Below are 43,121 nucleotides of genomic sequence, written 5' to 3'. Positions count from 1 at the left end.
GATCTCATCATTCACGTAGTAGAGCTTTACATTGATTATATTATTCTGAATGGACTCCACCTGGCCTATTACCGTATCTCCCGACTTAGGGATCTTCTTTATTCGCTGTTTAGACTTTACTTCAACTTTCCTATTCTGAAGGTCATAAATCGGAGTACCGATGATGGTGGCTCGAATATCACCCTCGTGAATATAAGTCCCCTCACCACTTTCAAACTCTTCTATAACTGCTAACTTTTCACCGGGCAGTGCGAATTCGATGAATCTTTTATCGGATTGCAAATTAAACCACCTCAACTATCATCGATTTTGTTAGAGCCATAACGGCCTTTGGAAGAAGTCTTGGAATTCACCAGTGGTAAGAAGATGGATCAACGATTCAGCCTGTGGTATAGAAAGTACAGGTTTGTTAAATGTATAACCATCGATGGAGATGCGGGGGCAGGCCGTTTGGATGAATGCATCGATCTTCGATAACTCAGCCAATCTCTCACTCGTTACCTCACGTAGGGCGATCAGTTGAACCTTCTTGCCCAACCTTTCTAACCTAATCTTTAAATCAAGAGCTTTATCTAATGCCATCTGACCTTCCTTCAACCCTATCACTATACCTAAAAGCTCTGCATCACGCGCTCTGTATATAGCAAGTATCGATCTCTTCATCCTATCTGAGATCGTCTGTCGAAGGTCGGTAACTTCTTGGAGGTAGGGGTCGAGCATAAATACTGGTTTGTTCGTAGAGAGTCCCACCCCTATGGCATGAAAGATGCTCTGCCCCAGAAACACAAATACATCTACCAGATCCTTAATCTCATAGACCGTATGAAATTCACAACCTAAGACCTGGCCATCCATCAACCTACCCTTTCCCCTACCTATCAAAACTTTGAATCCAAACCTTTCTAGAAAGGACTTCGCTTCGTTAAGTTTATGTAAATGTTGGCTGATGGTGCATAATCCTACAACAGAATAATTCTTTAAGTGTAAGATGGCTTTGCGTAACACTTCATCAAAGGGTGTGTCATCATAAGCGTCGATGATGATCGTTCTATCACCGATCTTATCCATCGATATAGTGTGACCTATGTGGAAGATTATATCCGCATCCAACCTTTGGGCATCATAATTAAAGGTATCACAAATACCATAGCAAGGATCGGCTATAATGTATGTTATTACGTTAAACTTCTCTTGAACCTTTATTGCAATATCCTGAACCCTCGATAACAATCCACTGGGCGCATTAAAGACTATACTACGAGGCCTTCTCCTTTCGATCTCCAAAAATATCTTCTCTTCATCGATCTTTAACATAAAAACTCCTTTAACAAAATTAGGAGGCTGCTTTAACAGGTGGTGTAGTTTTCAAAGGGATTTCTTTTATCTTAGTAATTACGGGGAGTTTCGTTGAAGCCGCTTTTAGAGCTTCTTTTGCTCGATCCAAGTACTCTTTCTTCACGCTTATCTCAAAGAGTACACTGCCTCTCGATACTCGCGCAGCTAAGCCGACGGGTTTACCGAACGCTCTTCTCATCCCCTCTTGTAATCGATCTGCACCCGCTGTTGCGATCATCTTATTCTCTCGAAGTACTATGTGAGGATAAACCTTTACTTGTAAGTAGTAATTTTTATCCCCTATATCGCTCAACTTCTTGTTGATCGCGATTCTTGCTGCTTCTAAAGCGTTGTGCCTTATCTGAACCCTACCATCCGATATCAATTGAAGTTTCACATCGTAATCTTCATGGGGAGAACCTGCAGAGAATTTTGCTATTTTGCATTGTGGAGCACCTGGAATAAACTCTCTTCTAGTGTAAGGCATACCACTAGGTATACGATAATTCCTTCCTTTCACACCTTATCCCTTACCAACCATCTATAACAGCACTATTAATTAAGTCTGACGTTTCTTAAAAATCTTTTAAAATGAAGCCACACGCACTATAAACTTTAAGATTCACCTTTGGAGAAGTGTTTATCGGGTAGATTCGATCGCTAGAAGTGCTTTGCGTAGTAAACCCATAATGAGGTAAACTTCTTTCGGTGTAGGCTGGGCGATGCCCAATATACGAACTAGACTCTCCCTTAATAGGTGTAATTTATGGGAAGCGTAACCCGAGGATTCGGCCAACTTTAATGCATACTCTACCAATCTCATTCTATCTTCTTGAGAAGCGACCTCTCTCTTTATCTCACCTATCTTCACCTTGGAAAGTTCGTATAAGATTATAGCCAATGCATGCCCCACGTTCAGTGTGTTGTAATCGGTTCCGGTCGTTATACTTACCACTACATCACATAGTGATAATTCATCATTTCTTAAACCCGTTGTCTCACGGCCCAATAAGATACAGACCTTATCACCGTAACTCCTTAACCGTTCAGCCAACTCTTCAGGAGATATTGTAATCCTTAAGATATTCAAAGGGCTCTTACCAGTTACAGCGGTCGTACCGACCAATAGAGTAAACTCTTTTCTCAACTCATTTAAGCTCTTTATTCGAGCATTCTTGAGAATCTCTGAACCATGGGAGGCGAACTTCATCGCTTCATTTATCCCGACCTTTGGATCGATCAGTATTAGATCGTTTACACCGAAGTTCTTCATCACTCTTGCTATATGACCCAGATTCACTTCATAGAGTGGCTCGACGATCGCTACAGCTAAATTCTCCATCAGTAATCTTAAAATTTTTACGACTTCATAAAATTATCTATAGTAGTAATGGTTATCAATCTACCTGAAAGGGCGAAGGCGAAGTGGGCTGAGGCAATAGCGGCTAGAGATCCCGTTACCAAGTTAAAATTACTCAAAGAATTTTACTCGAGCTTCCCCAAACATAAGGGGACTGAAAAGTTAGAGGTATCGATCAAGAAGCAGATCAAGTCGTTAGAAGAGGAGATAGAACGTAGTAGATCGAGGCGTAGAGGGTCTACAAGGCTAGAGTGGGTAGTAAAGAAGGAGGGTATGGTTCAATTGGCTATTTTGGGCTCTCTTCATACATCGATACGATTCTTTAAATTCGTTACGAATCGAGATATAAATATTTATGAAGTATTACATGCACCTGTAGTTGGAGTACTCGAAGGCGAAGGTATCCAGTTCCAAGTAATCCTCACCCCATTTGATGAATCGATCGGTGTAGAGAAGCAGGAACGCATTATGAACTTAATACGCAATGTAGATATCATCATCGTAGTTTTAGGATCTGAAGGTACTATGTATCTTCAAAGGGTGTTCACATGGCTTGAGGAGCATAATATCGACATACGTCCATCTAATACATTCGTTGAAATAATCCATACATCGAGTGGGGGGTTGAGAGTCGTAAATTACGCAAAAGCGCTTAGTGATTGGGAGGTTATTAAGTTTCTCTCCAGTTACAAAATTAGAAACGCGATCGTCAAGATCTATGGTGAGGCGACGTTAGAAGATGTAGAATCGGCGTTATTCGGCAGGGTTGTAAAGAAGGCTTTATTCATTCCATTAGATGAACGGATAAGAACTGAGTTATTGAGTCTCATAGATGAAGAACGTATTATCACATCTGTTGCAGATCGGGCTTCGCTCGCCAATTCTATACTTCAAAAGTCCGGTTATATTCGAGTATACACGAAGAGCTTGGGAGATGCTGTAGCTGAGAAGCCGTTGTTGATGAAGAAAGGTGCACGTGTCATCGATGTTGCAGAAAAGGTCCATAAAGACTTAGTGAAGTTTTTCAAATACGCAAAGGTCTGGAGAGAAGGTTCTCTGCAAGGGGTTAGAGTTGGAGAAAATTTCTTATTAGAAGATAAAGATATAGTCGAAATTCATAGTTCATGACTATTTACTTTTAACTCCTTAACTATCTAAAGGCTTTTCAAATTCAATTAAGAGTAATTCCTCAAAGAATAACCTCTTCTTATCGATGATCCTGACTTTAAAGCCTTTTCGCTTCCATTCATTCAACAAACGTTTGTAAGATGAAAGGCTCGATAACACGAATAGTATCTTTCCACCTCTTTGAAGCACATTGGTAGCTTGTAGTAAGATATGATTGGCCACTTCGATACCACCCCTACCTCCATCTACCGCCAAATCTTCAATGGCCTTCGATGGTAGATAAGGAGGATTGAAAACGATCAATGGGAAGGATGATGGTCTAAAAGCCGAAGCACCATCACAACAGATAAGATCAACTTTTTCCCACAACCCCTTTTCTATCAAATGCTTACGCCCTTGAATCAAGGCTTCTCTATTAATCTCTGAGCCTACAACCTTATCACAGAATCTTGCCAATTCTTCGGTAACGAGTCCTGAACCGACCCCTATTTCTAGCACTAAGGATGTGCTTGAACTTCTCACTTTATCACAAAGGAATAGGGTATCTTCGCTCGGTCGATATACTTCATCATATCGATAATATTTCGATAATCTATCTGCTACTTGGATGATTTCATCGATGCTCAGATCTTCTACTCTCTTTTGAGAAAAGGGGAAACTCGATAAAAGTTCATCTACATCGATCCCAACCCTCTTTGCAACGATCTTGAACATGGTAGATAACCTTCTCCCTCGAAATGAAAAGATCTTCTCAAGTATGTTGATATCGACTCTCCTTACATGCTCTTTAGGCTCTATAAGAATGATCGTTGAAGTGACTTTGGGCCTCGGATAAAAGGCATCAGGGCTTACATCCTCTAGAGGTGTTATGGAGAATAAAGCCTGTGCGAATACACTGATCGCACGATAATTCTTCGATCGAGGCCTTGCTAAAAGCTTTTCAGCAAATTCTTTTTGAACGGTTACTACAGCCCTTTTGAATGTTTTATCAGAGAGCCATAGGATAAACCTCTTCGACTGTGAATAAGGAAGGTTCGCCACCAATACATCGAATCGGTGCTTTAATGTGAATCCATCTGCACAGATAAGCTCGAGGTTCTTAAAATGCTCTAATTTGACCTTGGCCCTTTCATAGAGATTTCGATCGATTTCGCAAGAGATTACCTTTTTACCTAATCTACAGAGCCTTTCGGTCAACTGTCCTTCACCACTACCAATCTCAAATACAATTTCATCATTAGAAATATTGGCAAATTTTATTATCTTCTCAATAACACCCTCATCGATCACGTAATGTTGCCCTAACCTTCTCCTTTTCCGATCCATCAAATCATCACAAATCAAATCTCATATAGTTAACTCAATTCGTTTGTATCTATTTCGCACTTTAAAAAATTATCTAAAGGTCTTTCGGCTACCTACGAAGATTATCACTCGTGGAGAGCCACTGATCTCCTCTACGATTCTTTTAGCTAAAAGTTTTGCCGGATCTTTTAGACCGACCCTCTTCTCTATATCTTCGAAACTTTGAAATGGCTTCTTCTCCCTTTCATCAAGAATCGCTCTCATAATGGTCTTACCTATACCGGGGATTAACTCTAATGCGTGTAATCGAGGGGTGATAGGTTGTAATTCATTAAAGTATTTAACGAACCTAGCCTCATTCTCTCTGACGATCTTCTCTACAACGTTTGGAAGTTCCTGTTTAGCTTCTATGGTCAAATCATTATAAGTAAGTTTGCCCAATACACTGATTACTTTGGTCCTACCCTCTCTACCTATACACAATCGCTCACCCACTTCAAAATTCACATTCCTCATAGCGAGGATCTCTAGTAAAGTCAACCACTCACTACCTATAGCTTGAACCAATGGCCCCTCTCTACCTTTAATCACGATAGATTTTCCCCTTGGAATGAAGTCGAGCACATACGCATATTCTTCATACTTCTTTTGAGGTAATGTACCACTCAAAAAACCTTCCTCGCAAGATTATCAGAATGATTTGAATATATGGAGAATATTAAGTGTGTGAGTAGAGAATAGGATATTAAGCTGCTCCATGGTTATCGATGTCATAAAGATCTTCTACTTTAGCTTAATATCACCATTCAGCTTTTTAAAACTTTTGATCTATTCAACCATAAGGTCATGATCGACGCTCATGTAGTATCTTTAAGATCTTTTCTACGGTTTCCGTAGGCAAGAGTTTCTTCCATCCAGCTGCGAATACTCTAACCTCTTCTATAGTACTAGGCATAATATTTATCAATTCAACGGCTTCTTCATCCGTCAATTGGCACTCTTTTATAAGAGATTCGCGAATTCTTCTAGCCTCATCTCCTGTAATTTTGGAGAACTTTCTAACGTACTCAACGGTCCTCTTTTGAATCTGATCGGCCGTCTCAAGATTTATACTATCGAGGATTTCTTTGACCTCGGGAATTGTAAGGACCTTTCTCCCCTTTATTTCAGACATTTACTACACCCTTTAAGTGTGGCTTCACATGTTCCAATCTTGCGATGAGCTTCTTAATCTTCCCTCCGACGCGAACTTTAACCACAACCGACCTCTTCCTCACTTCCTCTACATCACCTATAAAACCCTGGAACCTTCTGTGCGGCATGCCCTTGACCTGAGAAGGGTTAATATCGATCACTACTTTATCGCCCACTTTATAGTCTATGAGGAATGGTGAAGCTGGATTCCTCAAACCTTCGCTACTGAGTAGATGTCTTGTCTTCCTTCTGAAACCTCTACTATGTGCCATAACTTATCACCATAAATCTACATCAACACCAATACATTTTTTATTGAATTGTGATTAAGTTTATAAATCTTTTACATTCTATTCTCTGCTACCTCTTCTGTATTGAATCGATTTGTAATTCATGGACGTTTAAAACATCGAAATTTATACACTCAACATCAACACCTAGAAGGGAAGATAGATTTGGATAGACCTCTGGAGTTTCTTTCCCGTTGAACCTCACTAAAGAGCTTTTAACGAACTTCTTTATATTCAAACCACCATCACAACTCATCTCCACCTTTACTTCATCTTCATCTATCGACATAATCTTGAAATTATATACTTTTTTATCCAAGACCTTTCGCTTCCTTAAAGAAATTTGGTGAATTACAGCATCCTTTAGAGTTTCTTCTAAACCCTTCAATCTATTATAATCGATCGGTTCTTTAAACTTGATGTGAAGAAAGAGATCTACGGTGAACCTAGGTATAACCTTGGGCTTATCCACTATTTGGAGATCTTTCAAAATAATTTTGTTATCGATGTTGATCGGTAAGTTCATGCCTACCAGGCTTCTTACCTTCGAATTGAGTATTTCTCCAAAGAAGGGCCTTCCGTTGCCGAGGACTAGACTGTTGGAGTCTTCACCACCCACCCAAGTATACCTTACACCACTCCCTTTAAAATGATTAAGGAGAATTTTATTCAAATATTCTTCCACACTCTCTTGCCTTGAAATTCCTGAATGATCACACTCCACACATCCAGCTCCTCTGCACTTTTTACATCTAACCCTCTTCTGCCTTATCCCACGCTCCTTCTTCAGGTAATGACCGAATAGATAGATCGGTCTCGATTGTATAGTAACGAGTGGTTTGGAGAATGGTGCTATAAGAATGGTAAGATCCGCCCCTCGAGTCTTTATCTGTTTACCAGTCTTTGAGATGATGAACGATCCTACTTCACGATTTAATTCGCTCTTTAGAGTTTCACCACCCTTTAGTTTGAAACGGGCTCTAATCGTATCTTCTCTCTCTATAACATCAGGCGGGAGTGTCGTTCCGATCATAAAGTTATCAAATTCATATTCACTAATAGTCTTCAGAACTTCTTCCATCAATTCTTGTAATGAAGACATCAAACTATGGCAGATAAAACACTTCCCTCGTAAAGGAATTTTTACCAGCTTTCTAAGGGCGATGCCTCTCTGTTCATTATCCAATTCTCTCATTATGTGAGGGAATTGTCTACCGAGACATTTATCGCATAATGGATATTCACTCAGAAGTTTTTTAATTATGGAATAATCTATCTCTTTACTCTCCGAGTTCATGTGAGGAAAACCTTTTCATAAGTTGTCTAAGTGCGTGACCTTTACTCGCCTTTATCAATGCTTTGGTCTGTTTATATTTTATCAGTAACTCTTTCACATCTTTCTCTTGAGTCCCTGAACCTCTAGCGATCCTCTTTATTCGAGAACCGGTGATGATCTCCGGATTCTCCCTTTCTTCTTTTGTCATAGACTGTATGATCGCCTTCCAACGATCCATCTTCTTCTCAACTTCATCCAGATCTAGATCTTTATCACCCACGATCGAAGAGAATCCGGGTATCAGATCTAAAATCTTCCTTAACGAACCCATCTTCTTTACCTGCTCCAATTGATAGTAAAGATCGTTGATCGTCATCTTCCCCGATACGATTCTTTTAAGCTTCTCCTTATCAGCTTCAGCTTCAAGTTCTCTAGCCCTCTCTAAGAGGGCCTTCAGATCCCCTAGACCGAGTAATCTACCCACGAACCTTGTCGGTGAAAATGCTTCCAGATCGTCGATCCTCTCACCCGTACTGATAAATAGTATCTGAGCGCCCGTAGCCGCAGCCGCAGCCAACGCACCTCCACCCTTCGCCGCACCATCTAACTTCGTAACGATGATCCCACCTACGGGTGTAGTTTCGTGAAAGGCTTTTGATTGGTTGTAGCACTGCTGCCCTATAGTAGCATCTACAACGAGTAGAGTGAGTGTTGGCCGAATCTTATCCGATATCGCCTTCATCTCCTCCAATAAGCCTTTCTCCTCTTTATGTCTACCAGCTGTATCTATGATCACCAGATTTCGCTCACGTTTCTTAAAGTACTCTACACCATCCATAGCGAGTCTGACTGGGTCTTTGATATTTTCATCACCAAAGACCTCTATACCAACACTACTACAAAGCATTCTCAATTGGGTTAAAGCCCCGGGTCTAAAGGTATCTGCACATACAACCCCAACTTTATACCCCTTCTTCTGCATAAACCTTGCCAATTTGGCTGCGGCACTGGTCTTTCCCGAACCTTGGATACCGACCATGAGGATTGTATTCAACCGATCCGCTGGCAACTCGACCTTCCTCTCAATACCCATGATATTTGATAATTCTTCGTAGAGGATCTTTATCACGTGATCCTTCCTCGGTAGACCGGGTGGTGGAGTCTCGTTAATGGCCCTCTTCTCTATCCTTGATGTCAAATCGAATACGAGCTTTACATTTACATCGGCCTGTAGAAGGGCTCTTTGCAAATCCTTTATGAATTCCTTTACGACCTGCTCATCTATGCTCGATGCCCCTAAAATCCTCCTTATGGCGCTCTGCAAACCCTCTTTAAGTTTCTCCAGCATCTTAATCGACCCCAAGCGATCGGGATAAATCCATCGATTAACCAATATTAACTAATCCTTTTCTATTAATAAAAGCTCCTCAATCTTTAAATTACCATGGTCCAGATACCAGTTCTTTACAGCCTTCGATACTACCAACCTCTTTTTGTAAAGGGGCGCATCGAGTACGAATGTATCGAGATCTCCTCCCTCTCCAACAGGGTTGAAATGGTACTTTTCAGACAATCGTAAAAGCCTCTTTACACTTTCATCATCAAGATGAACACCTAACCACTCCTCTCCTAAACCATACGCAGCTACAGCCACTATCATCACATCCATCTTTAAGTTAAGAATTTTATACATTATATCATGAGCATCTAAACCCCAGAGTGGAGTAAAATGTCTGATACCGATTTTGTTACATATATCATCGAAGTGCCTTTTTTGGTACATAGATGAAACGCTACCACTAACAACGATATCTGTATCAATCCTCTTTAATGTAGACTCTAAAGCCTTCTCCTCCTCACCCTTCTTGGCATAGGTGTAGAACCATTGAGTACCGATACTCTCTGCAATCTTTCCCACAAAGTTTAAATTATAGGTATGGTAGAGCATGCTCTCTGGATCTTCAGGTATAATAGTTACGATACCATCCAACTTCCAACCTCTTTCATGTGCGAGGTGGAGTGCTAAGATAGAATCCTTACCACCAGAAGAAAGGGCGAGCATTCTCAACTTTTCTCCCTTGATCATAAGCAGACTGCCTCATCTGCACTCATAATCTACTTCATTGCGTGTAGCTCAGACGGCTCTTCCGATACATCATCGAGGCATTATAAGATTCTTTCAAAGTTATATTTTAATTTATCCTCTTCAAGGATCAAGATCATCGATGTAAGGGAGAGTAATGGAGAGGAATAAATCCTACAAAATTTTGAGAAATTGTTGACACTTTGACACTTTAGTATGGAGGTTTGGTGTCAGAATTTTCAAAAAGAAAATTTTTGCTGCGATATGTCACCTTCTAAAAAGGTTTAATATTTCGGAATTTCGAGATTCGATCATCGATCATATTAGCCTTTGATTCTCATGATCTTAGTCCTTCCAAGAACTCTCCAATATTCTACTTCTACACCTTGTGTTAAGTTCTTCTTCAACTCCTCTTCTTTAGGCATATCGGTTTCGAAGACTTCGAATGTCTCTAAATCCATAAGCTGCACACTATTCTGCATGAGAGCGATCACTTGACCACTTCTCTTCTCGATTATCGGGACTTCCACCTGAGACTCGGCAGGTGATACATAGCTCTTCTTCGAATCACTAAATAGACCTATTCCAACGACTCTTACTTTGGCTGAACCATGCTTACCCGGCTTACTCTTTTCAAACTCTACAATCCTGCACGGTTCGCCATCTAAAACGATGTATGAACCTACTCTAAGACTCCCCAATTCGACGGGTTTGCTCATACCAACTCCTCCACACCATTATATAAAAATGAGGGGGTAAAAATAGGCTTCTATAATTTAACTTTTTATTGATAATTAACAATTAATGTTAGGTAGAGAGAAGATTAAATTGAATAGATCGAAGAGGGTTTTGATTTTAGATTCTACAGCATTCTATGCAGGGATACCTTTTACGAGTACATCTACTTATTATACAACATCATCGGTCATTCAAGAAGTAAAACACACAAGGACTTCTAAGACAGCGATTGAAAGTCTGATCGAGGCTGGCCGTTTGATCGTGAAGGATCCTTCTGCAGAGAGTATAGAGAGGGTAAAAGATTTAGCTAATATAAGTGGTGATATTGGGAAACTTTCTCAAACAGATTTAGAAGTCATCGCGTTAGCCTATGAGCTAAAAGGCAAGGACTTTGATGCCATAATAGTCTCTGACGATTATTCTATAGAGAACCTGGCAAGGATCCTCCATATCGATTCGATACCGATCATCACTAAAGGGATTTCGAATGTCGTTAAATGGTTGGTCTATTGTAGCGGTTGTGGAAAAGTTTTTGAAGATAAGAAAGCGGTGATTTGTGATGTATGTGGAACGAAGTTGAGGAGGAGGTTCGGTAAGAGTGAGTGTATAGAGAGATGATATTCGAGAATAATCATACTATTTCAACATTCCATCGAGCGATCAGCAAATCTATGATGAACTCCTAACCTACCCTGATCGATGGATCTTTGATCTTATTATATATGGATAAATTGAGTAGGAATGGTGTTATAGATTCAAGTAGACTGGAGGTCGATAGAGGGCCAGCGTAGAGAGGTTTTAGGTTAGGGATCTGTTTTATCAGATCTGATACTACCTGTACCGCATCTTTGTCATCCCCAGCTAGAGGTACATCATAATCTAACGTTAACTCTAGCTGGGCCAATTTGCGGGCGGGGATCGAGTGAAAAGCCGATACTACACGATCCGTCTCTAAGATCGATGAGATCGCTTCACCTGCCGAGAGGGGTCGAGGAGGTTCGCCAATAAGGTATGGAGTATATATGAAGTACTTATCGACCCTTCGCATCGGTACGACTGGAGAGATTAAGATCTTCTGTCGATCGATAAAAGGTTTCACCGTAGGTAAAAACTCTAACAGATATTCTTGTGGTATTGTGAAGACTACAACATCCGAAGCCTTCGCCGCTTTAGTATTTTCGGTACCTTGAATAGAGCCCTTTAACTCAGCACCAAAGTGCTTCTCCGCGATCGCTCTATATTCATCAGCCAAGGATCTTCCTTTTTCTTCGCTCCTCGAGCCTACGATCACTTCATGAAATTTAGCCCAACGTGTTACCAAACCCCTACCTAGATCACCAGTCCCACCCAAAACCGCTATCTTCATGACCATTAACCTATCTTTGTTACAAACCAGTAAATTTTAAAGGTTTATCGAAAATAAGATCATTATCGTTATATTATTGGTAGCTCGGTTTAAGGGCGCGAAGTTTAATTCTATGTTATTTACCATCTAGTGATGTTGGAATCTGGTGTTTATAACAAAGAAGAGGTAAACATACCATTAATTATGACGAAGCTGATCTCTGAGAATCTTCCAGAAGATGTAGGCGCTGTAATGGTATTTATCGGTGTGGCCAAGGCTGTAGGAAAGAATGATAAACGGGTATCAAGATTAGAGATAGAGTCTTATGAGGAGCATGCAAATGTAGTTATAAGGAAAATTTGTGAGGAAGTTAGAGATAAGTATAACGTAAGCTTTGTGAAGATCTATCATCTTATAGGCAGTTTCAACGTAGGCGAGCCCCTTGTCTACGTTATTGTAGCATCACGTAGCAGGAAGGAGGCTATGCAAGCGTTAAAAGAAGCGATAGAAAGGTACAAAAGAGAAGCTACTTTATGGAAGAAGGAGATATATGTGGATGGGACCTTTAGCTGGGTAACATGAATATTTTTATAAGTTAAAATATAAAATAAAAATTTGGTTAAAGCTACGCTATTCTTTAGGAATATTTGTTTTTATTGTGAAGTTTTAAGCAGCTCCGCAGTCTTTTGTGATGCACTTATAAGTCGATTAATATCATCTTCTGTGTGCGCCGAGCTTATCAATCCTAGATGTTTGGGTAAGAAGAATATGCCGTGATTCATCAGTTCAAAGTGATAATCGAATAGCCTATTGGGATCGGTCTTCTCAGCCAGATCCTCCGCACTCTTTAATTCACATTTACCAGGGCTCTTTAAGAAGTGTGTCATGAACATCGAGCCGAGGCCGGTTGTGCACGTCGGTATGCCCTCATCGTTGAATACTCGATCAACATCTCTCCTCACTTTATCCCCTAGCCTATTCACATAGGTGTAGATTTCTGGATGCTCATTCAAGATCTTCAATGTTACGTAACCTGCGACCATCGTCATAGGGTTGCCGCAGAATGTACCACCCTGTTGTGCAACTTCATAGGGCGGTCGACCCTTACTTGGATCGCATACTTCCATTATCTCCTTCTTACCAGCGATCGCGCCAGCTGGACAGCCACCACCGATGATCTTCCCATACGTTAATAGGTCTGGTATGATACCATAAACTTCTGTAGCGCCTCCCTTCGCCAATCTGAACCCGGTCACAACCTCATCGAAGATCAGTACGATCCCCAGTTTATCACATACTTCTCTGAGTGACTTGAGGAATTCGCGATCGGCCGGTAAAGCCCCTCCCGCCATCGTTACCGGCTCCACAATTACACAGGCCAGATCATCAGCATTTTCTTTAATTGTACGCAAGGTCCCTTCAATATCATTAAAGCGGCATGTAATGGTAAACATCGCCGTTTCTCTCAAAGAGCCATCGGTCGATGGTTTATCGAATGGTGCTCTAACAGCTACGTTCAGAATATCGTGCCCGCCATGCCAATGGCCGATGAACTTCACTATCTTTCGCTTCTTCGTATATGCCCTTGCAAATCTAACGGCGTACATCGTTGCTTCAGTTCCCGTATTTGCAAATCGAATCCTCTCGACCCAAGGTGCCATCTTTTTGACCAATTCACCCAGTTCTATCTGGATTTTAGATGGCATTCCATAGTGTGTCGATTTTGCACACTGCTCTTTAAGTGCTTCCACTACAGCATCCGGTGCATGTCCAAGGAATAGTGAGCCATGCCCCATCCAAAAATCGATATATTCATTCCCATCCACATCCCACATACGGCTCCCTTTGGCCCTCTCGAAGAATAACGGATAAGGAGGATAGTATCGAATGTTGTGATGTACACCACCAGGGGAGATCTCAACCGCCCTTTCGAAGAGCATTTTAGATGTCGGTGTCCGCTTTTGATACTTCTCCACAGATTGTGGTATCATAAATATTCACCCATCATCACGATTGATTATGAGTTAAACGAACGGGTTAAAAAGGTTTTGGTAAACTTTAATTGAAAAGTGTCATTTGGATGGATTTAGCGTAATTAAATATTAATCGTTATTCTATACTTACTTATACTTAAGGCAAGCATCATCGTTATAATGCATTACAGATTGTGAGAGGTGTTTTAAGGTTCATTTTAATCCTCTCCAATTTAACTTCATAGTCAATGGATGAGAAGCTTTTACTTCATCGAGCCTCTTGATCGATGTGTTGATGGGCGCGTCGATGATCCTTTGAGGATCCTCTTCCGCCTGATGGGCTATCGTATTTAAAGCCTTTGCGTATTCATCCAGGTTTTCCATCGGTTCTGTCTCGGTAGGTTCGATCATCAACGCTTCATCTACTATCAATGGGAAGTATATCGTAGGCGCATGGAGAGATAGATCGAGAAGGGATTTAGCGATATCCATAGCACGTACACCACTCTTCATTTGAATAGGTTTGGCACTGACGACGAATTCATGCTTTCTCGGAATACCCTTACTATAGGGTAGAAGATACATTGAAGAATTTAGATTACTTAAGAGATAGTTTGATGCGAGGACCGATTGGTTCGAAATCTCTTTTAATTTGTCTGAACCGACCATTAAGATGTAAGTATAAGCTTTTATCAACACACTAATATTACCATAGAAACCCTTTATCCTCCCAATGGTCTTTGGAATATTGTAATTCAAAAAGTACTTTTCACCATCGTAATCGACCAATGGTACTGGGAGAAAGTCCACCAATTCTTTACTAACACCCAAAGGTCCTGAACCGGGGCCGCCACCACCATGTGGTGTGGCGAAGGTTTTGTGAAGGTTCATATGCACGATATCGAAGCCCATATCCCCCGGCCGAACTCTACCGAGTAAAGCGTTCATATTCGCACCATCGTAATACATCAACCCTCCAGCTTCATGTATAATCTTTGAGATCTCTTCAACCCTACGTTCGAATAGACCGAGTGTATTTGGAACGGTCAGCATCATGCCCGCAGTACGTTGTGAAATCGCGGCCTTTAGAGCTTCTATATCCACCAACCCCTCCTCATCCGTCGGTATCTTCACAACCTTAAATCCAGCCATTACAGCACTGGCGGGGTTCGTTCCATGCGCAGACTCTGGTATAAGCATTTCATTTCTAACTTTTAACTCACCTTTATCCTTGATGTAGGCCCTTATAATCAAACAACCAACAAACTCTCCATGGGCACCGGCAGCTGGAGCTAAAGTTACCTTCGCGGTACCAGTTATCTCTGCCAACATCTTTGAGAGATTGTACATGATCTCTAGAATGCCTTGGACCGTCTCTACAGGTTGGTAGGGATGGAGCCTAGTTAGGTGTGGATCTGAAGCGATACGCTCCGCGATCTTCGGATTGTATTTCATCGTGCAACTACCCAACGGATACATTCCTAAATCTACACAATAATTCATCTGCGATAGACGGACAAAGTGCCTTACCACTTGAGGCTCCGATAGTGAGGGTAGGGGTATATCCTTCCTAAGGAGCCTCTCTGGTATAAGTTTCACTACACTCTCTAAATCCCCATCGACCTTTGGTAAAGAATAGCCACACCTACCTTCCTTTCCCAATTCTATGAGTAGTGGTTCATCCCATGTCGCTTGCTTAAACCCCATCTAACTCACCACCTTACCCACAGCATCGACAAGGCGTTGAATATCCTCTTTGGTATGGATCTCTGTTACTGAAAAGAGTGCTACGTTTGAGAGCTCCTCATAATAACGACTTAATGGAAGTCCGCCGAGGATTCTATATTCAACCAACCTTTTATGTAGCTCCTCTGCACTCACCCCATCCTTAGTAATGCCTAATGTGAAGTCTTTGAAGAATGTCGATGTAAAGTAGGGGCTCTTAATCCCACGAATTTCTGAGAGGAGTTTCGATGCGTAGTGAGAATTATACATAATGAGTTTAGAAAGCTCTCTCAACCCTTCCGATCCTAAGAGCGATAGATATACAGCCGCTGCGATGGCACAGAGGGCTTCATTGGTACAGATGTTGGATGTAGCATTCTCTCTTCTAATGTGCTGCTCTCTAGTCTGAAGAACCATGCAGTAACCTCTCCTTGTACCATCCTTCGATGTAGTCATACCGATGATCCTCCCCGGCATCTGTCTGATCAGATTCTGGTCACCTTTACACGCGAATATGCCAAGTAAAGGTCCGCCGTAGTTCATATGTAATCCAAGAGGTTGTCCTTCTCCCACAACGATATCGGCACCATACTCACCAGGCGGTTTTAACAGACCGAGAGATAGAGGATCGACACCCACAATGAATAATCCTCCTTTTGAGTGAATGGCATCTGCAATCTCGAAAACTTTGCTCTCTATAACACCAAAGAAGTTCGGATTCTCTAAATAGATCGCTGCTACATCATCGTTTATAGCTGCCAATAATTGAGAAAGATCGGTTTCGCCCGTCTCTAAATCGAAGCCCACAACATCTACATCTATACCCGCAGGCTCACAAAGATTCTTCATCACCTCGAACCGCTCGGGGCCGATATTCCTCGATGTGACGATCCTACTCCTCTTCTTGAATCTAACGGCCATTCTACACGCCTCTCCAACGGCTGTAGCCCAATCGTACATCGAGCTATTTGCCACATCCATAGCCGTTAGATCACAGATGAGGCTCTGATATTCGAATAAAGCCTGCAATACACCTTGACTGATCTCCGGTTGGTAAGGTGTGTAGGAAGTGTAGAATTCTGATCGGGAGACGATCTCATCGACCACCGCGGGTACATAATGTGGCCATACACCACCACCTAGGAAGCATAGATACTCGGGATAGACCTTATTCTTGGCCAAAGTTTCTTCGATATGCTTCTTAACCTCTAACTCACTCTTGCCTTCAGGTAAATTCAAACGCTTCTTCAAAACCAAAGATTCAGGAATATCTCTGAATAGATCATCGATCGAATCGATTTTGAGTCGGTTGAGCATCTGTTGAGTAATTCTTTTATCAAGGTTCGGCAGATAGGGATGTCTATCTTCCAACAATCATTACACCATTATTACAACAGATTGGTAAGGATGTTAAATAAAACTGTATTGATTTAATATGAAAGAATCTTCTCTATCTGTGTTATGGGTTCGATGAAGATTTGAACTTTCGATGAATGAAGAATTTACGATGTAAATAAATAGTAAATGAGTTGGTTACATTAACTCGCATCAGATTTATTGAATTATCGCCACCATAATCGCTGCCTCTGTCCAAAGCCTGTTTTCAGCCTGATCGTAAACGACGGACCACCTTCCATCGATCACTTCCTCTGTCATCTCATTACCTCTGTATGCAGGTAAGCAATGCATAAAGATCGCATCATGCTTCGCATTCTCCATAACTTCTCTCGTGACGGTAAAGGGCTTGAAATCTACCTTTCGCTTATCCTTTTCCTGCTCCGGCTTTCCCATGCTCCACCAAGTATTCGCATAGACTATATCTGCATCCTTAACGGCCTCCTTAATATCATGAGATATTTCGAGTTTGGTCCCATTCTTTGATGCCGCATCCTTACCAAACTTCCAGATTTCGGGATTGGGGTTGTAGCCCATGGGAATTGCTAAAGTAAGATCGATACCGAATAAAGGACAAGTAGCGATTAATGAATGGCATACATTCCATACATCCCCGGTATAAACCATTTTAAGCCCAGCGGTCTCTCCTTTCTTCTCTCTTATAGTAAGTAAATCGGCCAAAGCCTGGCAAGGGTGCTCCTCATCCGTCAAGGCGTTGATGACGGGGTTGCGCATGTATCTTGCATACTCCTCAACTTCACTCTGTTCGAACGTTCTTATGACGAGTGCATCGTAATACCTATCGAGTACAAGGGCTGTGTCACGTACCGGTTCACCCCGCGCGAGTTGAAGCTCATCTGGCCTCATATATACAGAGAATGCACCCAACCGGCTCGCTGCCACTTGAAAAGAGTTTCTTGTTCGTGTAGACGGTTTCTTGAATAGTAGTGCGATGTTGCGACCGTACAGCATTTCATTTAGAGTACGCCTCGCACCCCCATAAAACATCCTTTTGAGGTCTGCGGATAGATCTAACAAGTATTCTAATTCTTCTTTAGTGTAATCACGCGTAGTTATAAAATCCCTACCTTTCATGTTAAATGGAGGCATACCGATAAGTAGTAAAGACGTGTATAAAAAAATTTACGAGAGTTGCAAATAGTAAAGGAGAGTAAATCACTCTATTTTGATCAATCTTTTACTAGATTAAGCTTCTACTCAACCTTCCTCAATTTCAACACAAACGTCTGTATAAGATAAAGATTAAATATTGTAAACTCATAATAATGATTATGCAAACTGAAAAGATCGATAGACGTAGATATTTAAAGTATATCGCTTCATTCGTTATCGGTGCAGTCCTCGCGGGTGGTAGTGTAGCTGCATATTACGCATCTACTGGTCCTGCAAAAGAAGTCATAACGAGGACTGTTACAACTACCGTAACGGGCCCAGCAACTACCGTTACACGAACGGTAACAGTAACAGCAACACCTCCACCTACTCCTACACCAACACCTTCACCAACACCTACACCAACGCCTACTCCACCACCTACTCCACCCTCACCTACACCATTACCCGATAAGATAGTCGTCGGATTCACAGATCCTCTCTCGGGGGCTTTGGCCTACGATGGTAGAGAGTTCTTCCTCGGACATAGAATAGCAGAGAAGTGGATAAATGAGATATACGGTGGAGTACAACTTAGAGGGAAGAGGTTAAAGATCGAGCTCAAATACTACGATGATGAGACGAAGAAGGAGCTTGTCGTAAGTCTATATGAAAGGTTAATAACAGTAGATAAGGTGCATGTGTTGATGGCACCGTACGGTTCGACACTTACATTCGCTGCTGCACCGATCATCGAGAGATACAAAGTAATAGCGTTGGCAGGAGGGGCGGCTAGCGATATCATTTATACACAACACGGCTATAGATACCTGGTTCAGACCCTATGCCCAGCATCAAGGTACCATCACTCCGTTATGGAAATGGTCAAGAGTTTAGACCCCAATGCCAAGATTTCATTAATCTATAAGGATGATGAATTCTTAAGGCTGGTAGCGAGTGGTGTGAGAGAGAGGGCGAAAGCGCTAGGCCTTACGATCGTATCTGACAAATCCTTCCCACCCGGTGCTAAAGATCTGACCCCTCTACTTACCGAAGTCGCCCCCTTGAAGCCTGATGTAATAATCACTGGCCAACATACTGGCGAAGTAGAGTTTGTAGCTAAGCAGATAATGGACTTCGGAATAAATCCAAAGTTACTGGCGATGGTAGGGCCATTCACAGACGCCTTCTTAAAGGCCTTTGGAACGTACGCGGAAGGTTTGGTGTATCCATCCCAATGGGAGCCTGGGATGGGCTATAGCCCTGATGCGGCGAAGAAACTGGGTATCGAATGGTTCGGACCTACACAGGATCAAGTATTCAAAATCTTTAGTGAGCTCGCCCCGGGAAGGGAGATGAATTACTTACAGGCAATAGGTGCCCAACCCCTATTGGTCCTTGCGAGGGCCATTGAAAAAGCTCAAAGTTTAGATTCTGATGCTATTAGAAGGGTCCTTAACGATATGCATATAATGACACCGTTCGGAATCTTTAAGATAGATCCAGCAACAGGTCTCCAGATAGGGTTAAAGATGCCAGCGGTACAGATACAAGGAGGGAAGAGGGTCGTAGTTTGGCCTCCAGATGTCGCTACTGGTAAACCATACTATCCGATACCGACGTGGAGTGAGAAGAAATCTGGAAAATTAGCGATCCCTTGACAATAGCTTAAAATACAACAATTTTATTTTTGAGTTGTGTTGATCGAAGTAACATTATTTAATATAATCTCAGGCCTTATCTTAGGTTCAGTATACGGTCTATCTACGATGGGGCTCAATATAATCTTCGGAGTCCTTAAGATCATCAACGTAGCCCATGGACAGTTGATGATGCTGGGCGCGTATCTAGCATTTTGGTTCTTCGTAATCTTCGGCCTCATACCCTTTATAACGATTCCACCCAGCATAATCATCGGTATAGCGCTCGGATTCGTCATATTTTATACGACTATTCGTAGGCTCATCGAAGCACCGGAGATGCTGACCCTCGTGGCTACATTTGCCATAGGGATTCTGCTCGAAGAGGCTGCAAAGTTTGTGTGGGGCCCAGATTATAGGGCTTATAGCTGGCATGCGGGAGAGATGAGAATATTCGAGTTTCTTCTGCCCTTTACTAAAGTATATTCAGCTCTATTAAGCATCGTACTCGCTGTATTTCTTCATATCTTTCTTCAAAAGACCACGATCGGTACCGCACTTAGAGCGACGATTCAGAATCCAGAAGGGGCTTTGGTGTGTGGTGTTGATGTTGAGAAGATACGGGCTTTAGGATTTGCCATTGGCATCAGTGTAACGCTCATGGGCGGGGTATTATTAACACTCTTCATCCCCGTAGGGATAAATCCATACATGGGCCACGAATACACACTTAAAGCATTCGTGATAGCGGTTCTAGGAGGTTTAGGGTCTACGTGGGGGGCCTTCTTTGGAGGTGTAATATTCGGTATCGTTGAGAATTCATCGTACCAAATATTTAGCTACTTAGGCTTCCATAGCCCATTCTCCATGACATTCTTCCTCGCATTCTTCCTCCTTCTACTGATCCTTCTGGTCAGGCCTCGAGGTTTATTCGGGAGATGAGTTTTAAAATACCACCAGTCTACATACCGATGTTAGGGCTTTACTTTATACTGTTGATACTTAGGTTTACTTTGACTGGCTTCGAACAATTTATAACCCTTATATGGTTCTATATTACACTCGGCCAGGCTTTTAATATCTTTCTTGGTATGACGGGTTATGTAGACTTTGGTTACTCTGCATTCCTGGCCCTCGGTATGTACGGTATGGCCATTTCAGTGATAAGTTTGTCAAAATCAGCCTTAGCAGGCACATTGATTCTGGCCATAGGAGTTATACTTGGGATAGTTTTGGTCTCATTATTAGCGCTCACAATAGGTGGCATTGCTTTAAGATTGAGAGGGGCGTACTTTGCCATCGCGACGATAGGGGTCAACGAAGGTTTAAGATTCTTGATCGAAGGTGCGGGGATCTGGGGAGGGAGTGAAGGTCTGATAATGGCCAAACCTCTCCGCGACATCTTTGGAGAATCGTTGGTCACAGTCGTACAGATCGAGTTCGCCGATTACGCTCTATTCACCATATCCCTCGCAACAGCCTTTATAACTCATTACATAATCACGAGTAGGATGGGCTACGCACTTAAAGCGATAAAGGAGGATGAAGATGCTGCAAAGGTTTTAGGTGTGAACACAACAAAGTATAAAATATTGGCCTTTTTGATCAGTGCGATAATCGCGGGCCTGATCGGGTCTATGCTATCCTTAAAGATAGTCGCCATATTCCCACCTCAAGCATTCCTTGTAACTTATGTGGTCGAAGCGATAACGATAGTGGTGATAGGTGGTGCTGGAACATTGTTGGGCCCGATCTTCGGCGGTCTTATTTACGCATCGCTCAAGTATCTACTCATGACGACCTTTCCGGGACTACAATTGTTGATACTCGCCCCTCTACTCCTTTCCATAATCCTCTTCTTCCCAGAAGGGGCTGTATCATGGCTTAAGTATAAGGCGAGGGGGACAAGGTTTGAAGGCTACTTACTATGAGGTGATCCGATGGTCAAGTTTTTAGAGGTAAAGAATGTGGTCAAGAGGTTTGGAGGGCTTTACGCATTAAGAGGGGTATCTTTAGAGGTGGATAAAGGTGAGAGGGTTGCTATAATTGGACCGAATGGTAGTGGTAAATCTACACTCCTCAACGTCATAAATGGTGTCTATAAGCCTGAAGCCGGTAAGGTGATCTTCGAAGGAGAAGATTTAACAGATCTACCTCCCTACAAGAGGGCACAGAAGGGTATCGCAAGGGCCTTTCAAATACCCCGACCTTTTCACAACATCACGGTAAGAGAGAATGTTGCCATCGGCGCCCTCTTCGGATCTTTAATGAATAGAGTGAGTTTAAAAGAGGCCCTAGAGATTGCGGATGATGTGCTAAAGATCGTGGGCCTATATGATAAACGATCTCTACTCGCATCTAAACTTACTGTGCGAGAGAAAAAGACTCTTGAGGTGGCTAGAGCATTGGCGATGAAACCAAAACTTTTACTTCTCGATGAAATTGTAGCGGGGATGCCGCCCAATTCAGTCGATGAGTTTATGGATCTGGTATTGAAGGTGACTAAAGAAGAGAATATAGCCGTCGTAACTCTGGTCGAGCATGTAATGAGGGCCGTAGTAAGATTCGCTGAGAGAGTGATAGTATTGCATTTTGGTGAGAAGATTTTAGAGGGCCCGCCGAGCGAAGTTTTACGTGATGCTAAACTTATAGAGATATATCTGGGTAAGGCTATTGGTGATACCTATGAGAAAGGTACTCGAAGTTAGAGATTTACAATCGGGCTATGGTGAAATGCAGGTCCTCTGGGGGGTCAATATCGACGTCTTTGAGAAGAGTTTAGAGGTGATAATCGGACCGAATGGTGCAGGAAAGACCACACTCTTAAGGACGTTGATGGGGATCATAAAACCATGGGATGGTAAGATCTTTCTGGAAGGTAGAGATATTACAAATTTACGTTCTAACAAGAGAGTAGAGATGGGTATTACTCTAGTTCCTGAAGGTCGGGCTTTATTTCCAGAGATGACAGTGATTGAGAATTTGATGATGGGTGCTTATAGAAAAGAAGCGCGAGAGAATATGAAAGACTCGATCGAATTCGTCTTCAATCTATTCCCAATACTTAAGGAGCGCAGTAAGCAGATAGCCTCTACGTTGAGTGGTGGTGAGCAACAGATGTTGGCGATAGGTAGAGCGCTCATGAATAGACCCAAGATCCTACTTCTTGACGAGCCGAGCCAAGGTCTAGCACCGAAGATAGCTAGAGAAGTGATATCGACATTGAATAAGCTTAAGGATGAAGGGCTTTCGATACTCTTGGTCGAGCAGAATATTCATTTGGCCTTCGAATTTTCAGATTATTTGTACCTGCTCGAAATGGGTAAGATCGTTCAAGAAGGTAAAGGTAGAGAAGTCCTCTCGGACGGTATCATTAGAGCATATTTGGGCCTTTAGTTTATTTAGCAGATTAACATAAGTATTTAAAAAACGAGCCACCTTTTACTAATTAAATTGGCGATTAGGGATAAAATCATAAAGAGGATCGATGAGTATAAAGATAAGAGTATCGGTATTTTGCAACGATTGGTAAGGATTCCAAGTTTACAGGGTCAAGAGGGGGATGCTCAGGCCTTCGTTGCTGAAATGTTGAAGAGTATTGGGCTTTACGTCGATGTGTGGGAGCCTAACAGAATGGAGTTAGAGAAGCATCCTGCCTACATAGAGACACCATGGAGTTACAAAGGGAGGCCGAATGTAGTAGGGGTGTTAAAGGGTAGAGGGGGTGGTAAGAGTCTGATCCTTAATGGGCATATAGATGTAGTAAGCCCTGAGCCGCTTTCACTATGGAAGCACGATCCTTGGGGGGCGGAGATAGAGAATGGTATGCTATTCGGGAGAGGTAGCCTCGATATGAAGGGTGGCCTTGCGGCTATGATATCCGCTCTAAAATGTATCGTAGACCTTGAAATTAGATTGAAGGGTGACGTAATCATTGAAAGTGTTATAGAGGAGGAGTGTGGAGGTCCGGGCGGAACCTTATCATCGATCCTTCGAGGGTATAGGGCTGATGCAGCGATAATAACTGAGCCGACGGGGCTCGATTCGATATGGATCAATAGTGCGGGTGTACTTTGGTTCAGAGTAAGGGTAATAGGCAAGTCTGCACATGCGGGTTATGCACATTTGGGTGTAAATGCGATAGGGAAGGCTTTGAAGATTTACGAAGCTTTGATCGCCCTCGATGAATATCGTGCCAAAAAGATCCACAATCCTTTTGTCGAAAAGAGAAGTCCAGGCCGATCGGTCCATTTGAATGTCGGTACTATAAGAGGTGGAGATTGGCCATCTACGGTCGCCGGTTGGGCCGATCTAGAATGTAGAATTTCATTTCAATACCCAGAGAGAATCTCTGAGGTGAAACGCCAAGTGGAAGATCAGGTAAGAAGAGCTGCCGAATTGGATCCTTGGATGAGAGAGCATCCACCACTCGTCGAATGGTTCGGATATAGTGCTGAAGCAGCGACCACTTCTCCCGATGAACCGATATTTAAAACGGTGGCGAAGATCGCAAAGGAGATCGTTGGGAGAGAACCCGAAGCGGCCGGGACTACAGTCGCTAACGATCTGAGGCACTTTATACTTTATGGAAATATGCCCAATACCATTCTATATGGACCAGGTGGTTCAAGGCCACATGGAGTGGATGAATGTGTGTCGATAGATGACTATATACTTCTTACGAAAATCCTCGCATTAACCATTATAGAGTGGTGTGGCTACACAGAGAGTTGAGTGAAAGAGTGAAAGACGGTGTGTTTTGATCGGGCTGTTGCTGTAAATGTGATAAAAACAAATTCTGCTACTTTGCTACTTAAATGAGAACTTTTGGTCCTTTAAGAGCCTTTTGAAACGAGTCGCATCGTCCTTCGCATACAGATTGTTAAACATCACATAACATTCTAAACTCTCCATACTTTGAAGCACTTCTATTAAGCGTTCAAGATCATCATCGGTGTACCGGTAATCATAAAGCCTTTTACCTAAACCATGAAGTCGAAAGTATGCCACTTTACTCTCTAAGACCGATCTTCTTACCAATGGATCGACGATATGAATCCCATTTATCTCTTCTAACGCTCTCTTTAAAATGGAAGGCCTTTCGAACCAAGATTCCCCTCTCACCTCTATAGCCAAGACTTCGGGCTTTTCGACCGATTTAAAGAATCGAATCATGCGATTTACATTATCATCGGTGCATGTAAATGAAGAGGGAAGCTGGACTACACATACTCGAGACCTTAATACTTTACAGATTGCCATAGTCTCTTCCCAACAACGAAAGTTTTGAGGTGTAGGGTTTAAATGGCCGTATTTATCTACATCCTCGGTCGGTCTTTGGCTACCAGCCCTTCTCCATGTGGGGCTGGTTATAGGATGGGTTATACCTTGAAAAGCTTTGATAGAAAATTCGAAATCATCCCCAACCTCTTCTCTCCACCTTTGTGCAGTCTCGATTTGGGGTAGCTGATAAAAGGTTGATTGAAGTTCGATCACATTAAAATTTTGGGCATACTTCTTTAACGATAAGCCCGATAGACCACAACACCCTACAAGGACCTTCGTAACGGCCATTAGATGCATCACCATAAACCATAGAGTTTATTTTCTATTTTAAGTTAATATTAGATATGCCCAAGCATGAAAGAGGATTAAAGATAGCGCCACCTTACTTTATCGAGTTGGCAGGGTTGAAGGATTTGGGAAGGTTGGCGTGTGCCTTTGAGAAGGTCCCTCTACCGATCTTTTTTATGAATATAGAAGGTGAACAGATTTTAGCGACACAAGTAGATGTATTTATGAGTGCACCTATATTCTACTACACTCAAACGAATACTTTTAACCACTTCATCGGATATAAAAACTCGGAGGGCTTAGAAGAAGTGTTGCTTGTAGACTCTACAAACAATCCTACCTATATGTATGCGCCCATTATAATGGTAAAGGAAGTACCTTCGGTCTTTAAGGAGGGTTGGCGAAGAAAGAAGGGGAGGATCAGTAAATTCATCCCCATACAAGTCTCAGATCTCGTTAGCTTAGCAAAGGTATGTTCATACAAAGTGTTGTACGATGAACCACCCATACCTCTATTTCTATTTGGGAGTAAAAAGGGCTGGAACCTTGGTGCTTTCACACGTATAGATGAATACGATGAGTGTTCATTCTATTTTTATGTAAATCAAGAGAATAAGCCGATTGGTAACTTTCTTAAATATTCACCATTAAGGGCTTCAGATACCAGCTTTACCAACCACGTGGATGAGCATGGATATATCTATATTAAGATCATTCAACTCACAAATCCACATCCATTGGTGAAATTTAGATGAAGTATGAAGGTTTTCAAAGGAGGATCATCGATTCATCGAAGAAGCATTCGAGTAGATTGGTGATCGCTCTAGATATCGTATCTAACGATCGCTCGACGATCTTGAAAGGAGCATTGAACATATTGGATGAGGTCTCACCGTATATAGCAGCGATAAAATTGAATTATCACGTATTACTCCCATTAAGTCTATTTGAAGATGTGAAGATGATTGTGGATAGAGCACATAATGAAGGTCTTCAAGTGATCGCCGATCTCAAATTAAACGATATCGAATCTACAAACCTTGTCGCGACGAATTATCTATGGAGTGTAGGATTCGATGCAGCCATCGTAAACCCGTTTGTAGGTTATGAAGGGGGTTTGAAACAAGTCATCGATGAAGCGCATAGAAATGAACGTGGCATCATTCTCCTTGTATATATGAGCCATCCAGGTGCTCGAGAAGGTTATGGATTGACCGTGATAGACCCTATTCAATCTAAAAGATTGTACATCTATGAGTTATTCCTTGATCGGGCTTTAAATTGGGGTGTCGATGGTATTATCGTAGGTGCAACGGTCCCCAAATTGATAAATGAAGTAGCGATGAAGGTACAGAAGAAGCTCTTGATCTTCTGTCCGGGGGTTGGTGTACAAGGCGGGGATATTTATGAAACGGTAAAGGCGGGTGCAGATTTTATCATCGTAGGTAGATCGATTATAAATGCACCTAACCCTCGGAAGGTTGCTGAAGAAATGTGTCGAGCGACCTTTTCGCCCTGGAGTCTTTAAGAAATTCATCCGCTTCTTTCAATATTCTCTTCGTATTTTCAAATGTCGCCCTCTTTATCGCTTCATCATAACTGAGCCAAGAATAATCTAAATGTTCATGGGAGAGTTTCACATCTTTACGGTGGGCTTGAACGAGGTAAAATATGACGACTTTATGGACAAGTTTACCATCTCTTTTATAGTAATACTCGACCTTCCTCTTGAAGCCAGGGATAAATGATATATCATCTATTCCCGTCTCTTCATTGATCTCTCTTCTCACCGTCGATACATCACTTTCATCTTTTTCAATATTCCCTTTCGGAAAGTCCCAATGGCCGGCCGCATAATTTAATAAAAGGTATTCAAAACCTTTTTCACCATCGTAAAATACTACTGCACCCGCAGATCTTTCCTCAATCATGACATCACCTCGATCTATTCAATTAAATACTCCTTTGATATAAAATTCTTATCTGGAACCCAACATAATATTAAGAGATTGTCTCTAAAATCAATCAGCACCCCATAAAGTTTTAAGGATAGCGTTACCTAAAGCTTCATTACAAGCGGCTACATAAGAAATCCTTTCTTCACTCAACAAATCGATGGGCTCCGTCGATAGAAATTTGATAAAACCTCCCGCTCTCTTTACCAAAAAGAGCGAAGGGATACAATCGAAGGATCTTAAGGTGGGTTGAGGTTCTATAAATGCATCTACTCTACCCGTCGCTACATGGGCAGTTTCTAATGCGGCCGTTCCAAAGGCCCTCACATGCTTAACGTAATGGAAGAGCCTCTCAAAGTCACATCTATGGTATTTTATCCTTTCTCTAATCTTTAAATCCATAGATATGTACGCCTGTGCCAGATCGGTTACAGTCGAAGGTTGAACAGCCTTACCATTTAGTAAGACTGGCCCATCCCTGGTTCCAGTAATGATATCTCCATGATATAAGTCTATGACACCTGCAACGATTATATCATCGAACATTCTTCCTTCAGCAATCGCCAAAGCCGTGCTAGAAAATTGTACTCCACGTAGGGCATTGGTACTCCCATCCACAGGGTCTAATAGTATTATAGGCCGTCCATCTCCCTTTCCAATGATACCAGATTCTTCACTGATGATCAACGCATTCGGATACCTTTTCCTGAGGGTCTTTAAGATGGCTTCTTCTGTTGTAGAATCGATTTTGTAAGTTACATCACCGTAAGCACCTATACCCTTCTTCAAGACCCTATCTTCCCTATCCTTTATTGATTGAAAGGTCCTCTTCGCTACCTCTAGAGCTTCCACCAGTATAGCGAAATGGTCGTTCAATTTTACTCTTTATTCTTAACAATGATTCTTTAAATTTTTATATGAAAAAGTAAATATAAAGAGCAAAACTTTTTCGTAATTCAAGTGGTGTACTTTGGCAAAGGTAAGAGTCGCAATCGCAGGTGTTGGGAATTGTGCATCGGCCCTTTTACAAGGCGTTTATCTCTATAAAGATCGAAAGGTCGATGAAGTCAACGAAGTGATAGGTCTAACTCAATACAGTTTGGGTGGAATAAGTCCCGATGATATAGAGTTCGTTGCGGCATTTGATATTGATGAGAGAAAGGTGGGGAAGGATCTGTCACAGGCGATATTTGAAGAGCCCAACAATACTATAAAGGTTTGTGATGTACCGAATCTGGGCGTGAAGGTGATGAAGGGGCCTGTAATGGATGGTTTGGGCAAGTATCTAAAAGGTGTAATAAAGGTTTCTCCGAATGAGCCTGTAGATGTGGTTAAAGAGATTAAGGATTCTGGTGCAGAGGTCTTAATCAATTACCTTCCTGTAGGTAGCACAAGAGCTACGAATTTTTATGCGGAAGCATCTCTAAAGGCAGGTGCAGCGTTCATCAATGCAATACCGGTATTCATCGCTTCGAATAAAGATTGGCAGGCCAGATTTACGGAAGCAGGCCTACCCGTGGCCGGTGATGATGTAATGAGCCAACTCGGTGCTACAGTCCTTCACAAGACCTTGATAAAACTTTGTGTAGATAGAGGGGTGAAGGTAGATGAAACTTATCAATTGAACATCGGTGGTGATACCGATTTCTTGAATATGCTCGAAGAAGCACGTCTGATGGATAAAAGGGAGAGTAAGACTAGCGCAGTCCGTGCCATGTCACCCTACCCGATTCCAACACGTATAGGTCCGAGCGATTATGTGGAATTCCTAAATAATGAGAAGGTATGTTATATATGGATAAAGGGCAGGTATTTTGGAGGTGCGCCTCTCACAATAGAAGTGAAGTTGCACGTCATCGATGCATACAATAGTGCTGGAATCGTCATCGATGCTATAAGAGGGGTGAAGATAGCTTTAATGAGGGGTGTAGCAGGACCTCTGATCAGCGTTTCTGCCTACTGCTTTAAGCATCCGCCGATCCAGATGCCTTATGAGGAGGCGAAGAGAGCCTTTTTAGAATTTGTGGAAGGGAAAAGAGAAAGGTAGATCGATCGAAAAGTATCAGCGATAGCGATTAAGACGTCTATCGATGATATCTAAAACATCAGGCCCAGTCCCTATCAAACTCACTCTTACACCACATTCAGCCTCTATACTCTCTATGAAATTCTTCGCTTCTACAGACAATTTATCGTAATCCCTAATACCCCTACATTCAGGGTAGACTGCATCGATCTTCGTCAATGCGATCTGTGTCGCACTGTTAAGCATGATAGCCCTCTTTGCCAACTCCATGTTAAAGGGAGCAGCCCTTCTCACCCTGCCTGTAACTGTGCCCACTTCCTTCCAACCTCTCCGTTCGATCTCTTCCATACTAAGTTCATTATCTAGAGGGCCAGCTCCAACCCTCGTCACATAAGATTTGAAGACCACGATCACCTCATCTACCCTCTTAGGCCCCAGACCCACATCCGAGCATATGCCAGATGCACAGACATCCTTTGATGTAACGTATGGATAAGTTCCATGGATGAGTGAGAGAAATGTTCCTTGAGTCCCTTCAACGATCACCAATCCACCTTTATCCAAGATTCTATTGAGTTCGAGGGCGACATCGCCCAAGTATGGTTGTAAAATCTCAATATCTTTTGCCAACTTACCTATACGCATCACACGATCTGCATTCGCAGGTCCTGTACCTGTACCAGTCGTCGATATCTTCTCCTTTAAATGGCCCCCCTTATCACGCATTATATGCTCAGGTTCTATAATTCCACACTGCCTATCCACGACCAATCGAGAGCCTGCACGAAAAGTTTCGATTTCATTCATCAAGACCGATGGGTCGATGAAGACCCCTGGACCGATCATCAACTTTACCTTTTCATTCACGACCGCGCTGGGAAGTAATCGGAGCCTATAGGTTGAGCCTTGGTAGACCACGGTATGTCCAGCGTTGGGCCCTACGCCACCCCTTACCGCAGCTTCGGGATTATCCTTCAAAGCCAAGTATGATACGATCTTTCCTTTACCCTCGTCGCCAAACATCCCTCCTACAATGACTATCGATGGCATACTACCACAACCTTTACAAAATCATTTAACTTTATTAAGGTTTATTTGCCGAACCTCCTTACCCTCTTTTGGTAGGTCCTTATCGCCCTCATCAGATCGATCTTACGGAAGTCCGGCCAGTACACATCGAGGAAGACGAGCTCACTATAGGCACTCTGCCATAGTAAAAAGCCACTCAACCGTTCTTCACCAGACGTTCTTATAACAAGATCCGGTTCAGGATTTGGTAGATGGGCTGTATAGAGATTTTCCTCAATGATCTTTTGGGTGATCTGGCTAGGTTCTATCTCACCTTTCTTCACTTTCTCTGCAATCTTCCTTACAACTTCAAGGATTTCGAGCCTTCCACCGTAAGCTATAGCGATATTGAGGAAATAATCTGAATAGTTCTCCGTATCCTTTTCAACCTTATCTAAGATCCTTCTGATCCTCTCGGGTAAAAGCTCCTTCTTGCCCAAGGTCTTTACCCTTATCTTATACTTATGGATTCGTTCGTCATTCATCAACTTCTGTAACTTTTCCTCGATGATTTTATACAACTCGTTGAGCTCCTCCTTATCTCTCTCTAAATTTTCCGTCGATAAAACGTAAAGTGTGAGTGTTTTGATCTTAAGATCACGGCACCACTCTAACAATTTTTCAGCGACTTCAGCACCAACTCTATGGCCGATATGCTTCGGATAGGAATGGTTCTCTGCCCAACGTCTATTACCATTTAAGATGAGGCCCACGTGCTTTGGAGTTTCTCCATTCTCGATTTGAGTTTGAAGGTACTTTTCATATATTTTGTACATACCAATATAGCGCAGAATTTTATTTAACAAGGTTAAGATGATCCCTCCGAAAGCTTTCGACTCCGAATATATTCGTAGATTACAATCACTATAAAGAATGTGCCAGCCAATCCAAGCAGTAAAAAGGTTACTAATGTGACGGGTGTCGTTTGGCCGATGAGGATTAAAGAAAATTGATAGATGGGGAAGTAGAGTAAGCTTAAGATCACCAGAGTAAGGATATCTCTAAATACCTTAATACTTTTTATTAGAGCATGTGAGAGGAGCATACCGCTGAAGAAGATCCCCAAAGCTATCCACAGGTAGAAGAGAGATTCTTGAATGAAGAATCCTATGAGGGCTGGACCGTACTTGAGTATAAGATGGGGCTCTGCCAGTATCATCGAATATTCGGGGATTTGGCCGATCTTCGCAAAACCTTGCTGAAAGGCGGCCCCTCCTACTAAAAGGCTCGCCAACGTTGAGAATAATTTAATATACCCCGATGGCTTGAGCTTCGTTAAATGAGAAAGGGCCCTATCTATGCTAAACCCCCTCGCAATCAGTGCTGCACCTATAATACTTAGCATCACGGTCATCGCTTCTTCGATCAGGCCAAGGTACGTCATCAGGCCAGTAATTAAAAGGAGCAGACCGGGTACACCGAGAAAGTACTTCGAATACCTCGGATCGAATACCGCCATACGCAGATAACGCCCTAATACCATGTAAGATTCTTCAATACCTCTACTGTGCTTGACCGCTACCCTTTTTACTGAGACGATAGGAAGAATCCCCTGTAGAATGGGCACTACTGCTTCATCTTCGAACCCATCAGAAACCAGAGCGATGCCATCTGCAGGAAAGGTCTTCACCACCTTTCGAGTTTCGCGACCGATCTTTTCATCAGCCTCGACACCCCTTTCGAATTTGCCAGATACGATCGCCACTTCAGCTTTATACTCCTTCTTGATAAGTTCATCGTAGAGTTTGATCGCCGCGAAGATCGTATTGGCATCGGCCTCTTCAGGGTCGGCGATAGCTAACTTTACTGCAGCATCAAGACAGTTCTTTCTTCCAATTACAGGGGTCTTCACACCCGCTTTATGCTCCAAATCGTTATCTCGATCTACACATAATACAATGATACTCTTTGTGAGAGCTGTATCACTAGTATCAGATACCATGCAACTCCCCCTTCAAACACACCTCAGTATCTTAGTGATAAATAGCGATTACTCGACACTTACATAGTTCGGTGAAGTTTTAGATAAATTTGTCGTATAGATCAAGATATAGAGTTACCATAGCTAACAGAGTTACCAGAGTTACCATTACCCTTAAAATCTTCATCCAGAATCAATTTCAATTCATGAAATGTTAATTTCTTTCCTTGAAGAAGCCTCTCTTTCGCGATACTTTGAGCCTTTTCTAATAATTGTCGCTCCTTCGCCTTGACCATTTTGATCTGCCCATCCTTCATCCCTTTGATCAAATCCCTTCTCTTCTGTAGAAGCTCTTTTAAACTCTTATCGATATTGCTTATAGTAACACTTAATTCGACGATCTTCTCATCGACCGATTTCACTTCATTTAAAAACCTCTCTTTGGTCTTGTACGCTTCTCTCAACCTTTCTTTCACACTGAGAATCACCTCATGTATACTCGATCTTTTATCGTCGATCTCTTTTACCTGATTCGAAAGTGTCTTCACATCACCGATCAGCTCGACGATCTCTCGCTTCGCTCTATCCAACCTCTTCCATGCTTGTAATTTTAATTCCAATTCCCTGATCTGTTCGATTACCTTCTTTTCTTCGTCTCTTGAGAGACTCTGTGTTTGAATCTTCCACTCCAACTCATTTAATCTACTATTCAAAGCTTTACCTTGCTCGATGATGTGTGATGAATCTTTGGGTAAGGTCTGTTTGATGATTTTGATCCTCTGCCTCATCTCCTTTATCCTCTCGATCAACTCCTTACGCGGTGATGAGATCGTGGAAAGTTGATCTTGGTAGAGCCTAAGCTCTTCCTTTATCTTCTTAATCTTCTCTGAAGTTTCCTTTACATTCGCTAAAAGTTCACGCCGCTTCGCCTTTAACTGCTTGAGTTTGTTGATGAGTTCTGTTCGATATGCAAATTTAGACGCACATTCTTGCTCGATAGATTCGATATCCACATTCAAGGACTTCAATTGGTATCGATCGAATCGGGACAGAAAAGTCTTTCGTTTTACGATGATAAAGCGCGCTTTATCCTATATTCAAATTTAAACTACACATTTATAGATATGTTATCAAATTCTGTAATTAGGTGTAACTTCTGAATAATTCGATAAGGGTCTGGTTAATCACTGGTGAGCCGGGAGTAGGTAAGACTACAACCTTACTGAAGGTAGTGAATATGATCAAATCTCAAGGCTTTATAGTGGGTGGTGTTGTATCCAGGGAGTTAAGGAGTGGTGGGGCAAGGGTTGGATTCGAATTGATAGATATAAATTCGGGTCAGAGAGGGGTTTTAGCATCTATCTCACAAGATGTAGGTCCTCGCTTTGGACGTTATCGCATAAACTTAAAAGATCTGGCCGAAGTAGGTGCTAACGCTCTTAAATGGGCTATCGAAAATTCCGATATAATCGTGTGTGATGAAATCGGTCCTATGGAGCTATTTAGCCCCGAATTTAGAAGGGCGGTAATTGAGGTATTGAAATGTGGCAAACCTGTGATCGGCATCATACACAAACGAATGAGAGATCCATTACTCAATGAATTAAGGTCTGCACCCTACTGTGAGTTGATCGAAGTCACGTATGAAAATAGAGATAAATTACCGGATATAATTGCAGATAAAGTCCTCGCTCGATTAAAGAGTGAGGTTAAATGATCGTAGCAGGAGTGGATGATGCGGGTAGAGGTTCGGTGATGGGGCCATTGGTCATAGCTGGTGTAAGTATCGAAGAGAGCCGATTGAATGGACTTATCGATCTGGGTGTTAAGGATTCAAAACTCCTATCTCCGAGTAAAAGAATGAAATTATATCAACTTATTCGTAACATAGCCCATAAAATCTCTTATTTAAAGATCCCACCGAATGAAATAGATAGATACGTCATTTTAGGAAGGAAGTTTAAAAAACTCAATTATTTGGAAGCTATTTCTATGGCAAAGGTTATCGATGAGTTAGGTTGTGATGTAGTCTACGTTGATGCTTCAGATGTCGATGTGAATCGATTTAAAGAGCAGATATCATCGATGCTGAAGAAGGATTTGAAGATCTTTTCATTACACCATGCAGATAGAATCTATCCGATCGTATCGGCTGCATCCATCATCGCCAAGGTAGAGAGAGATCTAGAGATTGAGAAGTTAAAATTGAAGTATGGAGATTTTGGTAGTGGTTATCCTTCTGATCCACGCACACGAGAATTCCTTATAAAATGGGTGGAAAAGTATAATGCATTCCCAGACGATAGTCGAAAGTCTTGGAAGGTATGGAAGAAGCTTACAAATAAGACGCTCGACCTATATACAGATTTTAAAAAGAACTTCATTCAATACTCATCAAAGGATACCTCTTAAATTCGCAACATAACTTTCTGGAATGAAGTATGATGGAGCTCCATGAATAGGAAGGTTGAGAGCGAGGTTGAGAGCACACCACCTTTCGATATGCCTTCTTAAGAATGATTAATAATGAAGAATTTAAGAATAAAAAATAAAATGTCGATCTCTATTCTCTGAATTCTCTGATTATATCCATCCACGGGCGATCATCGTATCAGCGATTCTCCTCGCAGCCAAAGCGTAAGCGGCATTCCTGAGAGAGGTTTTATGAGTATCTGCGAATGATAAAACATCCTCAAAGGCTTTTATCAATGTCCTTTCGACATCATCGAGCGTTTCCTTCTCCGAGATCAATAGACCGGCTTTGCTCGTCCTCCATTCCTCATAACTCGCAACGACACCGCCCGCGTTCGCAAGTATATCTGGAATAACGGGTACTTTCCTATTGTAAAGGATGTTATGGGCCTCCTTGGAGAGTGGAGCGTTGGCACCTTCGATGATCAACCTGGCCCTTACCGAAGATACGTTACGCTCCGTTATAACATTCTCAACTGCGGCGGGGATTAGAATATCTACATCTAGAGAGAGGAGCTCCTCATTACTTATCGATGAACCATTGAACCCTCGAACCGTCTTTTTCTGGGAATTGTACTCTACGAGTGGGTCTAAATTCAACCCATTAGGATCGTATGTACCGCCTTGAACATCTGAAACGGCTACGATCTTTGCACCCATTTCGTAAAGGTTCTTAAAGGTCCAAAAGCCGACGTTACCAAAGCCTTGTATCGCAACAGTCACATCATTTATATCTTTATTCAAAATCTCCTCTGCCGCCCTTCCAGCGATCTTCGCCACACCATAACCAGTCGCCTGTAAACGGCCCGGTATCCCACCTATACCGATCGGCTTACCGGTCACAGACTCCCTAATATGAGTTTCGCCAAATATCGTCGCCATTTCTTTAGGGGATGTACCCAGATCTGGGCCTGCAACGTAGGCACCAGAAATAAATTCATTTCTAACTTTATGGACAAATTCACGCACGATCATATTCTTCTCCAGTTGAGGGAGATTGTAATCCGCCCTGATCCCCGCTTTAGCACCACCAAAGGGTAATTCCATGAGGGCACATTTGTAACTCATGATCTCTGCGAGTTGAATTACATCTTCAAGGTCGACGTTGGCACTGAACCTTAACCCACCCTTCGATGGCGGCCCTCTTACAGTACAATGGTAGACGAGGTAGGCATCGATACCCATCGGACCTTTACTCGGTAGGTTTACATGGAACTTGACCTTGATCACAACCTCAGGTTCCTTTAAAAGCTCAAGGGCTGTAGGTTCCAAGGATGCGAGAGTCGCGATATTCGAATCGATTATCAATTTTTACCACCAAAATTATGGATTTTCATTTATATATATTTTGATTAAATTCTTCAATTCTAATAGGTTAGATTATGGAATTTATTTACAACACATATCATTTGATCACTCCATGATCGCATCTATTAAGGCATGATCTTTATCGAAGGGATCAAGATTGATTATCTGGTTCACTCTGAAACCTTCATTCTCAAGCTTCTCAGCCTCACCCTTGAAGATTTCCTTTGGTTGCTTTGTTACATCGATACTCCTCGACTTTACAACCAATAACAGATGGCCACCATTCTTCAAATACCTTTTACAGTTTAAAATCGCTATATCGGTCTGATCTGGTTGTGCAAGGTCACAGTAGACCACATCGACCTTCCCGAATATCGAGAAGTATCTATCTGGCCTCCTTGCATCCTCGATGATCGGGATAACATTCCTTCTATACTTTACAACTCTATCGATGAACTCTCTAGCTACTCTTGGAGCGAATTCTACACCGAATAAAATCCCTTTCTCCCCTATGATATCCGAAATGTGGCTCGCCGTAGTCCCCGTAGATACTCCTAAATATAAGAGCTTGATACCTTCATCGATCGGGTTTTCTTTCAAACCTTTCAACAGTGCTGCAGCCAATTTGCTTCGAAATGGATCCCAAACTCTATACTCTAGACCATTCAATTTTATCAATCGCTCATTGTACACTTGAATACCTTCAGCCAGGTTTAAAGTTGCCAAACGTTCTTCTCCATCGACCTTCACTTTTCTTAATCTATTAACTTCCTTTACCACGCTTCTTCACCTCTTTTAGCTTCTTCCTATCGATGGTCGGAGGTTCACTATATTTTACTTTAATCTCTTCCAACCTCTTCTTTAGATCATCCTCCAACCACTTCTCCTTCCCTCCTCTATACAGATCGATCCTTGCCGCTATCGCGATTTTATTCGCAATAGAACGCGCAATCTTACCCCTCTGCCATTTCGGTGCTGAATGGACTGCTGGATGTTGAAAGATTATACCATGCTTTGGAGGTTTCGATTTTGTCCTTAAAGCCCTGAATAGGGCCTTCTCTGCGCCTAAGATCTGTATAGTGCTCGACGGTAGCTGTGCCAACTTTTCCAAACTGCCCGCTTTAGCGATCAACCTTGCACCGACCGTTGGTCCAGCGACCATCGCAACATTCGGTGCCACCTGCTCGATCGTTTCGATTACATGCTTCATCAAATACTCTTTAAGGTCGAAGAGATGAAGTATCTCCTCGCTCAACTTCATCAACCCTTTTAAATCCTCATCACGCAATTCTCCACCTTTCGAACGTAGGGCTGCATTCAATATGGCATTTACCTTCTTCTCCGGAAGATCGTCTTCGATCAATCCCTCTCTATTCAATCGATCCCTCCTTCCATACTTAACTACAAATCTGCAGTAGGTTTTAAGATCGCTAATAATAGAAGCCAACTCTGGAAAGTGAAGTCCGTACCATTCCTTCACCCTTGTAGCTAAAAGATTGATCGATTTATCTACTTCATCAAGGGCCTGAATAGACTCGACGAGTTGAAGATCGAGCTTCGATGATAACTCTCTTAACTTTGCCTCAGAACGCTCTATCGCAAAATCTCTAATTATACTTAGAGATTCCTCTTGTGAGGCTAGACCAGACCGGACCATAAGTTCAACCCTATTTAACCATATTCGGCCCAATTCATTTGCGGTAAATGTTTCTGCTTTAAAGCCCTTCTCAACCAAACTATCTCTTAATCGCTCTCCCATCACAACGAACTCATCGAACCCTTTCTCTACCGCCTTCGATAATACCTCATCGATCTCTGGTGTAAATTCTCCATTCTGAATCCGATTAAAGGTTTTGAATGGTTCATCTGCATACCTTTTTGCAAACACGATATTAAGATCATCATCCGTTACGATGATCCCTCCTTCACATAAAATTAAAAAGGCTTTCAAATCACTATACCCAAAAATTTTAAACGGTTCGTATTAAAATGTCTATTGATCATGTCGAGCATACCCGATCTATCTGTAGAGATCTCTGGATTTAAGATGAAGAACCCCACGATGTTGGCAGCAGGGATCTTGGGGGTTAGTATACCTCTATTGAGAAGGGTCTTGGAAGCGGGTGCGGGAGGTGTTGTAACAAAATCGATCGGTGTCGGGCAGAGGAAAGGTTATGAGACTCCAAATATCGTAGAGGTTTCATGTGGCTATGTGAATGCGGTCGGATTATCAAACCCCGGTATCGATGAGTTTTTGGAGGAGCTTCAAAAGTCCGATATAAGTGATATGCCGATCATCGTAAGCATATTCGGTAAATCTGAGATGGAGTTCTTCGAGCTCGTATCAAAATTGGATAAGACCGATGTAAAGGGCTTCGAACTCAACTTATCGTGCCCTCATGTTAGTGGTGTAGGTGCAGAGATTGGATCGGATCCCAATATGGTATATAAGATTACGAAAGAAGTAAAGAGGTGCAGTAAAAAACCCATATTCGTGAAGATTTCACCGAATGTTACCGATCATATAGAGATCGCCCGTGCTGCTGAAGATGGTGGTGCAGATGGTATCGTAGCGATCAATACGTTAAGGGCCATGGTGATCGATATAGAGACAGGTAGGCCGATACTATCGAATAGAGTGGGCGGCCTATCTGGCCCCGCGATAAAACCTGTAGCAGTACGGTATGTATATGATATCTCACGTAATGTAAAGATCCCTGTGATCGGTTGTGGTGGAATCAACCATTGGGAAGATGCTATAGAATTTATGTTGGCGGGTGCTTCCGCCGTACAGATCGGTACCGCTATAGCGTATAAAGGGTTGAATGTGTTCAATGAGATTTTGTATGGGATCTCTGAGTATTTGAAAAGGAAAGGCCATCACAGTGTAAAAGAAATCGTAGGTTTATCTCACAAATTTTAGATTCTTAGCTAATTATACCAGCTTTTTCATAATTTAAAATTCAATTTTTAATAGTGTTATGGAGTAAAGAAAAAATTAGAGGTCTGTGATAAGGAGAGAATTTTAGAAAGCGTAGATAATACTTTTGGTAAAAACTTTTAAGAGGTTTGTAACTTAACGCATTAGATATAGATGTTCAGATACCAGGCTGATAAACCTATCGATAGACCTAGAATCGTCTCGGTAAAGGCTGTAGAGGATGAATCACCAATAGTTAGGACTATCTACTTCGATGATGAGAAATGTAGTGAAGCGTTACCAGGTCAATTCATCATGGTCTGGATCCCGGGTGTAAAAGAGCTCCCAATAAGTCTATCTTTACCAAGTAAAAAGGGGAATTCAGCCATAACTGTAAAGCCCATAGGCCCCGGCACAAATGCGCTCTACAACGTTAAGCCTGGAGATAAGATAGGCGTAAGGGGGCCCTATGGTACACCCTTTCAACCTACAAATGGTAAAGTATTGATCGTCGGTGGAGGCACAGGCCTTGCGCCCCTCTCACTACTCTGTTATAAATACATAAGTTACTATACACATATCACAGTTATCGTAGGGGCAAGGACCTCCAATCAACTTCTCTTCATCGATAAATTTCAAGATATTTTGAAGGGTAAAGGAAGGATCATAGTTACGACCGATGATGGTAGTAAAGGGTATAGAGGGTTTGCATCGGAGGTTGCAGAAAAGCTCATCAAAACGGAGGATTTCGATATGGTGTACACATGTGGGCCCGAATTGATGATGAAAGCAATATTTAAAGCATCAGAAGAGCGTGGAGTAGCTATACAAGCGAGCCTCGAAAGGGTCATGAGGTGTGGTTTCGGGATATGTGGTAGCTGTTGTATAGATAGATACTTGGTCTGTAAAGATGGGCCAGTATTTAACACACACCAATTGAGAATTATGCAGGATGAATTGGGTGTGTATTCGAGAGATTATTCGGGTAGAAGGGTTAATATTCATTAACCTTTGAAGTTTCTAACATTATACATCCTTGAACACTCTCCATAAGGTTTGGATTACCGTTATATACACCCTATAGATATACTCAGATTGAAGGATGTCTTCTCTAGATAGAATCAGTAGGAGGATGGAGGATTATCTGAAGGCTATCTACGATGTTGTAGAGGAGAAGGGTTATGCAAGGATTAAAGACCTATCCAACCGGCTCAACGTCAAGCCATCCTCTGCAACAGAAATGGTCAATAGATTGAATAGAATGGGGCTCGTCAATTATGAAAGGTATGGTGCACTAACCTTGACCGACGAGGGTAAAAGAATTGCAAAATCTGTTAAAACGAGGCACGATACATTCATCAAACTCTTAGAAATGTTATTCATTCCAAAGGGAATTGCCGAGAAGGATGCACATGAATTAGAGCATAGATTACATCCAAAGACCATCGAACAATTTACCAAATTTGTGGAATTTTTATCGGAGCAGAGCGGTTTAGAGATTATGGAGAAGTGGACGATTTATTCAAAGAGCGCGATGAAGTAATCGATGAATAAATTAGGATTTTAAAAAATTCCTAATTTATTTAGGATAACCTATAAATGTATCGAATACCTAAAATTGCATTAGAGGATACTTCTAGCGATATTATGATCGAATAAGATGGATATAGGTGAAGATCAAGATTGTATAACCTTCGATGTGAATGTGAGGGGTTTGTACCGATCGATCTTAAAAGACCCTCTCAATATTCGTTACCTGTAAATTCATCCTTGCCGATCATATCGAAATTTGTACTAAAATCAGAGTTTGCCAGATAGATCGGTGATTCACATGGAAGGGAGTGCTGCGAAGAAGAATGAAGTACCTTTGACTGCGTTGAAGGATGGTCAAGTCGGGATCGTAACTTCTATAAAGGTAGGGTATGGTAGGGCGAAGGGTCAAGGGTATAGAAAGAGGCTCATGGATATGGGCTTCATCCCTGGTACAAAAGTAACCGTTGTAAAGTCGGCACCTTTCCATGGCCCTTTAGAGGTTCTTGTAAGAAGTTCTCGAATCATCCTTGGTAGAGATGTTGCAGAGAGAGTCTTTGTAGAAGTGGTAGAAAATGGGTAAAAAGAGGTTGCTGATAGCCCTAGCCGGGAATGCGAATGTTGGAAAATCCGTCATCTTCAACTATATGACTGGGTTGCATCAGCATATAGGCAATTGGCCCGGGAAGACCGTCGAAAAGGCTGAAGGGACGCTACACTTTAAAGGCTACACGATAGATATAATCGATCTACCGGGGATATATTCACTCTCCACATACTCTATAGAAGAATCGATCTCTCGAAGGTACATAGCTCTTGAAAGGCCAGATCTGGTGATAAATGTTGTAGATGCATCCATCTTGGAGAGAAACCTATTCTTCACTCTGCAACTGATGGAGCTCGAAACTCCGATGATCATCGCATTGAACCAGATGGACGTAGCTAAAAAGAAGGGTATTGAGATCGATGTAAGGAAGTTGGAGAAGATTTTGGGGGTTCCAGTCGTACCGACCGTAGCGATAAAAGGTATCGGTATCTTTCAACTCTTGGAAAGAGCGATCGAAGTAATCGAGAAAGGATCTATTGAGAAGCGCGAAATAAGGTATGGGGATGAGGTTGAGGAGAGAATCAACAAGCTCGTGAAGATGATTAAAGATATCAAATTTCATTACCCACCAAGGTATACAGCGATCAAGTTGTTAGAAGGTGATGAAGAGATCGAAAGAGAGATCAATGAAATAAATCCCGATATACTTTCTCTTGCGAAGATACTTAGGAAAGAGATTGAAGATCTCCATGGCCATCCTTGCTCAACTGTAATCACTTCTGAGCGGTATGAAGTCGCTGGTCGTATAGTAAGGGAAGTTCAGAGGTTAATACCTCCAATAAAGTCCACGCTGGAAGAGAAGATCCATGCATTAACGACTCATAAAATTATGGGATACGCAATTATGGCGATCTCCTTACTATCGATCTTTTATACGATCTTTACTTTTGGGAATTACACTTCATCGATCTTGACCGACTTTTTCTATGTATGGGAGCCTATCTTCAGAGGTTTATTCGGAGCAGGAGTTTTAGGAGATTTGATTTGGGGAGGGGCCATCGAAGGGATTATTGCTGGTGTAACGATCGCTTTACCCTACATTCTACCTTTCTACATAATGTTATACCTCCTAGAGGACTCTGGTTACCTAAGTCGCATCTCATTCTTAATGGATAACATCATGCATAAGATGGGGCTGCATGGAAAAGCGATAATCCCAATGATACTCAGTTACGGTTGTAACGTTCCCGCCTGCTTAGCATGTAGAATTATGGAGACACATAGGGAGAGGTTTCTTGCAGCCTTCGTATCTACTCTGATACCCTGTGCTGCAAGGAGTGTCATTATACTTGGGTTGGTCGGTCAATACCTGGGCATTCGATGGGCTTTGGCGATCTATCTATTTAATCTATCGATCGTCTTCGCCATAGGAAGGTTTGCATTCAAAACCTTACCCGGAGAGCCGACCGCTCTGATCATGGAGATGCATGATTACAAATTGCCCCATTTGGGGACTGTTTTGAAGCAGACGTGGTTCAGATTGTTCGAGTTTATAAAGATAGCCTTTCCTCTAATAATCGTAGGAAGCTTTGTAATAAAGCTTATAGAAGTTCTAGGTTTATTGGAACCGATCAATAATACGCTTGCTCCAATAACCGTTACATGGTTAGGATTACCGTACGTTACAGGCGTACTGCTCATATTCGGTGTGTTGAGAAAGGAGTTGATGATTATAATGCTTGCAACACTCTTAGAAACTACAGATTTTGCACAGATACTGAACCCCATTCAGATGATCGTATTTACTCTGGTAGCGATGTTTTACATACCATGTATATCGACGATCGCTGTTTTGGTTAAAGAATTCGGTTGGAAGGGCGCGCTCTTTATAACGATCCTC

Annotated in this window: 46 protein-coding genes; 19 read left to right on the top strand and 27 right to left on the bottom strand. The window is 42.1% G+C overall.

Features of this window, described 5'->3' with window-relative positions; translation table 11 throughout:
- The 4 genes from NZ896_00970 to NZ896_00955 all read right to left on the bottom strand — a co-directional run.
- The coding region (locus tag NZ896_00970) for a hypothetical protein (GenBank protein ID MCS7116027.1) at nt 1-282 on the bottom strand (282 nt) is incomplete at its 3' end.
- 30 nt (nt 283-312) lie between these two features.
- Entirely contained in the window at nt 313-1,314 is a 1,002-nt protein-coding gene (dph2, locus tag NZ896_00965; protein ID MCS7116026.1) for a diphthamide biosynthesis enzyme Dph2, read from the bottom strand.
- 19 nt (nt 1,315-1,333) lie between these two features.
- The gene (locus NZ896_00960) at nt 1,334-1,855 is read right to left on the bottom strand and encodes a 50S ribosomal protein L16 (GenBank protein MCS7116025.1); all 522 of its coding nucleotides are present in this window, start codon (nt 1,853-1,855) and stop codon (nt 1,334-1,336) included.
- A 120-nt stretch (nt 1,856-1,975) separates the two neighbouring features.
- A complete protein-coding gene (locus NZ896_00955; protein MCS7116024.1) occupies nt 1,976-2,677 on the bottom strand; it encodes a hypothetical protein in 702 nt (233 codons plus the stop codon).
- A 48-nt stretch (nt 2,678-2,725) separates the two neighbouring features.
- Here NZ896_00955 and NZ896_00950 point away from each other — a divergent pair, with 48 nt between their 5' ends.
- Entirely contained in the window at nt 2,726-3,823 is a 1,098-nt protein-coding gene (locus NZ896_00950) for a TGS domain-containing protein (GenBank protein MCS7116023.1), read from the top strand.
- An 18-nt stretch (nt 3,824-3,841) separates the two neighbouring features.
- On the opposite strand, the gene rsmA is transcribed toward NZ896_00950, so the two are convergent.
- From rsmA to NZ896_00910, 8 genes are all read right to left on the bottom strand, one after another.
- On the bottom strand, nt 3,842-5,149 hold the full coding sequence (rsmA, locus tag NZ896_00945) for a 16S rRNA (adenine(1518)-N(6)/adenine(1519)-N(6))-dimethyltransferase RsmA (protein ID MCS7116022.1): 1,308 nt from the start codon (nt 5,147-5,149) through the stop codon (nt 3,842-3,844).
- Between the two features lie 69 nt (nt 5,150-5,218).
- A complete protein-coding gene (locus NZ896_00940; protein MCS7116021.1) occupies nt 5,219-5,797 on the bottom strand; it encodes a DUF655 domain-containing protein in 579 nt (192 codons plus the stop codon).
- Nucleotides 5,798-5,972: 175 nt separating this feature from the next.
- Nucleotides 5,973-6,302, bottom strand: a complete 330-nt coding sequence (locus NZ896_00935) for an RNA polymerase Rpb4 (GenBank protein MCS7116020.1) — start codon at nt 6,300-6,302, stop codon at nt 5,973-5,975.
- Nucleotides 6,295-6,594, bottom strand: a complete 300-nt coding sequence (locus NZ896_00930; GenBank protein ID MCS7116019.1) for a hypothetical protein — start codon at nt 6,592-6,594, stop codon at nt 6,295-6,297. Before NZ896_00930 ends, NZ896_00935 begins: the two co-directional genes overlap by 8 nt.
- Nucleotides 6,595-6,682: 88 nt before the next feature.
- Nucleotides 6,683-7,909 carry a tRNA pseudouridine(54/55) synthase Pus10 gene (locus NZ896_00925; protein MCS7116018.1) on the bottom strand — a complete coding sequence of 409 codons (1,227 nt, stop codon included), beginning with the start codon at nt 7,907-7,909 and terminating at the stop codon, nt 6,683-6,685.
- Entirely contained in the window at nt 7,893-9,236 is a 1,344-nt protein-coding gene (locus tag NZ896_00920) for a signal recognition particle receptor subunit alpha (protein MCS7116017.1), read from the bottom strand. The genes NZ896_00925 and NZ896_00920 overlap by 17 nt, the downstream gene beginning before the upstream one ends.
- A gap of 51 nt (nt 9,237-9,287) precedes the next feature.
- The gene (locus tag NZ896_00915; GenBank protein MCS7116016.1) at nt 9,288-9,974 is read right to left on the bottom strand and encodes a diphthine--ammonia ligase; all 687 of its coding nucleotides are present in this window, start codon (nt 9,972-9,974) and stop codon (nt 9,288-9,290) included.
- Nucleotides 9,975-10,294: 320 nt separating this feature from the next.
- Nucleotides 10,295-10,690 carry a translation initiation factor IF-5A gene (locus NZ896_00910; protein ID MCS7116015.1) on the bottom strand — a complete coding sequence of 132 codons (396 nt, stop codon included), beginning with the start codon at nt 10,688-10,690 and terminating at the stop codon, nt 10,295-10,297.
- Nucleotides 10,691-10,775: 85 nt separating this feature from the next.
- Here NZ896_00910 and NZ896_00905 point away from each other — a divergent pair, with 85 nt between their 5' ends.
- Complete coding sequence (locus tag NZ896_00905) at nt 10,776-11,327, top strand: hypothetical protein (protein MCS7116014.1); 552 nt, start codon at nt 10,776-10,778, stop codon at nt 11,325-11,327.
- 64 nt (nt 11,328-11,391) lie between these two features.
- On the opposite strand, the gene npdG is transcribed toward NZ896_00905, so the two are convergent.
- Nucleotides 11,392-12,075 (bottom strand): NADPH-dependent F420 reductase, encoded by a 684-nt coding sequence (npdG, locus tag NZ896_00900; protein MCS7116013.1) that lies wholly within the window; start codon nt 12,073-12,075, stop codon nt 11,392-11,394.
- Nucleotides 12,076-12,258: 183 nt separating this feature from the next.
- Between npdG and NZ896_00895 the strand changes: the two genes are divergently transcribed.
- Entirely contained in the window at nt 12,259-12,636 is a 378-nt protein-coding gene (locus NZ896_00895; GenBank protein ID MCS7116012.1) for a molybdenum cofactor biosynthesis protein MoaE, read from the top strand.
- A gap of 71 nt (nt 12,637-12,707) precedes the next feature.
- Here NZ896_00895 and NZ896_00890 read toward each other — a convergent pair whose 3' ends face one another.
- The 4 genes from NZ896_00890 to argF all read right to left on the bottom strand — a co-directional run bounded on the left by NZ896_00890 (nt 12,708) and on the right by argF (nt 18,257).
- Complete coding sequence (locus NZ896_00890) at nt 12,708-14,045, bottom strand: aspartate aminotransferase family protein (GenBank protein ID MCS7116011.1); 1,338 nt, start codon at nt 14,043-14,045, stop codon at nt 12,708-12,710.
- Nucleotides 14,046-14,240: 195 nt separating this feature from the next.
- Nucleotides 14,241-15,734, bottom strand: a complete 1,494-nt coding sequence (gcvPB, locus tag NZ896_00885) for an aminomethyl-transferring glycine dehydrogenase subunit GcvPB (GenBank protein MCS7116010.1) — start codon at nt 15,732-15,734, stop codon at nt 14,241-14,243.
- Nucleotides 15,735-17,126: an aminomethyl-transferring glycine dehydrogenase subunit GcvPA gene (gcvPA, locus tag NZ896_00880; GenBank protein ID MCS7116009.1), complete on the bottom strand. Its 1,392-nt coding sequence runs from the start codon at nt 17,124-17,126 to the stop codon at nt 15,735-15,737.
- Between the two features lie 180 nt (nt 17,127-17,306).
- Nucleotides 17,307-18,257 carry an ornithine carbamoyltransferase gene (argF, locus tag NZ896_00875; protein ID MCS7116008.1) on the bottom strand — a complete coding sequence of 317 codons (951 nt, stop codon included), beginning with the start codon at nt 18,255-18,257 and terminating at the stop codon, nt 17,307-17,309.
- A gap of 182 nt (nt 18,258-18,439) precedes the next feature.
- Here argF and NZ896_00870 point away from each other — a divergent pair, with 182 nt between their 5' ends.
- Genes NZ896_00870 through NZ896_00845 form a run of 6 tightly spaced genes read left to right on the top strand, consistent with a single transcriptional unit; the run spans nt 18,440 to nt 24,634 of the window.
- Nucleotides 18,440-19,921, top strand: a complete 1,482-nt coding sequence (locus NZ896_00870) for an amino acid ABC transporter substrate-binding protein (GenBank protein ID MCS7116007.1) — start codon at nt 18,440-18,442, stop codon at nt 19,919-19,921.
- A gap of 39 nt (nt 19,922-19,960) precedes the next feature.
- The gene (locus tag NZ896_00865; protein MCS7116006.1) at nt 19,961-20,842 is read left to right on the top strand and encodes a branched-chain amino acid ABC transporter permease; all 882 of its coding nucleotides are present in this window, start codon (nt 19,961-19,963) and stop codon (nt 20,840-20,842) included.
- A complete protein-coding gene (locus tag NZ896_00860; GenBank protein ID MCS7116005.1) occupies nt 20,839-21,831 on the top strand; it encodes a branched-chain amino acid ABC transporter permease in 993 nt (330 codons plus the stop codon). The genes NZ896_00865 and NZ896_00860 overlap by 4 nt, the downstream gene beginning before the upstream one ends.
- A 9-nt stretch (nt 21,832-21,840) precedes the next feature.
- Nucleotides 21,841-22,608: an ABC transporter ATP-binding protein gene (locus tag NZ896_00855; GenBank protein ID MCS7116004.1), complete on the top strand. Its 768-nt coding sequence runs from the start codon at nt 21,841-21,843 to the stop codon at nt 22,606-22,608.
- On the top strand, nt 22,586-23,296 hold the full coding sequence (locus tag NZ896_00850) for an ABC transporter ATP-binding protein (protein MCS7116003.1): 711 nt from the start codon (nt 22,586-22,588) through the stop codon (nt 23,294-23,296). The genes NZ896_00855 and NZ896_00850 overlap by 23 nt, the downstream gene beginning before the upstream one ends.
- 57 nt (nt 23,297-23,353) lie before the next feature.
- Nucleotides 23,354-24,634, top strand: coding sequence for an ArgE/DapE family deacylase (locus NZ896_00845; protein MCS7116002.1), 1,281 nt, complete (start codon nt 23,354-23,356; stop codon nt 24,632-24,634).
- Between the two features lie 75 nt (nt 24,635-24,709).
- Here the strand turns inward: NZ896_00845 and NZ896_00840 are convergent, their stop codons facing one another.
- The gene (locus tag NZ896_00840) at nt 24,710-25,483 is read right to left on the bottom strand and encodes a DUF72 domain-containing protein (protein MCS7116001.1); all 774 of its coding nucleotides are present in this window, start codon (nt 25,481-25,483) and stop codon (nt 24,710-24,712) included.
- A 47-nt stretch (nt 25,484-25,530) separates the two neighbouring features.
- Between NZ896_00840 and NZ896_00835 the strand changes: the two genes are divergently transcribed.
- Nucleotides 25,531-26,229 (top strand): hypothetical protein, encoded by a 699-nt coding sequence (locus NZ896_00835; GenBank protein ID MCS7116000.1) that lies wholly within the window; start codon nt 25,531-25,533, stop codon nt 26,227-26,229.
- On the top strand, nt 26,226-27,002 hold the full coding sequence (pyrF, locus tag NZ896_00830) for an orotidine-5'-phosphate decarboxylase (GenBank protein ID MCS7115999.1): 777 nt from the start codon (nt 26,226-26,228) through the stop codon (nt 27,000-27,002). Before NZ896_00835 ends, pyrF begins: the two co-directional genes overlap by 4 nt.
- Here the strand turns inward: pyrF and NZ896_00825 are convergent.
- The gene (locus NZ896_00825; protein ID MCS7115998.1) at nt 26,941-27,405 is read right to left on the bottom strand and encodes an NUDIX domain-containing protein; all 465 of its coding nucleotides are present in this window, start codon (nt 27,403-27,405) and stop codon (nt 26,941-26,943) included. The two genes, pyrF and NZ896_00825, sit on opposite strands and share 62 nt — an antisense overlap.
- Nucleotides 27,406-27,495: 90 nt before the next feature.
- Nucleotides 27,496-28,305, bottom strand: coding sequence for an inositol monophosphatase (locus NZ896_00820; GenBank protein MCS7115997.1), 810 nt, complete (start codon nt 28,303-28,305; stop codon nt 27,496-27,498).
- A gap of 94 nt (nt 28,306-28,399) precedes the next feature.
- On the opposite strand from NZ896_00820, the gene NZ896_00815 reads away from it, so the two are divergent.
- Complete coding sequence (locus tag NZ896_00815) at nt 28,400-29,476, top strand: inositol-3-phosphate synthase (protein MCS7115996.1); 1,077 nt, start codon at nt 28,400-28,402, stop codon at nt 29,474-29,476.
- Between the two features lie 15 nt (nt 29,477-29,491).
- On the opposite strand, the gene NZ896_00810 is transcribed toward NZ896_00815, so the two are convergent.
- From NZ896_00810 to NZ896_00795, 4 genes are all read right to left on the bottom strand, one after another.
- A complete protein-coding gene (locus tag NZ896_00810) occupies nt 29,492-30,505 on the bottom strand; it encodes an adenylosuccinate synthetase (protein ID MCS7115995.1) in 1,014 nt (337 codons plus the stop codon).
- Between the two features lie 41 nt (nt 30,506-30,546).
- Nucleotides 30,547-31,299, bottom strand: coding sequence for a polyprenyl diphosphate synthase (uppS, locus tag NZ896_00805; GenBank protein MCS7115994.1), 753 nt, complete (start codon nt 31,297-31,299; stop codon nt 30,547-30,549).
- A 32-nt stretch (nt 31,300-31,331) separates the two neighbouring features.
- Nucleotides 31,332-32,465, bottom strand: coding sequence for a DUF373 family protein (locus NZ896_00800; protein ID MCS7115993.1), 1,134 nt, complete (start codon nt 32,463-32,465; stop codon nt 31,332-31,334).
- Between the two features lie 101 nt (nt 32,466-32,566).
- The gene (locus NZ896_00795) at nt 32,567-33,472 is read right to left on the bottom strand and encodes a hypothetical protein (GenBank protein ID MCS7115992.1); all 906 of its coding nucleotides are present in this window, start codon (nt 33,470-33,472) and stop codon (nt 32,567-32,569) included.
- A 155-nt stretch (nt 33,473-33,627) separates the two neighbouring features.
- Here NZ896_00795 and NZ896_00790 point away from each other — a divergent pair, with 155 nt between their 5' ends.
- Nucleotides 33,628-34,161: an NTPase gene (locus tag NZ896_00790; GenBank protein MCS7115991.1), complete on the top strand. Its 534-nt coding sequence runs from the start codon at nt 33,628-33,630 to the stop codon at nt 34,159-34,161.
- Entirely contained in the window at nt 34,158-34,856 is a 699-nt protein-coding gene (gene rnhB, locus NZ896_00785; GenBank protein ID MCS7115990.1) for a ribonuclease HII, read from the top strand. Before NZ896_00790 ends, rnhB begins: the two co-directional genes overlap by 4 nt.
- 171 nt (nt 34,857-35,027) lie before the next feature.
- Here the strand turns inward: rnhB and NZ896_00780 are convergent, their stop codons facing one another.
- From NZ896_00780 to NZ896_00770, 3 genes are all read right to left on the bottom strand, one after another.
- Nucleotides 35,028-36,224, bottom strand: a complete 1,197-nt coding sequence (locus NZ896_00780; protein ID MCS7115989.1) for a Glu/Leu/Phe/Val dehydrogenase — start codon at nt 36,222-36,224, stop codon at nt 35,028-35,030.
- A gap of 105 nt (nt 36,225-36,329) precedes the next feature.
- Nucleotides 36,330-37,004 carry a fibrillarin-like rRNA/tRNA 2'-O-methyltransferase gene (locus NZ896_00775; GenBank protein MCS7115988.1) on the bottom strand — a complete coding sequence of 225 codons (675 nt, stop codon included), beginning with the start codon at nt 37,002-37,004 and terminating at the stop codon, nt 36,330-36,332.
- Nucleotides 36,988-38,175, bottom strand: coding sequence for a hypothetical protein (locus NZ896_00770; protein ID MCS7115987.1), 1,188 nt, complete (start codon nt 38,173-38,175; stop codon nt 36,988-36,990). The genes NZ896_00775 and NZ896_00770 overlap by 17 nt, the downstream gene beginning before the upstream one ends.
- Nucleotides 38,176-38,226: 51 nt before the next feature.
- Between NZ896_00770 and NZ896_00765 the strand changes: the two genes are divergently transcribed.
- The 5 genes from NZ896_00765 to feoB all read left to right on the top strand — a co-directional run.
- Nucleotides 38,227-39,147, top strand: coding sequence for a dihydroorotate dehydrogenase (locus NZ896_00765; GenBank protein MCS7115986.1), 921 nt, complete (start codon nt 38,227-38,229; stop codon nt 39,145-39,147).
- A gap of 171 nt (nt 39,148-39,318) precedes the next feature.
- On the top strand, nt 39,319-40,152 hold the full coding sequence (locus NZ896_00760; protein MCS7115985.1) for a dihydroorotate dehydrogenase electron transfer subunit: 834 nt from the start codon (nt 39,319-39,321) through the stop codon (nt 40,150-40,152).
- 94 nt (nt 40,153-40,246) lie between these two features.
- A complete protein-coding gene (locus tag NZ896_00755) occupies nt 40,247-40,687 on the top strand; it encodes a metal-dependent transcriptional regulator (protein MCS7115984.1) in 441 nt (146 codons plus the stop codon).
- A 288-nt stretch (nt 40,688-40,975) separates the two neighbouring features.
- Nucleotides 40,976-41,257 carry a ferrous iron transport protein A gene (locus tag NZ896_00750; protein ID MCS7115983.1) on the top strand — a complete coding sequence of 94 codons (282 nt, stop codon included), beginning with the start codon at nt 40,976-40,978 and terminating at the stop codon, nt 41,255-41,257.
- A partial coding sequence (gene feoB, locus NZ896_00745; GenBank protein MCS7115982.1) for a ferrous iron transport protein B occupies nt 41,250-43,121 on the top strand: 1,872 nt, incomplete at its 3' end. The genes NZ896_00750 and feoB, both read left to right, overlap by 8 nt.

This window comes from Nitrososphaerales archaeon, assembly GCA_025058425.1.
Lineage (GTDB): Archaea > Thermoproteota > Nitrososphaeria > Nitrososphaerales > JANXEG01 > JANXEG01.
The sequence above is the reverse complement of the archived record's forward strand: the minus strand, read 5'-3'. Positions and strand labels throughout refer to the sequence as shown.

What these genes read in the sequence shown, in the direction of transcription:
- dph2 (MCS7116026.1), bottom strand. Translation starts at nt 1,314, where the DNA reads ATGTTAAAGATCGATGAAGAGAAGATATTTTTGGAGATCGAAAGGAGA.
- NZ896_00955 (MCS7116024.1), bottom strand. Translation starts at nt 2,677, where the DNA reads ATGGAGAATTTAGCTGTAGCGATCGTCGAGCCACTCTATGAAGTGAAT.
- NZ896_00950 (MCS7116023.1), top strand. Translation starts at nt 2,726, where the DNA reads ATGGTTATCAATCTACCTGAAAGGGCGAAGGCGAAGTGGGCTGAGGCA.
- rsmA (MCS7116022.1), bottom strand. Translation starts at nt 5,149, where the DNA reads ATGGATCGGAAAAGGAGAAGGTTAGGGCAACATTACGTGATCGATGAG.
- NZ896_00935 (MCS7116020.1), bottom strand. Translation starts at nt 6,302, where the DNA reads ATGTCTGAAATAAAGGGGAGAAAGGTCCTTACAATTCCCGAGGTCAAA.
- NZ896_00930 (MCS7116019.1), bottom strand. Translation starts at nt 6,594, where the DNA reads ATGGCACATAGTAGAGGTTTCAGAAGGAAGACAAGACATCTACTCAGT.
- NZ896_00925 (MCS7116018.1), bottom strand. Translation starts at nt 7,909, where the DNA reads ATGAACTCGGAGAGTAAAGAGATAGATTATTCCATAATTAAAAAACTT.
- NZ896_00920 (MCS7116017.1), bottom strand. Translation starts at nt 9,236, where the DNA reads ATGCTGGAGAAACTTAAAGAGGGTTTGCAGAGCGCCATAAGGAGGATT.
- NZ896_00915 (MCS7116016.1), bottom strand. Translation starts at nt 9,974, where the DNA reads ATGATCAAGGGAGAAAAGTTGAGAATGCTCGCCCTTTCTTCTGGTGGT.
- NZ896_00910 (MCS7116015.1), bottom strand. Translation starts at nt 10,690, where the DNA reads ATGAGCAAACCCGTCGAATTGGGGAGTCTTAGAGTAGGTTCATACATC.
- NZ896_00905 (MCS7116014.1), top strand. Translation starts at nt 10,776, where the DNA reads ATGTTAGGTAGAGAGAAGATTAAATTGAATAGATCGAAGAGGGTTTTG.
- npdG (MCS7116013.1), bottom strand. Translation starts at nt 12,075, where the DNA reads ATGAAGATAGCGGTTTTGGGTGGGACTGGTGATCTAGGTAGGGGTTTG.
- NZ896_00895 (MCS7116012.1), top strand. Translation starts at nt 12,259, where the DNA reads ATGACGAAGCTGATCTCTGAGAATCTTCCAGAAGATGTAGGCGCTGTA.
- NZ896_00890 (MCS7116011.1), bottom strand. Translation starts at nt 14,045, where the DNA reads ATGATACCACAATCTGTGGAGAAGTATCAAAAGCGGACACCGACATCT.
- gcvPB (MCS7116010.1), bottom strand. Translation starts at nt 15,734, where the DNA reads ATGGGGTTTAAGCAAGCGACATGGGATGAACCACTACTCATAGAATTG.
- argF (MCS7116008.1), bottom strand. Translation starts at nt 18,257, where the DNA reads ATGCCTCCATTTAACATGAAAGGTAGGGATTTTATAACTACGCGTGAT.
- NZ896_00870 (MCS7116007.1), top strand. Translation starts at nt 18,440, where the DNA reads ATGCAAACTGAAAAGATCGATAGACGTAGATATTTAAAGTATATCGCT.
- NZ896_00860 (MCS7116005.1), top strand. Translation starts at nt 20,839, where the DNA reads ATGAGTTTTAAAATACCACCAGTCTACATACCGATGTTAGGGCTTTAC.
- NZ896_00855 (MCS7116004.1), top strand. Translation starts at nt 21,841, where the DNA reads ATGGTCAAGTTTTTAGAGGTAAAGAATGTGGTCAAGAGGTTTGGAGGG.
- NZ896_00850 (MCS7116003.1), top strand. Translation starts at nt 22,586, where the DNA reads ATGAGAAAGGTACTCGAAGTTAGAGATTTACAATCGGGCTATGGTGAA.
- NZ896_00840 (MCS7116001.1), bottom strand. Translation starts at nt 25,483, where the DNA reads ATGCATCTAATGGCCGTTACGAAGGTCCTTGTAGGGTGTTGTGGTCTA.
- NZ896_00835 (MCS7116000.1), top strand. Translation starts at nt 25,531, where the DNA reads ATGCCCAAGCATGAAAGAGGATTAAAGATAGCGCCACCTTACTTTATC.
- pyrF (MCS7115999.1), top strand. Translation starts at nt 26,226, where the DNA reads ATGAAGTATGAAGGTTTTCAAAGGAGGATCATCGATTCATCGAAGAAG.
- NZ896_00825 (MCS7115998.1), bottom strand. Translation starts at nt 27,405, where the DNA reads ATGATTGAGGAAAGATCTGCGGGTGCAGTAGTATTTTACGATGGTGAA.
- NZ896_00810 (MCS7115995.1), bottom strand. Translation starts at nt 30,505, where the DNA reads ATGCCATCGATAGTCATTGTAGGAGGGATGTTTGGCGACGAGGGTAAA.
- uppS (MCS7115994.1), bottom strand. Translation starts at nt 31,299, where the DNA reads ATGTACAAAATATATGAAAAGTACCTTCAAACTCAAATCGAGAATGGA.
- NZ896_00800 (MCS7115993.1), bottom strand. Translation starts at nt 32,465, where the DNA reads ATGGTATCTGATACTAGTGATACAGCTCTCACAAAGAGTATCATTGTA.
- rnhB (MCS7115990.1), top strand. Translation starts at nt 34,158, where the DNA reads ATGATCGTAGCAGGAGTGGATGATGCGGGTAGAGGTTCGGTGATGGGG.
- NZ896_00765 (MCS7115986.1), top strand. Translation starts at nt 38,227, where the DNA reads ATGTCGAGCATACCCGATCTATCTGTAGAGATCTCTGGATTTAAGATG.
- NZ896_00760 (MCS7115985.1), top strand. Translation starts at nt 39,319, where the DNA reads ATGTTCAGATACCAGGCTGATAAACCTATCGATAGACCTAGAATCGTC.
- NZ896_00755 (MCS7115984.1), top strand. Translation starts at nt 40,247, where the DNA reads ATGTCTTCTCTAGATAGAATCAGTAGGAGGATGGAGGATTATCTGAAG.
- NZ896_00750 (MCS7115983.1), top strand. Translation starts at nt 40,976, where the DNA reads ATGGAAGGGAGTGCTGCGAAGAAGAATGAAGTACCTTTGACTGCGTTG.